Consider the following 57671-nt stretch of genomic DNA (forward strand, 5'->3'; position numbering starts at 1 on the left):
ACGCACACGCCAGCGCGACGAGTCCAGCCATCATGACGATTGACTTCATTGCATTCCCTCCTTGTGCGCGGCATCGATCGATGGGTCGCTCGACGATACGCCGCTGTTCCTAACCATCCGGAAACACGCGCATGAAGGATTCTTTAACTTCCCGTGCATCCGGCAGCCCGTGCATGGCGCGATCCGGGCTTGCCTAAAACATGTTTCATCATCGCGCTGCGGTTTAGATAGCCCTGCCTCCGTAATCTTCGTCCTGCGGCCGACGCAGGCTCCCTGCCGTGCGGCCTCGACCCAACGCTATCCAGGAGCCGAAGATGAATCATCCCGTCCGTTACCTCGCTTGCGCCGCGATGCTCGCATTGAGCGTCTCCGCACATGCCGAGACGAAACTCACGTCGGCGCAATGCCACGACTATCCGTTCGTGCACGCGAAAGGCCCGGTCTCGCACCGGCAGCTCGTCAATGAACTGAACGAGCTGGAGTCGGTCGGCTACAACCCGTCGTCCGGCGACGAGAGCAGCTATCCCGACGATATCGATTCGGCACAGGCGCGCCTGATGCAGAAGTACCGGCAGGATTGCGTCGGGGCCGCCAATACCGTCGCATCGAGCGGTAACTGAATCCTCTCCGGCAACCGTTCTCCGAGTTTGCGCGCGAGCCTCGCGGCCGCGCGCTTTTTTTTGAATTGATCCGACTCGATCGTCGACGGTGATCGGCAGATCGCCACGTGGATCGACTTTTCCGACATGCCGACGTTTCACGCGAATAAAATCTCGATGTCAACCGGAGGAAAATTTAAAACAACACGTCGCCAAGCGTGTGAGCGCCATCGAGGCTTCAAGACACTCCATCTTTTCGCACGACATTTAGCGGTACATGACACTTTCGAATACTGAAAGATAGTCTTTCCGTGCACGTTGCGGCGACCGCTTTTCCTCTGCCTACACTGCCTCGTCCGCCGAAATCTCGGGACGACATCGACGTCAGCGCTATCCGGTGCCGACTATCCAACCACACCATCAGAGCAACTAAATGAAACGTCAATCGATGAAATTGCGCTGGCTCGCATTCGCGCCGGCACTCCTGCTCGCCGGTGCGGCGCACGCACAGCAGAGCGTCACGCTATACGGGCTGATAGACGAAGGCCTCAACTTCACGACCAACGCAGGCGGTCATCGCGCATGGCAGCTGTCGAGCGGAGACACCTTCGGCAGCCGCTGGGGCTTGAAAGGCAGTGAAGACCTCGGCGGCGGCGACAAGGCCATCTTTCAGCTCGAAAACGGCTTCAACGTGAACAGCGGCAAGCTGGGTCAGGATTCGAGCATGTTCGGCCGTCAGGCGTTCGTGGGCCTGTCGTCTTCACGCTATGGCACGCTCACACTCGGACGCCAGTACGACACCAGCGTCGACGCGCTCGGCTTCGGCGGTATCACGGCGGCCGGCAACTGGGCGGGCGACATCGCGACCCACCCGTTCGACAACGACAACACGGACTGGGATTTCCGCGTCGACAATGCCGTCAAGTATGTGACCCCGACATACCGTGGACTCACCGCGGAAGCGATGTACGGCTTCAGCAACCAGCCCGGCGGATTCTCGAACAATCGCGTGTGGGGCGCCACGCTGAACTACCAGAACGGCAACCTGACCGCGGCGGCGTCCTACCTGAAGCTCGACAATCCGGGGCTCGCGGCGGGTGGCGCGGTCACCGGTGGCGATCTCTTCAACGGGTCCTCGCAGCAGGACATCGGCGTAGCGGCTTCCTACCAGTTTACCCACCTACTCGTCGGCGCCGCTTGGTCCCATGTCGATGTCTACAACCCCGTCGGCAATGCATGGATCGACAATACCGCCCTGCGCAATGGCGCGACGTGGAATGCATGGAAATTCGACAACTTCGAACTCAACACGCAGTACTACTTCACGCATGCCATGTGGCTGGGAGCGGCCTACACGTTCACCATGGCGCATCTGTACACGTCCGACACGAAATATGTGCCCAAGTGGCACCAGATCGCCCTGATGCTCGACTATGACCTGAGCAAACGCACGTCGCTGTATCTGCAAGGTGCGTGGCAGCATGTCGTCAGCGCGCGTACCGGGACCAGCTTCGACGAGGCACAGATCGTGGATGCGTCGGCTGGCGCGTCGTCAGGGCCGAACCAGATGGTCTATCGCATGGGCATGTTGCATCGTTTCTAGCCGCCTGACGCCCGCATCGGAACTTGCGCAGCGCGGCGCCGGTGCGGGCGTCGGCGGGTCAATCGAAATTAATGCGAATCAGCATCCCGGCCAGGATATCAAGCAAGGTCGACCGGACTTGCCGCTGCCATGAAACACCGGCTTCCCGACTATCGCGTGGCACACGCATCGACGGGCGAACCCGAGACCGACACGCCCCATCGATGGCTTCATGATCGGCTTGTCAGTGCCGCCTTTCGACCGTCGATCGATTCGTACGCCATGGCGTCGTCAATCCGATCAAGGCTGAATTCCTGGCCGACGCGCGTCCTGAACACCGGGTCGCCGATCATGCCCTCGAGCGCACTCAGAGCAGCCACCAACCTGTCGTGCTCTCGCACCGTCCGGCTTTCGAAATTGCTGAAACGCCGCATCGACAGATCCTTCGTCATGAAAAGCGGCGCCGACACGGGAAACGGAACGGGGCCGGCCATCGTGCCGTAGAAATATATCGACGAGCGCATCGGCAAACAGGTTGCCATCTGGCCGGTCAGCACACCGCCCACGCCATCGAATACAGCCGTCGTTCCAAGCTCGGAGGACAGCTTTCCGAGCGTGTCGACAAAGTCTTCATCGGTGCGCACGACATGCTCGATACCGCGGCGTTGCAGCGCCTCCTGCGCCGCCCGCCCCCTCACCATGGAGATCGTCGGCATGTTCCTCCGACGGGCAAGTGCCGCGAGCGCCAGCCCGGTTGCCGAGTTCCCCGCCGTGGCGATCACGCCCCGGTGCCCGGCCTCGTCAATCGTTTCGAGAAACGCGTAGGCCGTCATCACGTTCACGAGCGACCCGCAGTAGTCGCGTGCGCTGACGTGTTCGGGCAAGATCAGGCAACTCGTGTACGGCACCTGCGCTTTTTCGCACCACAGCCCGATGTTGTACGCGCTACGGTTCAGCGAGCGATAGATGGCGACGCGTCTACCCATATAACGCGCGGGAACGCCGACACCCGTCGCCACCACCGTCCCGGCGCCGGAAGCGCCCCACACGCCGTACTGGCTCGCCGCGAGCGCGTTGCTACCCTCGGCACGCGCACGCAAAAACAACTTGTCGCCATGGTTGATCGCAGATGCCTCCATGTCGATCAGCAGATGGCCTGCTTCCGGCCGGCTCGGTGGCCGAATATCCTGTACTTCCAACGAGCGTTCAGCGGTAACGCAGATAGCTTTCATGACGCGTTTCTCCAGCGGCAAACAGTGATGGCGGTAACTGCACAGGCCGTAACTTAAACAAGTGCGCCTGTTGCCGAAACGCGGCCGCCCGGCATACCATCGATTCCAGTACAGAATGGATCGATACGAATACCCATGGATCGCCTGAATGCAATTCGCCTGTTCGTTCGACTGGTCGAATGCGGCAGTTTTTCCGCTGTAGGGCGAGAGGAAGGCATTGGACAACCGACCGTAAGCAAGCAGATTGCCGCGCTGGAGGAGTATCTCGGCGCTCAGTTGGTGTTGCGAACGTCGCGTCAGGTAGTGATCACCGCGGCAGGCCACGCGTTCTATGAATCGGCCAAGCCCTTGATGGAGGGCTTCGATTCGCTGGAATCATCGGTCGGGACGCGACAGCAATCTCCACAAGGCCTGGTTAAATTGACGACGGCGCCCGCCTACGGCCGCCTATGCGTGACGCCATTGCTTCCCGGTTTTTTTCGACAATATCCGCACGTTGCGCTCGAATTATCCGTATCCGAGCGACAGGTTGATCTGGTCGGCGAAGGATTGGACCTGGCGATCCGCCATGGGCCACTGATGGATTCCTCGCTGACAGCGAGAAAACTATCGGAGACGGAATCGCTGCTCGTCGCCAGTCCGGGCTATCTCGCGGCCAAAGGCAAGCCTACCCGGCTGGCCGATCTGGACGGACATACAGGCGTCGTCTTCGCTCGAAACCACGAGCGCCGCCCTTGGCGCTTCAAGGTCGGAAGGGAAACCGTTCATCGGGTTCCGCAGGGATCGTTTTTGACGGGCGACGCAGAGCAGGTGCGCGCAGCGGTCCTGCACGGGCTCGGCATTGCGCAGGCCCCACGATGGCTCTTCGGAGCCGAAATCGATGCCGGACAAGTCGAAGTCCTCCTGCCTGAATTTCAGCCGGAACGCATGGCAACCCACCTCGTCTATCCAGCCGGTCGACGCGTACCGGCGCGAGTCAGGGTGGTGATCGATTATTTGATGTCGACGCTCGGAACGTGACGGTGGTACTTGCAAGCGCAAGGCGTCAGCAATCGGGGACGACAAACCCCGCTTCATCCTCGTATCGAACCACGTCGGGCCGCACACGAAACGGCTTGTATACGATAGGGGTTACACGCCCTTGTACCGATCGCCGGAAACAAGACTACCCTTTCATACTTCGATCCCAAGGAGGCTCGTTGCCGAACGCTGCGGTCAGGTAGTCAACGAACCGTCGAACCTTGAGCGGTATGCGCCGCGCACTCGGGTAGACCGCCTGTATCGCCAACTCGGTCGCTCGGTAGTTCGGCAGCAGGGCGACGAGCTCGCCTCGCCGCAGATGCTCCCCGAAGACGAACGTGGGGCCGTACGCGACGCCAGCCCCCGCCAACGCGGCAGACATGAGCATTTGGGTGTTGTTGGCGGCGACTCGACAGGGCCCTTCGATCACATGCGCGCGGTTTTTCGCATCGAATAGCGTCCAATCTCCGGCCGAGACGGCTTCGCTGAAGACGAGCCGCTGTGCATGACGTAAATCACTTGGCCTACGCGGTGTTCCATGCCGCTCGATGTACGCGGGGGACGCGCACATAACCATTCGACATGGCGCGATGCGACTTGTAACGAGCCCGTTGCCCTGAAGCTTCCCGATCCGGATGGCGACGTCGATACCGGCCTCCAGGAGGTCGACATAACGGTCGCCGAGCAGCACTTCCACGTTGACCTGCGGGTGGTCCTCGAGATAGCGGGCAGTGACCTCGCCCAAGTGCATCGCACCGAACGTGACAGGCGCCGCGATTCGCAACACGCCGCGCGCCGTGCGTTGCGAATCGTGCGCTTCCCGGCCGGCGTATTCAAAGGCTTCCAGAATTTGCTTGCTGCGAACGTAGTATGTCTGACCGATATCGGTCAGACTCAAGCGCCGGGTGGTTCGTTGTAGAAGCCGCGCATTCAGTTGGGCTTCGATCGCACTCACATGTTTTCCCGCCATGGCCGGCGACAACCCGAAACGCCGCGCGGCCGCAGCCAGACTGCCCTCTTCGACCGCAGCGACGAACACGCCAAGGCTGGTCAATCGGTCCATTTTCGCATCAACCTGATTCGATCACGCCATTATCGACTGCCGCTATCCCGCGCGCAATTATCAAGTTGCAGGCTCGACGCTACGATTGCCTCACCCAACCGAGAAGAGGCAGCGCAAATGGAAATCGAAGTGAATGGCACGCGAATCCACGTCACCCAAGCCGGCCACGGCGATCCTGCCCTGGTGTTCCTGCATTACTACGGCGGCTCGTCGCGGACATGGCAACGTGTGACAGACCGGTTATCGAGCCGATATCGCACCGTTGCCACCGACCACCGGGGCTGGGGCAAATCCGCTGCACCAGCGGATGGCTATGGCATTGCCGATCTCGCGGCAGACGCCGAGGGCATCATCGAGACATTGGATTTGCAACGCTACGTACTCGTCGGTCATTCCATGGGCGGCAAGGTCGCGCAGTTCATCGCGTCGCGACGGCCGAACGGGCTTCAAGGCCTCGTGCTCGTCGCGCCATCCCCCCCGTCGCCGATGCTGCTTTCCGCTGACGAACGTGCGACGCTGACGGGCGCCTATCGATCGCGCGAGTCGGTCGAATTCGTCATCGACCACGTACTGACCGCCAAACCGCTCGACGCCGCCTGTCGTGAAATGATCATCGAGGATAGCCTGAACGCTGCGCCGCAAGCTAAAGCCGCTTGGCCGGAGGTGGCAATGCGCGAGGATATCCGTGCCGCGGTGGCTTTGATCGACGTTCCGACGATCGTCATCTCCGGCGAACTGGACCAGGTGGATCGCGTGGTCACGTTACGGACGGAACTGTTGCCGCGCATTCCGCAGGCGACCATGCACGTTCTTCCCGGTGTCGGCCATTTGGCGCCGCTAGAGGCACCGGCCGAAGTTGCGCGAATCATTGAAAACTTTCTTGCTGCATGATCTCGCCGCGATTGTCGATCAGCACGAGCGGGTTGTACGGTACCTCGCGTGGGGGCACTTCGTGGCGCTCGCCCGTGATCGAGAACACACCCGACACGTTGGCACGCCGCCGCGATCTCGGCATCGCCCCGCGCACGGTGAACAAGCATCTCGAACACCTGTTCCGCGAGTTGCATGTCGAGACCCGTGCGGGGGCGGCCGCCGCGGCGCTCAAGATGCTCGAGCGCACGTGAAAGGACCGGATCGCGGAATCGCCCCGTTCCCCAGCCCGGGCTGCTCGCCCAGACATGATTTTGTAGACTTGATCTTTTGCTCCGTTTCTGGATAATTGTTCATGCCTCGCGCGACATGCTCCTTTGCATCGCTCGCCACGAGACCCTAGCCCGCCAGCCCCTCCCGGCTGGCCTCCCCCGTTTCGGCGCCTGACCGACCGGTCCGCCGAAATACCGACACGATTCCATCCGGCAACGGCGGAATCGTTCGCCTGCAGCGCAGGCCGTGAAGCGCCAGAGGAGACACTGGCGCCTTGCTCCAAGTGCGGCTTCAGATCGTGCTCAACCAGAGGAATCGTCGCGCCCTCGACCCAAACCGGTTTGGATGGGCCGTGAGCGATTTCCCCACTCGGTGACCGACATGACCAGGCAATCACCCCCCGTACAAACCGGAAGTCCTTCTCATCGGCGCTTGCCATTTGCCCGACGCGGCGGCATGCCGTCCTGCGACGTCCACGCGCTCGCCTGAGCGTCCGTCCGCGCCGTCCCGCTGCGCGACTCGATCGAAGCGCCGCCGCACATGCGGTGGCGACTGTTGCCGCAGCGGACCCATGCCGTCACGTCACGCGTTCGTTCGCGCGTGCGACGAACCGCATCACAAGGAAAACCGTCATGGCTTCTGATTCCGCCCTTCCCGACACACCCGCGGCCCGCCCCCGGCCCACGCCGTCCGCCTACATGCGTACGGTCGCATCGATCGCGGCGATCGCCGGCGGGCTCTATGGATACGACACCGGCATCATTTCGGGCGCGCTGCCCCTCATCGCGCGAGACTTCGGCCTCGACTACCGCGCGCAGGAGCTCGTCGCCGCGGCGATCCTGCTCGGCGCGGTGATCGGCGCGCTGGCCGGCACCCGCATGTCGGCCGCGCTCGGACGCCGCAAGACCATCACGATCGTCTCGGCGATCTATGCGGCCGGCGTGCTGGCTGCCGCGCTCTCGCCCGACGTGTGGTCCCTTGCCGCTGCCCGGCTCGTGCTCGGATTCGCGGTCGGCGGCTCGACGCAGATCGTGCCGACCTACATCGCCGAACTCGCGGAGCCGGACAAGCGCGGCCGCCTGGTCACCTACTTCAACGTGTCGATCGGCATCGGCATCCTGCTCGCGGCATTGATCGGCGTCGCGGGTAACGACCTGTTTTCCTGGCGGGCGATGATCGGCATCGCGGTCGTCCCGTCAGTGATCCTGATGATCGGCATGACGCGGCTGCCGCGCAGCCCGCGCTGGCTCGTGGAGCAGGATCGCATCGCCGACGCGCATGGCGAGTTGTCGAAGGTACGGGAATCTCAAGCTGCCGTCCGGCACGAGATTGCCGATATTCGGGATGTGGTCGAGCGACAGCAGAACAGCGCGACATCGGGCTGGCGCACGATGCGCGAGCCCTGGGTGCGCCCCGCCCTCGTTGCGGGCCTCGGCGTCGCCGCGTTCACCCAGCTCAGCGGCATCGAGATGATGATCTATTACACGCCGACGTTCCTTCGCGACGCGGGGTTCGGCGCGTCGGCATCGCTCTGGGCCGCGCTCGGCGTCGCCATGACGTATCTCGTGATGACCTTCATCGGCAAGCTGATCGTCGACCATGTCGGCCGCCGCACGCTCAGCCTGGCGACGCTGCCCGTCGCGGCAGCCAGCCTCGTGCTGCTTGGCTGCCTGCTGCGCGGCGACGTCGCCTTGCCCATGCAGCAACTGTGGATCGTCATCTGCCTGATTGCGTTCATGGTGTTCAACGCCGGCGGTATCCAGGTCATCGGCTGGCTGACGGGCGCGGAAATCTACCCCGTCGCGATCCGCAACCAGGCCACCGGCGCGCACGCCGCGATGCTATGGGGCTCGAACCTGCTGCTGACCGGCACGGCGCTGACCGTGACCCAATGGCTCGGTGTCGGCGGGGCGATGTGGGCGTACGCGTGCCTCAACGCGCTCGCATGGGTGTTCATCTACTCGATGGTGCCGGAAACGCGCGGGCGCAGCCTCGAGGACATCGAACGCGCATTGAAGCGCGGAACGTTCGGGCCGCGCCATTCATGAGCGAACCGGTTCAAGCGAGCCGCGTCTTTCCCGCCTTCTCGTCACGGAAACCAACATGAACGAACGCATTGCCACGCGCCAACTTTCGGATCATGCGCTGATCAGCGATTGCGACGGCGTGCTCGTCGATAGCGAGGCCATCGCCGCACGCATCATCGTGACGCGCCTCGAGCATCTCTGGGGGCTCGCCGGCCTTCGCGACGTCGTGCGTCCCCTGCTCGGCATGCGAGCCGAGCAACTGCTGCGCACGGTCGCAACCATCGTCGATCGGCCGCTCGACGACGACACGGTCGACGCGATCCGCATGGACGTGCATGCAAACGCGGTGAATGCGCCGGCCATCGACGGCGTGCGCGACGCGTTCGCCGCCATCCCGCTCGTCAAGGCGTGCGCGAGCAACAGCGATCTTGCCTACGTGCGCAGCGTGGTCGACCGGATCGGCCTGGCCGACATGTTCGGCGAACGCCTGTTCACGGCCGACCAGGTGCCGTCGCCCAAGCCCGCACCCGACGTCTATCTGGCCGCCGCCCGTCGCATGCATGTCGCGCCCGAACGGTGCATCGTCGTCGAAGACAGCGCGACGGGGACGGCCGCCGCGATCGCCGCCGGCATGACCGTGCTCGGCTTCGTGGGCGCCGCGCACGCGGCACGAACGCAAACGGACAAGTTGCACGCCGCGGGTGCATACGTCGTCTTCGACGACATGGCCGCGCTGCCGTCGCTCGTCGAACGCTGGCTGCGGCGCATGCACGACACGACGCCCGCGTTGCGCGAACGCGCCTGACCTTCCTCATCGAGAAACACCTCGCGATCATGAACGACAACGCATCCCCTCCGGCGCGCGAAGACGGCCCGCTCCATCCGCTCTCCAACGCAACCCTCGGACGCGCGGCGCCGCACGTCGCCGTTCCTGCGTACGACCGTCGTCGCCTGACCGCAGGCATCGCGCATATCGGCGTCGGCAATTTCCATCGCGCCCATCAGGCGCGCTACATCGACCATGTGCTGCATCTGCCCGGTCACGCAAACTGGGCAATATGCGGAATCGGCCTCGGTAACGGCCCGGCCTCGGTCGCAAAGGCCGACGCGCTTCGCGCGCAGGATGGCCTCTATACGCTGACGGAATTCTCGAGCGACGGCGCGGCAGCCGTGCGCGTCATCGGTGCGATGATCGAGTATCTGCACGCACCGGCCGATCCGGAAGCCGTACTGACCCGGCTTGCCGATCCGGCGATCCGGATCGTATCGCTGACCATCACGGAAGGCGGTTACAACCTCGACGAGACGACCGGCGCATTTCGGTTCGATACGCCCGACGTCGCGCACGATCTTCTGGGAGGACCACCGCGTACCGCGTTCGGGTTCATCGTCGAAGCGCTCAGACGGCGCCGGGCCGCCAACGTGCTGCCGTTCACCGTGATGTCCTGCGACAATCTGCGCGGCAACGGCGATACCGCGCGACGCGCGGTGCTCGATTTCGCGCGGGCGGTCGACGTCGATCTCGCTGCCTGGATCGAGCGTTACGTCGCGTTCCCGAACAGCATGGTCGACCGGATCGCGCCGCAGGTGACGGACGCGGTCCGCCTGCACGTCAACCGGTTGTCAGGCATCGACGACACGGCGCCCGTCGTTGCCGAAGCATTCTCGCAATGGGTGGTCGAGGACAGTTTCAGCGCCGGACGCCCGGCCTTCGACGCGGCGGGCGTCGAATTGCGCGACGACGTCCATGCGTACGAAGCCATGAAGGGGCGCATGCTGAACGCTTCCCACATGTTGCTCGCTTACCCGGCGATTCTGCTGGGACATCGCTTCGTCCACGACGCCATGGCCGATCGCGATCTCGCCGCGCTGCTCGACACCTTCCTTGCCCGGGACGTCGCCCCGATCCTCACGCTGCCGCACGGCGTGTCCGCGGCCGCCTATGCGGGAAATACGCTCGCGCGCTTTCGCAACGCCGCACTGGGCGACCAGTTGCTGCGCGTCGCGCACGACGGCGCGTCGAAGATCCCGGTATTTCATGAAAAGACCATCGGGGCACTGCTCGCGCGCAACGGCGACATGCGCCGTGAAGCCCTGCTGCTGGCCTGCTTCCAGCATTACCTGCAGGGTGTCGACGATCTCGGCAACGCGTTCGTCGTCAGTGAACCGCAATTCGATGCAGCGGATCTCGAGCGCGTGCGAAGCGGCGACCCGCTCGCGATCCTCGACTCAAAGCCGTTCGCCGCACTCGGGCTCGATACCAACGCGGGATTCGTCGGGCTATTCCGCACGATGCAGACAGCCGTGGCAACACGCAGGACGCGCGATGCGATCCGGCTGGCGCTCGATTCTTCAGACGCCTGAACAACGTATCGCTTCCCGAACATCGGTGGCGCGAACGCTGCTGTCGGACCCATGCGGCCGTGCCTCTCCGGTATTTCGTCCGAACAGCGCATCCTCGAATGCCCGGTTGAGTTCGCTCAACTTCGCGTCGAGCCGAGCCAGTTCCCGATGGGCCGGTAACGGAGGATCACCGGCTATCGCGCGCGTTGCGTGCCCGACGTTCGCATCTGCGTCGCGTCGCACCGGGCTGCTGCGATCCAGATCGCTCATCAACGCATCGATTCGCGTGGCGAGGGCGGCGCGCGCACGCCGCTCGACGGCGGCCACCGCGCCACCGGCTTCAACAGGCAGAAGCGTCGCCACGATTCGGCCATGAAGCCAGCAGACCAGCAGCGTGTCCGCCAACCGTCGGGCATCGCCGGATACACGGAGCATGCGCCACGCGGCCAGCGGCCTGATCGCCATGCGCACGTCGTGAAAACGGCGATCGGCCGCGCGCGTGTGCGCGGCCCCCGGCCGCGTGCCGTCGTCGTGTTCGTGCACGAGTTCGCGCAGCGCCGCCAACAGGCCGTGCGAGCGCGTCGCGATGTGGCGCGACGCCGCCAGCGGCATCACCAGCATCGCCGCCGCGAGCGAAACCGCGCAGCCGATCAACACCTCCCCGATCCGCAGTTCCGCCAGCGCGCCGATCTCGAACCCGAGTTGCGCATAGACGAGGCCGATCAGCACCGTGAGAAAGAAAACGCCGCGCCCATAGGCGTGCAGGATGTGGTACGCCCAGGCGAACACGCACACGCCCATGACGACCGCCACGAGCGCATTCGCATGATGAACGGCGCCGACGACGAGTACGCTCGCGAGCGCGCCGGCGAGCGTGCCGGCGACGCGTTGCGCGCCGCGATAGATCGTGTCCGCGCACGAATACGTGCCAAAGAACACGACGAACGTGCTGAGCACCGCCCACATCCATCGCTCCGACGACAGCGTCTCGCCGATCAGCATGGCGGCACACGCAGCTGCCGCGGCGCGGAACGCCGGCAACCATGCAAGCGTGCGCCAGCCGGCGCTCCACCGCACCGCACGCGCGGGCCGCGGCATCGCGGGCGCAGGTGCGGCGGCCATGCGCGCCGCCACTGCGTCGGCGACGCAATCGAAGCGGACGATCGCGCCGCGTAGCGCCGCGGCGGCGGCATCGGTCCGATCGTGGTTCAGCACGCGTCGGGCCGACGCGATCTCCAATGCGACGAGCGCGGTGTGCAATGCATGCGCGTCGTGTTCATCGAGTGTCGATGCATGATGCTCGAGCGCGATGGCGGCTTCGTTCAGCGCCAGAAGATGTGCGATCGCATTCAGTGAGCCGGCGTGCGACACGTCGCTGCGTGCGATGCACGCCGCCTGCAGCGATACCGAGCGCGCGATGCGCCGGGGCGTGGGCGCCGCGTGCACCGGCAACAGCATCCGGCACACGAGCACGACGCTTGCGGGGCCCGCGATCGACATTGCCAGCATGCGGCTCGCCTGTAACGCGGTCGGATGCAGATAAAGGCCGAGGTAGTACATCGCGATCGCGAGAAACGCACACCCGATCGCGCGCGGCCCGCGGGTCTGGCACAGCATCGAACAGAACAGCACGGTCACGAAACCCGCCTTGCCGACGGCGGGCCACGCGCTCACGACGGCGGCCGCGGCGAAACTCGTGCATGCGACGCCGTACTGCCACGCAAGCGATTCATACCAGTCCAGCCGATGAGCATCGCGCAGAAAGAGCGGCGCGATCATCGCGAAAAGTATGCCCACGGCGCCGGTGGTGATCGCCAAACCGAGGTGCAGCGCCGACGCAATGCCGAGCGCGCCGGCAAGCATGCTCGCCAGTGCGGCGCGCGCCCCGCCCAGCAGCCGATGAAGACCGGGGTCGACGATAAGCAGGCGGTCAATGGCCCGCGACAACGAAACAACCGACATGATCGAAGCATTCCAGGAGGCAGCGCGGCGACTTCCGGCCGGGATACCGGCCGAGCTTTCATGGCGGCCATCGCGGGTCGCGCGGGCCGCCTTGCCGAATTCAAAACACGCGGTCCACCCAGCCGTGGCGATCGGCTTCGCGCCCGTTCTGGATATCGAGCAGCGCCGCCTTCAGGCGCGATGTGACCGGTCCCGCGCCCCCTTCGCCGATCGTGAAGTCGTACGCGCGGCCCTTCACCCGGCCGATCGCCGTCACGACCGCCGCCGTGCCGCACGCGAACGCCTCGACCAGCCGACCGCTGCGCGCATCCGCCTGCCACTGCTCGATCGTGTAGCCTTCCTCCCGCACCGTGTAATTCAGTTCCCGGGCCAGCGTGATCAACGACGCGCGCGTGATGCCCGGCAGAATCGTCCCGTTCAGCGGCGGCGTCTGGATCGACCCGTCGTCGAACACGAAGAACACGTTCATCCCGCCCAGCTCCTCGATCCAGCGGCGTTCGACCGCATCGAGAAACACCACCTGCTCGCAGCCTTCGCGAATCGCCTCCGCCTGTGCGGCCAGGCTCGCCGCGTAGTTGCCGCCGCATTTCGCGTCGCCCGTTCCGCCCGGCGCCGCCCGCGTGTAGTGCTCGGACACCCACAGCGTCACGCCCGACGCGCCGCTCTTGAAGTACGCGCCGACCGGCGTCGCGATCACGCAGTACAGATACTCAGGCGACGGCTTCACGCCGAGCACCGCCTCCGTCGCGATCATGAACGGACGCAAATACAGCGCCGCGCCGTCGAACGCCGGAATCCAGTCGCGATCGGCCCGGACCAGCGCACGCACCGATTCGACGAACATCGCCTCCGGCAACCGTGTCATCGACAGCCGCTCGGCCGAATGGCGAAAGCGCCGTGCATTCGCATCGGGACGGAACAGCGCCGCGCCGCCGTCCGGTAGCCGATAGGCTTTCAAGCCCTCGAAGATTTCCTGCGCGTAGTGCAGCACGAGCGTCGCCGGATCGAATCGGAACGGTTCGCGCGGCCCGATTTTCGCTTGATGCCACCCTTGTTCCGCCGAATACCGGATCGTCACCATGTGATCCGTGAAGACCCGGCCGAAACCGGGATTGGCGAGCAGCGCGGCGCGCTCCGCCGCCGCGACAGGGTGAGGATTTTGTTCGAATTCGAAATGCTGGACGGAATCGGTGCTCATCGTTTGCCCCTTGATCGGCAGCGGGACCGTCCCGGCTGCTACGGGCAAAAATTTATCGCAGAAAAAATAATTTCAGGTTGCGTGTTCGACTTAAGATGGGCGCGATTTGGCAATTCCGTGCCTCAAGAAGCGAACATTCGGGCACCGCGTGCCTCAACCCAATCTGTCGGATCAATGGCGATGATCGAGCTGGACGAAATGGACCGCCGCATTCTGCGCGTGCTCCAGGAAGATGGGCGAATCCAGAACGTGGAACTGGCGCAGAAAGTGGGCTTGTCGCCGTCGCCGTGCCTGCGTCGCGTCAGGCAGCTGGAGCAGGCCGGCGTCATCGAGCGCTACGCGGCGCTGCTCGACGCATCGAAGATCGGCGCGGGGTTGACCGTCTTCGTCCGCATCTGGCTGACGAGCCAGGACGCGAACACCGTCGACCGTTTCACGGAGGCGGTTCAACGTCTTCCGCAGGTTCTCGAGTGCCACCTGATGGCGGGCGATTGCGATTGCCTGCTGCGCGTCGTGACGGCCGACATCGACGCCTATCGGAAACTCCAGATCGACCACTTGACCCGGATCGACGGCGTGCAGAGCGTGAAGACCGAGATTCCGATGCAGAGGATCAAGCAGACTTCCGTGCTTCCGCTTTGATCGCGCATGCGGTGCAGCGCTCCGCGGATCGCGGGGTGTCGCCGACGACGGCGGGTCGGTCACCCGCCGCAGCGCGATCGATCGGTTCCTGTCGAACCGGAACGCGTGTCGGCGACCGAGCGGCATGTATCGAATCATCACGCGCGACCGGATGAATGCGCGTATCGTTCGCGAAGCCGCGCAGGTTACGCGAACGGCATGGGCGTCAGAAATGATGCAGCAGCGCGATACGCGCGACATATTGATTCGGGCCCGACGAAATGTCGGCCGCGCCCGGAATGTACGCGTAGTCGAAGTCGGTTCCCGTGTGTGCGTTCATCGCATGCTGATAGACGCCCTCCACGAATACCGACGTGCGTTTCGACAAGTCGTAATTCAACTTCGTGCTCAGTTGATGCCACTTCGGATTGAACGCGCCGACCGTCGACGCGACGCGGGCCTGGGTGTACGTGTATGCCGCGCCGACGTAAAACGCGGTCGTGAAATGATAGAGGCCGTTCACCTCGAAGTTGTCGAACTTCCACGATTTCCACGCACCGCCCGCCGGCTGCGTCGTACCGGTGAAATATGCGTTCGAAGTCGGGTCGTAGACGTCGACGTGCGAATACGTGAATCCCACCAGCGCCTTCGAGAACGCGTAATTCACGCCGATGCCGATGTTCTGCTGCGACGATGCGTCGAACGTGTTGTCGCCGGTGATCGCCCCGGTCGAATCGGCATTGCGTGCGTGATCGATCTTCAGATACGACGCGCCGACCGTCAGCCCGCCCTGCTGGTATTGCAGCGCGGCGCCATACAGGCGGTTGTTCGCGAAGCCGCCCGCCTGATTGCTGAATCCATACATCGCCTCCGCGGTCACGCCGTGCCACACCGGCGACACGTACTTGACCGCGTTATTCACGCGGAACGAGTAGTCGGTGTTGTCGTTGTCGTACGGATGCGAGAACAGGTAGCCGGTCCAGTTGCCGTTCGCGGTGAGCGGCGAGAAGAGGTCGACGCTCGGATCGTACTGGCGACCGAACGTCAGCGTGCCGTATCGATCCGACGCGATGCCGACGAAGGCCTGGCGGCCGAATTCCCGACCGCCCTGGTTCATTTTCCCGGTGTTGACGTCGAAACCGTTCTCGAGCGTGAAAATCGCCTGGTAGCCTGCGCCAAGGTCTTCCGTACCCTTGATACCCCAGCGGCTGCCGTAGTCATAGCCGCTTTGCAGTTGCACGGTTCCGTGGCCGCGTGCGTTGCTCGTGTAGTTGATACCGTCCTCGATCTTGCCGTACAGGGTCACGCTGCTCTGCGCATGCGCGGCTGCAGCAAGCAACGCGGCGGGCGCGATGATCCCCCAACGCTTGTTCATGATGATTTTCCCCCCCAGGGTTTTTGGTTTGCCGGTCGTAACGCTTGCGCGCTGCGTATGTGCCGCGTCGACACGCCTCGGCGATGCGACGGGCGCAGTGTAATGAGCCGATTTTCCGCTGTTAGCCCTTCGCCGCGGGAAGGTGCTCTTCAAAATGGGGGGTATGTGTCAGCGCGGAAAACGGCTAGCCGGCCGTTGAAATCGGCCCGCGGCCGCTCGGCGCACCCCGGATCGGGAAGGCAACGAATCGCGGACACGTTTCGATGAAAAACGTGAGCCCGGATCACGTCGCTTTCCGGATGACCCGAAAGACGACGAGCGGTACCAGAAAGAACGGCATCCGGTCTGCCCGCCGCGACAGCAAGAGAGAATCCGGAAAGGCCGGCCGATCTCCGTCCGGTTGCAAACCGCAACCGGACGATCGACAGGCCGATCAACCTCAATTGCTGAAGATCAGACCGCGAGCGGCGCCATTGACGTAAATCCGGCCGTATGTGTTCCAGTCGCCGGCCATCACGCCGGAGTCGCCGAACTGGTGCGCGTCATCGTTGAAGCGCGCCCACGTCGCGCCACCGTCGTCGGAATGGTAAATGCCCCAGACGCCGTTCAACGTGCCTTCCACATAGACCGCGGCCGAGTACGGCGAACCGGTCGGCGCCTTGCCCAACGCGATCACGGTGGCGCCCGGCGTGTCGTTGGTCGACGCAAAGGCGCCGAGCTTCGTCCACGTCGCCCCCGAGTCCATCGAGTGGTACACGGCCGTGCCGTCGGCCAGCCAGAGATCGCCCTCCGCGTTCGGATTGACCGCCATCGACGTATCCCGCCACGCATTCCAGGCCAGGTTCGCGTTCACGGAGCCCTGGCTCAGCGCGAACGTGTGGCCGCCGTCGTTCGACACGTAGATCTTGCCGCGCTGCCAGCTCCACGGTGCGCCGCCGGAGTCGTAGGCATAGACCTTGTTCGGGTTCTTGCGGTCCGCGGCCAGGCGGTAGGCACGCGGGAAGCCGTTCCAGGTGGCACTGAACGCCGGCAGGTTGGTCGCCGTCCAGCTGGCGCCATTGTTTGTCGTGAACGACGGGACCGAGTCTGGCGGCGCCCAGGTCACGTTGTTGCGGGACGGGACGACCAGGTTGCCCACGTGGCTCTGGCTTGCCGCGGCGCCGTTGGGCAGCGACGCGAACGTCGCCCAGCTATTGCCGCCGTCGCCCGACCAGAAGCCCCTGGTCGCATGGCCGTTGGCGTTGTCGACGCCCGCGGCGGCGATGTACGTCGGATCGGACCACGACATATCGGCCGAATTGCCGTTGCTCCACGTGTTCAACGGGCCTTTCGTCGGCCTCGTCGAGAGATCTGTATTGACCCACGTGCCGATGTCGCCGGCGCTGTTGATGAAGTTGTACGACGCACCGGGCGGCGCCGTGACGAGGGCCAGCGTCACGGTTTCCTCGAGGTTGTCGACCTTGGGGCGCCAGGTTGGCGTGGGCGACGAGGCGTTCATGGTTTCACAGATGCCGCCGCCGTGGACGTGCATGATGTGATCGCGATTGGCGGGGTCGATGGTGACGCCTTCCACCCAGCCGGCGCAGCCATCCGAGGCAATGCCGGTATGCGGCATGCCGGCCTCGATTTCGCGCCACGTGCTGCCGCCGTCATCGGATAGCTGGATGGTCTTGCTGGTGTCGCTCCAGCCGGTCATGCCCAGTGCGATGCGGGCGGACGGGCCCAGACCGGAAACGGACAGGCCGCCAAAGCCGTTGCCGGTGGAGCGGTTGAGCAGCGTCCAGTTGCCGTTGTTGCTGCCGCCGAACCTGTAGAGATAGCTCGGTCCGCCGATGCCCTGGCCGACGCCCGCGTTGAACACCACGTAAAAGTTGCCGTCGGAAGTGCGCACGACGTGCGGGATGTAGTAGCCGGACACCGTCGGCGGGACGGGCACCGGCGTCCACGAGAAGCCGCCGTTGGTGGACTTGTACAGGGTCGACGTCAGGCCCGCCGCGTTCGCGTAGTCGGGGGCGACGGTGGCCCACATGATCCAGGTCGGCTGGCCGCTGCCCTTGCCCGACGTATCGAAGATCACCTGTTCGACGCCGATCGGGGAACCGCCGCCGCTGATCGTGGCGGAGGACAGGCCCGAGACCTGCGCCCAGGTACGGCCCGAATCGGCACTCTTCCACAGGCCGGCCGTGCGCGATCCGTAGAACAGCGTCGACGGATGGTTCGGATCGACCTGCAGGCGCTCGCCGGTGGCCCGGCCGTTGTCGTTGCCGCCTACCGGGAACGGCACGTCGTAGTGCGTCCAGGTGTTGCCACGATCGCTCGAGATGTAGATGCGGCCGTTGTGACCCTGCGTCACGGTAATGCCGGTCATCATGTAGACGAGCTGGTCGTCGTTCGGATCGAGCGCGAGACTTTCGACGCCGTGGAAATCGCCCTCGCCTGCGCCGAAACCGATGCCGTCGGTGATGGGCGTCCACGTCGAGTTGGTCGCGTTCCAGCGGTACGCGCCGCCGACGTCGGTGCGTGCGTACAGCAGGCTCGCGTTGGCTGGATGGTAGATCAGACCGGTGACATAGCCGCCGCCGCCCCACTTGACGCTGGTCCAGCTGGCCGCCGGCAGGTTGCTGCCGCCGCCATTTGCGCCGGTCTGGCTGCGATTGGCGGCAAAATTGGTCACGCCTGTCGTGCTATCGGCCCCGCCCCCGCAGCCCCATAGCGTACACGCCATCGCCGCGGCGGCAATCCATCGTTGTGAAAACACGGTCATCGGAGAAATCCTTGAAGGAAGATGATCAATTCGCCATGAGCGATGCAATCTGCGCAGCGCTGAGCGCACCGCGATAGAGGCGGAAATCGTCGATCAAACCGTTGAACGTGGCGTCGGCACCGTATTGCGATTTGCCCAGCCAGTTCTGCGTGGTGCGGCCAAGACGGAACGGCGCCTGGAACATCGCCGTGTTGGTGCTGACGGGCGTGCCGTCCACGTACATCGTGCCGGTCGAACCCGATAGCGTGACGGCCACGTGCACCCATCGCTTGCTCGGCAGCGCGGTGGGGGCGTCGATGATCTGTTCCGGAGGGCCGTCGCCGGGGCCGTTGGCCGTCATGGCGAAGCGCATGCCGGCCCAGCCGGTGCGCGACTGCCCGCGCGGCGTGAACATCATGTAGCGGTGAAAACCGGTGCCGAAGTCGAACAGGCGTGCCCACGTTTGCGAACCGTTCCAGAACACCCAGCTCGCGATGGTGAAGTCCGACACATCGGCCAGCAGATCGTCGGGCAACGCCACATACGCGCCCGAGCCGTTGAGCGAGACCGCGTTGCCGCTGCGCCCCACGGCCCACGTTGCGCCGTTCAGCGTGCCATTGCGCCCGTTGCCCGAGCTGTCGGCGGCCGTGACGCCGCCGCCTTCATCGAATGCGAGGTGCGCGAGCAGTTGCTGCGCCGTGATCACTTTCACTTCGTTGGAGAGCGCCGATTCGCCCGCAATCGTTTGCGCCGTCACGACATAAAAATACGTGCCGGCGCCGGCGGGCATATCCGTATAGGTCAGCAGGTCGGTGATGCCGCTCTGGATGGTGCTGTACGGTCCGCCGGCCATGGTGGCGCGCTTGACGGTGTAGCTGACGGCGTTGCTGCTGCCCCACCACGACAGCACTACCTTGCCCGCGCTGGCATAGCCGGTCAGGCCGGTCGGCGTTGGGGCCGGGGCGCCGGGATCGAGCGTGCAGGTGAGCGTGCCGTAGCCGAGCTGGTCGAAGCCGCCACTGTTGGGGCCGTAGTTGCCGCCGCCGCCTTCCGGCGCCACCAGCTCGGCGGCGCGCCTGGTGTAAGGCGCCGCCAGACCTTTGCGGTTGATGTAATGGTTGGCCACCAGCGCCCAGCAGGGCCGCCCGAGGGCGCCGCCTTGCCCGCCGGTGGAGAACTGCGTCTGGATGACGCCGGCGCTGTTCTGGTACGTGACGAAAGGCACCGTGTAGAACGTGCCGTCCGCCTGCTTCAGGTTAGCCTTGGCCACGTATTCCGCGCCCGCCAGAAAGCGATTGTTGTCATAGCCGTACAGGTCGATGCCCTGGTTCCACGCCATCTCGCAAATGGCGCCCGTCAATGCAATGCCGAGCGTGCTGTGGCCCTGGTCCCGGCCGGCTTCCTGCCATTGCCCGAGGTTGCCGGGGTGCAGGTAGTACACGGCTTGCCGGATACAGCCATTACTGCCACCGGACTTGAAATGGGTGACGGCCTCGTCGACGAGTTCGGCATCGTCGCACAGCACGCCGATGGCCAGGACACACGCGATGTTGGCCAGGCCCCAGTTGGCCCAGTAGTGCGTGTCCATCGCGGTGTCGATACGGGTCAGGAAAGCATGGCTGACCGGGTAGAAGACATTGCGCATCATGGCCTGAAACGCGGCGAGTCCGGCCGGACTCCAGCCGCTGTAGCCGCGCATGATTTCGGCTGCGTTGGCGAACTCGTAGCCGTAGATGCCGGCGGCGAGCGCCACGTCGCTGCCGCCAAGCGTCGTCAGCGTCGACGCCCATTGGTCCAGATACTCCACGGCCTTGTCGGCATAGCGTGTGTCGTTCGACACCTTCCAGCGCAGCGCGTCGCCATAGGCGGCGGCGATGTCGTTGTAGAGGGCGCCGTAGTTCTGACCATGCGTCGGATCATTGCCGCGATAGATGCCGACCTGCGGGTTCGGCTTGTTCGTCAGGCGCGTGTGACCGTTGGCGACGAGCACGTTCCAGCTATCGATCCACGGGGAAGCCTGCGCGGCGACTTTAGCGCGCATGCGTTCGAAATCAGCGTCGGTATGCAGCAAGCCAGGATGCTTGAAGGTGCGGGTGTGGGCAGCGCCTGCCGACGTCGCCCCTGCATCGCTACCGTCAGAAGCCGGAGCAACTCCGGACGCCTGGCCGCTGCTGGTTGCCGATGTACGCTCGCCGTCTGTAACCGCGCTACCTCCGTCGCCGCCGCATCCGGCCACAAGCATTGCACCGAACCCCATCACGAAATGGCGTCGTGCAATATTCTCGATGCCGCCGAGTGGAACGATTTCCTCGGACAGCAGCGTCGCTGCTCCCTTGTCTCGCATGTCTGGATCCTCTGTTTTTTTGCTATGGTCGAAGCGACAAAATGTACTAACCATTCCGTATTTATCGGAACGGGTAGCATTCTATCCAGTGCGACCGGGATCCAATCAAGCGAAAAAAAACAAATTCATCAATGACACGGACGTGTCACATCGGTGATGCAGGGATCGAGGGATGCGCGAAGTGGTTGGGCAGAACCAAGCAAAGGTCGTCACCGTTTGCGGAGTAAAAATGTCACTTCATCGGTCGACACCGACGCTGAATCGGTAAACTCTCCCGGAATCGTGTCTTTTCGTTGGACGAAATAAAATCGTCAGCGACCGCGGTGTCGCGAAGAGCGGTGTCATCTCCGCTGCCGTGCCTGCATCACCGCCCTACCGCCCCAGAACCCGCTCCACCAACTTCACGAAGTAACTCGCCCCCACCGGCAGCAACGCATCGTTGAAGTCGTAACTGGCGTTATGCAGCAGGCACGGCCCGCCGCCGTGCCCATGCACGCGATGATCGCCCGCCCCATTCCCAAGGAATGCATAACAACCCGGCTTCTCGCGCAGCATGAACGAGAAATCCTCCGCCGCCATGGTCGGATCGACGGCTGCGTTCACATGCGCGTCGCCCACCAGCTCGCGCATCACCGCCACCGCCACCGCCGTCTGTTCGGCGTCGTTCACGGTGGCCGGATACTGGCGCTGGAAATCCACCTCGCTCTCGCAATCGAAGGCAGCGGCCGTCGCGGCCACCACGGCGCGCATGCGCGTCTCGATCAGGTCGAGCGTCGCATCGGAGAAGGTCCGCACCGTGCCGCCGAGCCAGGCATCGGTCGGCACCACGTTCATCGCCTCGCCCGCATGCACCTGCGTGACCGACAGCACCGCGCCGTCGATCGGATTGCGGTTGCGCGTGACGATTCCCTGCAGGGCGCTCAGTACCTGCCCCGCCGCGAACACCGGATCGCGGCCCAGGTGCGGCATGGCCGCATGGCAGCCGGCACCGCGCAAGTCGATCCGGAACAGGCTGGTCGATGCCATCAGCGGCCCCGGCCGCACCGCGAAATCGCCGGCCGCGATGCCGGGCCAGTTGTGCAGCCCGAACACGGCATCCACGGGGAAACGCTCGAACAGGCCGTCCTCGATCATCGCGCGCGCGCCGCCGCCCGCTTCCTCGGCCGGCTGAAAGAACAGCTGCACGGTGCCGTCGAACTCGCCATGCCGCGCCAGATGGCGCGCGGCCCCCAGCAGCATGGCGGTATGCCCGTCGTGGCCGCAGGCATGCATCGCGCCGGGCACCGTCGACCGATGCGCGAAGGTGTTGGCCTCCTGCACGGGCAGCGCATCCATGTCGGCGCGCAGGCCGATCGCACGCGCACTGTCGCCGCGCTTCAAGGTGCCGACCACGCCGGTGCGGCCGACGCCGCGCGTGACGGAATAGCCCCATTGCTCGAGCCGCCCGGCAACGAGTTCGGCGGTGCGGAACACGTCGTAGCCCACCTCGGGATGGGCATGGATATCGCGGCGTAGCGCCGTCAGTTCGTCGGCGTGCGCGACGATGGAATCGATCAGTTTCATGCGGATGGGAGCGCTTTTGTCAGGTCGTCGCGGCGCGGCGGCGGCCGGCCCATGCCGCCCGCCGCCGTGCCGCGAGGCATCAGATTAGATATGGAACAGTTGCGCCACCAGGGTCGCGCCGATGAAGGTGCCGGCATTGGCCACGAAGGACACCAGCACGATGCGCCAGCCGAGCCGGCGGAAGGCCGGGATGTCCTTGGCGATCGACAGCCCCGCGAACACCAGCATCGGCGTGGTCACCCCGAGGAAATCGTTGTGCGAGCTGAGCGCGGCGATCTGCGATGCCCACGGGGACCACGGCGAGGTCAGGAACATCGCCACCACCGACACCCAGCAGACCGCCGGAATCCGCCGCCCCGTCACGCGCGCCAGCGCATCGCCGACGATCGTCGCGCCCACCATGATCGCGATTCCCGGCAGTCCCGCCAGCGGTGTGGTGCCGTGGGCGATCCAGTCGCACACCAGCGCCATCGCGGCCGTCACGATCCAGGCCAGCAGCTTGCCGCCGTAGCCGAGCGCGGGCGCCTCGGTCCTCACCTCGCCCAGCGACGGGCTGGCCGCCTCGGGCTGCGCCGAGGCCTTGGTGGTGCGGCCGATCAGTGGCTCCAGTACGCGATAGCCCCAGACCGCGAGCGGCAGCGAGATGAACAGCGTGAAGTACGTGCCGATGGTGGTGGTGATCAGGTTGCTGGCCGCGGCGAACGCGAGCACCGATTTCGCCGTCTCCGGGTCCTGCTGCGCGGCGATCGCGCCCGAGGCGGCCGCCATCATGCTACCCGAGCCGACCCCCGAACCCATCGCCAGCGCGAGCGGATCGAAGATGCCGAGGCTGGTCACGAAACCCGCGAACACGGCGATGAACACCGCACCGAACACGGTGCCCGTCAGGTACTCGGCCAGCACGCCGCGGCCCTCGGCCGAATCCATGCCGTATTTCTCGCCGATGATCGCCAGGCTCGGCTCGCGGCCCACCGAGAACGTCGCGCCAATCGCCTCGCGCTTAATGCCGAGCAGCAACGCGAGCGGCAGGCCGAGCAGGATGGTGCCGACGAAGTGGCCGAATTCCTGGAAGGCCAGTGCCCAGCCCGCCGACGCCAGCTTGGGCAGCGCGCTGCCCACCATCAGCCCGAGCTTGGAGACGAACAGCAGCAGCGCCGGCTGCAGGATCGCCGCCGCGAAGAACTGGTCGGGCACGCTCAGGCGCGCGCTGCCGTTCCAGCGCGCGCTGGCGAGCCCCACCGCGGCGCCGAGCAGCAGCGCCCAGATCATCGGCAGCAGCACGACCTTGCCTGGGCCGAGCTTGAACGTGAACGAGCCGATCCATTCGGCGACCAGCAGGATGCCGGCCGCGTAAAGCAGGACCTTGGCGGTGGCCGCGCCGCCCAGCTCGCGGCGCTCGATACCCAGTGCGTGTTCCATGACGAGTCTCCCCTTGAAGCCCGGCTGCCGTCGAATGCGGGCCGGTGGTTACAGATAACCGAACGCGGTGGGCGGCGCTTCGGCCGTCTCGACCCACACGCTTTTGGTCTGCGTGTATTCGTACAGCGCCTCGACCCCGCTCGAGCGGCCGTAGCCGCTCATGCCGTAGCCGCCGAACGGCGACGCCACGTTGATGGTCTTGTAGCCGTTGACCCAGAAGGTGCCGGCATTCACCTGCGCGGCCACGCGATGCGCGCGCGCCACGTCGGTGGTCCAGGCCGCGCCGGCCAGGCCGAAGTCGGTGTCGTTGGCGATCGCGATCGCCTCGTCCTCGGTGTCGAACGGGATGGCGGCCACCACCGGCCCGAAGATCTCGGTGCGCGCCACCTCCATCGCGTTCGACGCGCCGGCCAGCACGGTGGGCGCCACGAAGTAGCCGCCGCGGCCCTCCGCGACGCGCTCGGCCGAGCCGCTGGCGAGCGTGGCGCCAGCGGCCACACCGCGCTCGATCATCGACATCACGTGGTCGTACTGCTTGCGATTGTTGATCGGGCCCACCTCGGTCGCCTCGTCGAGCGGCGCGCCGACACGGATCTTCTTCGCGCCGGCCGCCACCATCGCGACGAATTCGTCGTAGACGGCGCGCTGCACCAGCAGGCGCGAGCCGGCCACGCAGCTCTGGCCCGCGCCGGCGAAGATCGCCGCCTGGGCGGTCAGCGCGGCGCGCTTGAGGTCGGCGTCGGCGAACACGATATTGGCCGACTTGCCGCCCAGTTCCAGCACGCAGGGCAGCACGCGCCGCGCGGCGGCCTCGGCGATGCGCGCGCCGGTGGCCGGCGAGCCGACGAACACCACCTTGCCGACCACGCGATGCGCGATCGCGGCCTGCCCGGCGGTGTGACCGAAGCCGGCGAGCACGTTGACGAGGCCGCGCGGCAGCCCGGCCCGCTCGCCGAGCCGGGCGACCGCCAGCGACGTGAAGGGCGTCAGCTCCGAGGGCTTGAGCAGCACGCCGTTGCCCATCGCCACCGCGGGCGCCACCTGCCAGCCGCAGGTGAATACCGGCGCGTTCCAGGGCGTGATCTGCAGCACCACGCCGGCCGGCTCGCGGCGCGTGTAGTTGAGGTGCGAGGTCGGCACCGGAATCACGCTGCCGTAGAACTTGTCGGTCCAGCCCGCGTAGTACTCGAACATTTCGGCGACCTTGCCCACCTCGCCGCGGCAGTCGCGAATCGGCTTGCCCGAGCCCAACGCCTCCAGCCGCGCGATCGCCTCGGCCTCGGCACGGATCGCGCGCGCCACCTCCTGCATCACGCGGCCGCGCGCGGCATGCGTGAGCGCCCACCATTCGCGCTGCGCGCGGCGCGCGCTTTCTGCGGCATGGTCGATCACGGCTGCGCCGGCGTCGCGATAGGCGAGCGTTTCGTCGCCCGTCGCCGCATCGTAAAGCTGGATCGTGTCGCCCTGGCCGGCGACGAGTTCGCCGTCGATATACGAGCCGATCGTGGCGGCACCGGGGAAGAAATGCGCGAAGGCGGCGAGCAACTGGTCTGCGTGCTGGGTCATGTCGGGTTTCCGTACAGGTGAATCGAGCGGGATCGTGGCGCGGGCGGCCCGGCCTCAGGCCGGGTCGAGGAAGTCGACGATGCGGTTGAAGTCCTCGCCGTCGGCGACGGATGCCTCGCTGGCGGCCCACACGCGCGCCGCCTCGCGCGCCACCGGCGCGACGCTGTCGAACTGGTCGAGCAGGCCCAGCGCGAGCCGCACGTCCTTGCGCATCAGCTTCATCGTGAAACCGGAATCGAATTTGCCGTTGAAGATCCAGGTCGGGTAGTTGGTCAGCGTCGCGCTGTTGCGGCCGGAGCCGCCGTTGAGCGCCTCGACCAGCTTTTCCGGATCGACGCCGGCCGCGCGCGCGGTGCGTACCGCCTCGCTGGCGGCCAGCAGGTGCACGCCGGTCAGCAGGTTGTTGAGCAGCTTGGTGACGTGGCCGGCGCCCACCGGGCCCACGTGCACGCGCTTGGCGCTGATCGTCGCGAGGATCGGCTCGATGGCCGCGATATCGCTGTCCGAGCCGCCCAGCACCATCGTCATGGTGGCGGTGGCCGCGCCCTTCGGGCCGCCGCTCACCGGGCCGTCGACGAAGCCGATGCCGCGCTCGGCCAGCGCCGCCGCCACGCGCCGCGTGCTGTCCGGATCGGCCGTGGTGGTGTCGATCACGATCGTGCCCGGTCTCGCGCTCTCGAGCACGCCGCCCGCGCCCAGCACCACCGCCTCGACCACCGCCGAGGTCGGCAGCGACAGCAGCAGCACGTCGGCGTCGCGCGCGATCCCGGCCACCGAATCGCGCGCCGACAGTACCGCGTGTTCGGCCAGCGCGAGCGCCACGCCGGGCGCCGCGTCGTAGCCGAGCACCGTGTAGCCGCCGCGCCGCAGCGAGCCCGCCATGCCGCGCCCCATGTTGCCCAGACCGATCACGCCCACCGTTTTCATCCGACGACTCCCGATAGCTGTTGGTTCGAGGCCGGCGCGCCAGCTTGCGCCCGCCCTGCATGACCACGATGTTCGGCCCGGCGATCCGTATAATCAATCAACGCCAATATTGAGATTGTTCTCTTTTTTAGAACGCCAGGATCATGAGCGAGACCCTTACGGACAGCCGCATCGTCTATTTCTACGAGGCCGTGCGCTGCGGCACGATCCGCGCCGCGGCCGACTGGCTCGACGTGGCGCCCTCGGCGGTGAGCCGCCAGATCGGGTTGCTGGAGAAGGAGCTCGACGCCACCCTGGTGGAGCGCCACGCGCGCGGCGTGACGCCCACCGAAGCGGGACGCTGCGTGATCGAGTATTTCCGCGAGCAGCTCGCGCACCGCGACGACCTGATCTCGCGTCTGCAGGAACTGCGCGGGCTCAAGACCGGCGAGGTCAGCCTGGTGCTCGGCGAGGGCTTCGTCTCGGATCTGCTGGCCGGGCCGATGCAGCAGTTCTGCCGGCAGTTCCCGGGGATCCGCGTCAACCTCGACGTGGGCAGCACCAACGACGTGATCCGCAAGATCTCGAACGACGAGGGCGAGATCGGCCTGGTGTACAACCCGCCGGCCGAGCCCAAGGTGGTGTCGCGCGCGTCGAAGCGGCAGCCGATGATGGCGATCGTCGGCCCCGATTTCCCGCGCCGCACCCACAAGGTGCTGACGGTGCAGCAGCTCGCCACCTACCCGCTGGCGGCCACTCACCCGTCCTACGGTACGCGGCAGATGATGGAGGCCGTCGAATACGCCGAGCGTGTGCGGCTCACGCCGGTCGTCACCACGAATTCCTTCGCGATCCTGAAGGAGTTCGTGAAATCCGGGCTCGGTATCTCGGTGATGCCGGCCTTCGCGGTGACGGCCGAACTGCAGGCCAAGGAGTTGTTCGCGATCGAGATCGCGCATCCGATCCTCGAGAACGCCGAAGCGCACATGGTCACGCGCGTGGGCCGCAAGCTCTCGGTGGCCGCCAACAAGATGCTGCAGATGATGACGGGGCAGATGCGGGCGTTCCGTTAGCGGGGGCTGCCCGTACGCCGTCCGGCGACGCGAGGCCGGGCTTGGAGACGGTTTGCCCAAGACCGCTGATTCCGCTGCAAGGTGTTCCGGCAGATCACAGCTGCAGCCGAATTCGAGAAAGGCTTCATGGTCATGGGCACATAACCAAAGTCAAACGCCGTCAAACATCCGGATCCTGAATCCGCGCCGACTGAATCACCACCAGCGTATCGCCCGCCTCGATCCTGCACGGCGGATCCTCGTAAAACGAATAGATCTTCCCGCAGCGATCGAGCCCGACCACGATCGCGCCCGGCACCACGTTCGTCAGGCAGCCGATCTCATGCGGCAACGCCTCGCGCTCCAGCAGCGTCGCGCGCCCGCGCGTCGACAGCATGTCGTTCACGAACGGCACGATGTAGCGGCTGTGGACCGCATCCGCGAGCAACAGCGCGCCGATCTTCGTCGACGACACGATCACGTCCGCGCCCGCCTGCCGCAATTGCCGCTGGTACAGGTTCTCCTGGATCCGCACGACGATCTTCGTATCGGGCGCGATGCTGCGCACCGACAGCGTCAGCAGGATCGCGGTCGGATCGTCGGTCACCGAAATGATCACGGCCTTCGCCGCGCGCACCTGCGCCTGCTGCAGCAGATCCTCGTGCGCCGGATCGCCGAGCAAGCCGGTCACGCCGAGCGACGTCGCCGCCTCGAGGGCCTGCTGCTGCGAATCGATCACGATGATCGTCGCCGGATCGACGCCGCTTTCCAGCAACTCGCGCACCGCGATCGATCCCGACAGGCCATAACCGCACACGACGATGTGATCGGACAGTTGCTTCTGCAGGCGTTTCATGCGGAATTCCTCGATGACGCGCTGGATCACGAACTGATACGCCGTGCCCAGGAAAATAAACCAGATGCCGATACGGATCGGCACGATGAAGAACGCATCGAGCAGGCGCGCGCGCGCCGTGACGGGCACGATATCGCCGTAGCCGACAGTCGCGACCGTGACCATCGTGAAGTACACGAGATCGGCCACCGTCATCGGCGTGCTCTTGGTCGAATCGCGCAGGCCGTCGCGATCCAGATACAGCACGAGGAACGCAAGCGTGCACAACAGCACGACCGCGCCGAGACGGAACAGCAGCGTGCGCTGCGGCGACGTCGCCGGGCGCGTGAACAGCGTGCGCGCGCGCGGCGCCTGCCACGGGTTGCGAGCGCGACGCAGGCGCATGCGCAACGAGCGGCGCTGATCGGATGGCGTGGCCAACGGGGAATCTCCTGAAGGATGCGGGCTCGATTCTACGACGGGAACGCACGCGCGCAGCCGTCACAGCATGCTGCGCGGCCGCACCATCGTCCCGTCGACGAAACGCCGCGCGCGAAACGCCGACAGATCGAGCGACGGCGCGCCCGTGTCGATCCATTCGGCGAGCAGCCGGCCGACGATCGGCCCCATCGCGAAACCGTGCCCGCAGAACCCCGTCGCGATCGCGAGCCCCGACGGCGTACCCGGTGCATCGATCACCGGGATGCCGTCGGGCAGCACGTCGATCAGGCCGGCCCACGCCTCGACGATCTGCGCATCCTTCAGCGCAGGAAAGATCGCCTTGAGCTTCGCGAGCGCGCGCGGCGCATGCGCGCGATTCGGCTGCGGCTGCGGATCGCGCGGCTCGATCGGTCCCGTCGCGCCGCCGATGCGCGCGAGCACGTCGCGCCATGCGGACGCATTCAGGTGCAGCCGGAATTTGTCGCGTTGCGACCAGAATTGCGGCCAGAAGAGGCTCAACCCGCGCAGGTGGCCGAGCGTCAGATCGACGTCGACCTGCATGTCGTCGGCAAGATTGATCGCGCCGTTCGTGCGCTGCCGGATGCCGAGACCATGGCCCCACATCGTCGCCGCGGACACCGGCGGAACCACGTTGGTGCGCATGCAGGTGCCGCGCACGGCCTGCTGCGGCAGCCGGATGCCGACGCCGTCGAGCAGCCGAAAGCTGGTTGCGCCCGCCGCGCAGATCACGCGCCGCGTGCGGATCGCGCCGCGCTCGGTCGCGACGCCGACGACCGCGCCGCCGGCCGTCTCGATCGCCGTCACGCCGCAGCCTTCGAAGAAACGCGCGCCCGCCTCGGTCGCGCGCGCCGCGAATGCGGCGGCCACGCGACGCGGCTCGGCCTGCCCGTCGGTCGCCGTATACAAGCCGCCGAGAGTACGGGCCTGCGCCGACAGCCCGCTCACGTGTTCGTCGATCTGGGCGCGCGTCAGCGTGCGCGTGTCGAGCCCGTGTTCGCGCGCCACGGTGAGCCACGCCTGGAACGACGCCCAGTCGTCTTCGTTGTCCGCCATGTAGAGGCAGCCGCCCTGCCGCCATTCGAGATCGAAGCCGAGCGCCTGCTCCAGGCCTTCCCAGATCCGCATGCCGGCCATCATCAGCGGCACTTCGGCGGATTCGCGCCCCTGCTGCCGCACGAAGCCCCACGCGCGCGTCGATTGCTGGCCGGCGATGCGCGACTTGTCGAGCACGACGGCTTTCAGGCCGCGCAGGCCGAGGTAGTAAGCGGCCGCGCAGCCCATGATGCCGGCGCCGGCGATCACGACGTCGGCTTCGGTCGGAAACGCCGTTTCGGCGTGAGTCAATGCGTCGTGCAGCGGATAGGTGGTGGTCATTGTTTTCTGTTGGTAATCGGTGCATGGCCGGCAAAGCTTATCGCGGCAACGTCATCCGATGAAGCGAGCGCCGCGCAACGATCCCGGGCGCCTTGCGCATCCGCACACGACAGCCCGCTCGCGTCTTTCCGGCCGTCCCCGTTTTTTCGGCTTGACGCCCCCGGATCGTCACGCGACGATACTGGATATCCATACAGCATCGTCGCAGCAAAATGATCCTCCCCCCATTCGATCCGCCCAAGCTGAACGACCTCACCGAATGGTGGACGCAGTGCACCTACGCGGACGTCCAGCGTCTGATACTCGAAGTGCAGCACCTCCGCCTGACGCTGTGGGAGTTGAAAGCCCACGTCGCGGACGCATCGCGCCGCATCCGCGTGCTCGATCCGGACATGCTCGCGCATGGGTCCGCGCTTCGGCGGCTCGGCTACCTGCTCGACAAGGAGATCGAGCGCGCCAATCCGATCGGACGCACCCGCGACGTGTATGCGCCGTTTTCGGACGAGTGGCGGGCTCGCGCGGCACTGCGCTGCGCATTGCGCGGGCAGCCCGAGCCGGCCGACGCAGGCACGCTGCCGCGCGCGATTCCGGAATTTCAGCGCATCACCTGGGCCGAGCTTCGCGATCGCTGGCGTCACCTGAGCGACAGGAAATCGAATCGACAGAACGTCGAGCAACGGATGGTGCTCGAGATCGCCCGTCAGCGAACCGTGATCCTCGCGCGGGCGCGCAAGCTCGTCGACGCCGCGATCGCCGAGGCGGCGGCGGAGGGAAACCGGTTATTCGCGCTGGATCAGCTCCAGCGGCTCCTGGCGGTCGAGCGGGAGGACGGCGAGCCGTTCATGTACATGCCGCCGTAGCGCGAACGCCGTGAACGACGGTCTGCATGCACAAAGTGGACATTCGCAGCCTCCAATCGCGTTGCCCTCGGACGATCGATATCTCACGACGGGAGCCGTCAATCTACGAATTTCCGGGGGCATTCGCAATATTCAGGCAGGAATTCCGGCCGTTCGGGGCGCCGCACGCGCTGCACTACGCATAGCGGCTCAGCCATTCTTCGGAGAATCGTTTCGCGTACGCGACGGCCTCGGCTTCGGTGTCGAATTCACCCAGCTTGCGGAACGCGGCTTCACGGCTGAAACCCACCTTCGTGACCTCGACCTGCGCGGCGTATTTGCCGGCCTCCGTCACGCGCGGCTCGCAGTTCATCTCGTAGCCGCGCATCAAGAATTTCTTCTGCATCGGTTCAACACTTTTTTGAGACGGCGAAATCGTAGCACGCAGCGCCGCGGGCGCCAAAAAATGTATCCGCGCTGGTTTCACTAGAAGAAACCATCGATTGTTCGTCCTGCAACTGCTTCGGCCGTTCGCCGCGCGATATCCTCCGAACATCCCGGCCGGGCGTGATCGCGCCCTGCGTTGGTGCGTCGCGTTGCGATTACCTGCCGCCTCGTGGGGAATCGCGCGACGGCCCATGGGAATGCAGCCCAAAGGTGCCGAACGCACCGTCGCGCGCACGCGCCGACGCAGGCCCGGCGTAACTTCATGACACACCTTTCACACAAACGCACCTTTCACCACACTGAATGACGACCATTTTGCGGTAAAGTTATCTTTTCCGTGCGTGGCCGGTCGGCTCGCCATTGGACGTCATGAAGACTGTCCGCCGAGACTGCCGCAAGGCGTCGTTCTGAACGTCACGACCCGTTCCCGTAGCATGACCACTGAAGCAATCACCACGGATTCCCTCGCGGTTGCCGAGCGCGTGCGCGAGCTGATGACCCGCAACGGCATCGGCAAGCGCCAGCAGACTACCGAGCTGTGCCGCATCCTCGATCTGAGTTTCTCCCAAGGCCACCGCAAACTGCGCGGCAGCAGCCCCTGGACGCTCGCGCAGATCAAGAAAGTCGCCGAAGCGTACGGCGAACCCGCCGCCCAGCTGTTCGGCGCGCAAACGCTCGACCCGGGCATGGTCGGCGCCTATAGCCAGGAAGCCGTCCTGTATGCGGGCGTCGCCGAGATTCCATGCACCGCCTGGATCGGCGCGCCGCTCGAAGCCGGCGCGCGCCCCGAGTTCGTCGCGTACGAACAGAACGGCCGCTGGCGCGTGCTGCGCCATACCGGCGTGCTGTACCAGAACGCATACGACGTGCACAAGATCGAGATCTATCCGCGCCGCGCGGAAAGCGACAAGCTCGTCGTCGCGGTAATCGACCCCGATCGTGTCAGCGCAACCGAGCTGTGCCGCTATCTCGAACGGCAGGGTTTCGCGACGGCCGCGTTCGACGGTCTCGCGGCATTCGTCGACGCGCTGCAGGGCCAGGCTTTCGACGCAGTCCTGACCGAATGGCTGTTCGACGACGGCACGGCCGCCACCGCGATCAAGGCCGTGCGCACGTCCGACAACCCGGGCGCGCCGGTTTTCGTGCTGACGGGCGCCCTGCTCACCGGCCGCGCGAGCGAAGCCGACATCAGCGAAGTGATCCGCGCGTTCGATGTGGTGTGCTACGAAAAGCCCGCGCGCATGGCGATCCTCAGCGCCGATCTCGCGAAGCGGCTCGCGCGCGGCTGACGTTCGCCGGGCCGGCCGCCCGTCGAACGGCCAACGCCCGCGCGGCGCCGCGGGCATGAACCGGTTCCTCAGTACAATAGCCGCACCCGTTCACGCCCACGCCGGCATCCGCCGCCCGACGCCATGGCCCGCCTCATCCCCGACGACTGGAAAAGCCTCGCCGCGACCGGCGCGGCCGAACGCGAGCGCGAAACGCTCGCCGCGCTCGAACACGCGCTGCCCGACAGCTACACCGTGTATCACGGCGTCCACTGGACGCGCGCCGATCAGGCGTTTTCGGTATTCGGCGAAGCCGCGTTCGTCGTCGTGAGCCCGGCCGGCCGCGTGCTGCTGATCGAGCAGAAGGCCGGCTTCCTGCGCGAGACCCCGAAAGGGCTCGTGAAGGTCTACCTGCAAAAGGAGCGCAACGTCCCGATCCAGCTCGCACGCACGCAGGAGACGCTGCACCGGCGCCTGACGGCCGCGCTCGGCGCGGGCGTCTACGGCGTCGAGGCGCTGCTGTACTGCCCCGACTACTCGATCCGCGACGCGTCGATCGCCGGCGTCGCGCCCGAGCGCATCGTCGATGCGTCGCGCAAGACGCAGCTCGCGCAAGTGATCCTGCAGATCCTGCCCGAGGACGACGAACACTTTCCGAACGCGCCGAAGCTCCACCATTTCCTCGCGGACGAGCTCGCGCTCACGCCCGACACGAGCGCGCTCGTCGGGCAGGCCGGCACGCTCGTCACCCGGCTGTCGGGCGGGCTCGCCGCATGGGCGCGCCAGCTCGACTTCGCGCCGTTCCGGCTGCGCGTGACCGGCACGGCCGGCTCGGGCAAGACCCAGCTCGCGGTCCAGGTGATGCGCGACGCCGTCGCGGCCGGCAAGCGCGTGCTGTATGTGTGCTTCAACCGGCCGCTCGCCGACTACATCGCGCGCATCGCGCCGCCCGGCGCGAAGATCGCGAACTACCATCAGCTGTGCGACTGGGTCGCGCGCGATGGCGGCTACACGCCCGACTTCCAGGCGCCCGGCGAATTCGAACGGCTCGAGGCGCGTTTCGCGCAAGCGCCGATCCCCGAGCGCTGGCGCTTCGACGTGCTGGTCGTCGACGAAGGGCAGGATTTCCACGCACCGTGGGCGGCCGCGCTGGAGTGCCTGCTGGCGCCGGACGGCGCATGGTGGTGGCTGGAAGATCCGCTGCAGAACCTGTACATGCGCGAACCCGTCGCGCTGCCTGGCTGGGTCACGCTGAAGGCGCTCACGAATTACCGCAGCCCGCGCGACCTGCTCGAATTCGTGCGCGACGTCGTCGGCCGCGTCGAGCCGCTCGCGGCCGAACTGCGCTCGGGCAGCCCGTTCGACGGCTCCGATCCGTCGGTGTCGGCCTACGGCGAAGACGGCGCGTCGGACGACGCATTGGCGCAAGCCTGCATCGATGCGACCAAGCGCGCGATCACGCATGCGTTGTCGCTCGGCTTCCGCAAGCAGGACATCGCGGTGCTGTCGTACCGCGGCCGCGAAGGCTCGGTGCTTGCGCCGCTCGACCAGCTCGGCCCGCACCGGATCAAGCGCTTCACCGGCAAGTACGACTTGTTCGGCAATCCCGAGTATCGCGAAGGCGACGTGCTGCTCGATTCGATCTACCGCTTCAAGGGTCAGTCGGCGCCGTGCGTGATCCTCACGGAAGTCGACTTCGACGCGCTCGACGCGCGTGCCGCGCGCAAGCTGTTCGTCGGCGCGACGCGCGCGACGATGAAGCTGCTGATTGTCGCGTCGTCGCGCGCGGCCGCGCAACTGGCGGACGCGGCGGGTTGACGCGGCGGGCGGGCGAACGCACGCCCTGGACGAACTTCGACATCGTGGCCGTTGACACAATCGGGCACATTTCCCGACGCCCCGCACCCTTGCCCACGCTCGTTTCAGCCTGTTTCGGCAATCCCTGACGCTTTGTCCGCTTGCAGCCGGCCGCTACGATGCCAGGCCATTCGTTGCACGCGGAATATTCGATGGCCGACGTAAAAAAGCTGCCTTACTACGAACCGAAAAAGGGATTGTTCGGATCGGAGTTGAAGGAATACAAGGGTTCCCGAGGGTGTGTCCCGCTCGATACGCAAAGGAGCGTATCGATCGACCGGCTTGCACCGGGGGAAAAGCCGCCGCCCAAAGCGATTTCCAGGCCTTCGATTGCTCCGGAGCCTCCTGCAGCACCTCAACCGCCGCCGCAAGCCGATCAGGCGATAACCAAACGACCGCAGACGCAGGCGGAATCGGAGGTTTGCGAAAATCCGCCCCCTTTCGATCTCCAAGACGTGCCAATCGCGATGGACAATCTGGGCTGGAAGGTTTCGGCCAGGCTTGCGCGGATCTGGTTCGCGGGCGCTGCGCATGTTTACAACGACGATCCAACGTCAGCCCAGCCGCTGAATGACGATGGCGTTACCCTCGAATGGATTTTGAAATTCGGAAATGTCAGAAAAAAGTACAATAAACTTCTCGCGAGCGATATCTACAGCGAACGTTCCATACGAACAGCATCAGATATCACCAAGTCTTTTGTCAAAGAGCTCTTTTTAGAAAGAAATTCTACGTTCAACTTCAACACCGCCTCATTCACAAGAAATTTGCATAAATTTCACAACGACTGGCAATTCCAGCTATCGAAAATAGGAAATTGGGACACCCTGGAGAACCTTTCCCCAACGGATCTCACGGGGGCGCTGGCCAATTTCAACATTTATGCAGCCATTGGAAATGTTGAAATTTCAAGCGAAAAATACTTCAAATATGAAAAATCAGGTGCGCTTTACTGCCTAAGCGCCACGGGTAGAATCACGCATATATATGTTTACGTGAAAGACAACTACTCATTCAACGGAAAACAATATTTAGGCCACTGGAACAAACATGGCGTCATCATCGCCCCGGGGTCAATTCTTACAGGATCAAGCTCGCCAAAACGAGAATCCGACATTGACATTTGGTCAAAAAACATCAACAAACCTGTCGACACACGAAGAAGTATATTAGGAAAATTCAAGACGTCCGATGTTTATTTTCCAATCCATAATGCAGACTACAGTCGATGGCGAGAAAGACATCACAGGGGCAGGGACTTCATGATATATTCGAATCCAGTTTATTTGAAACTGAAGAAACCGATCGATCTTGATCTTGGTGAAATATGCAGAATAGAGCCATCAGATACATTGGCTTAGCCATTGTCATTTACGTATGCGCAGGTTTGATCGTTCATTTCAATCGCCCCGCCTATGGACGGTGTGACTTCTATGATCGCCCGGAGACATTAGATGGCGGTATAAAAAACATGAATGGCGTTTGGTACCGATTCAAGCTGTGCGGCACCGGCGGAAATGATCAAGACGCGACGAATGACAACATTGAGCTAAGAGTGTTTAGTGAAAAGGGCGAGCTTCTTGCAAAGCGATATTTCTCCGTCAACTGGTATCATGGAGAAAGCTCTCACCCGCCTCTGGGTTACGAGGGCAATCTGGTACGCTATATCGACTTGGCCGATGAATCGAATTACAAAAAACATCTGATGATTCCGCCCTCCAAGTGGGATTGGCTTCGTGCCAGACTACCTTTGTTTTAAAGGTTGCACATCAAATCTTGATTTACAAAAAACAAAGCCCCGGTAGCGGGGCTTTGTTTGTCAACAGACTGCTCGCTCGATCATACGACGATAGCATCGACCCACCCGTGAAACAGGTCGCATCAGCCGACAGATCCGCTGCGATTCACCTCGCCCTGCTCAAGCCACCCGGAACGCCCCCACCGCACGCCGCAACCCATCCGCCTGCTCCTCGAGCGACGCGGCCGCGGCCGCCGCCTGCTCGACGAGCGCCGCGTTCTGCTGCGACACCTGATCCATCTGCGACACCGCGCGGTTCACCTGCTCGATCCCGTCGCGCTGCTCGCTCGAGGCGGCCGCGATCTCCGTCATGATGCCCGTCACGCGCCCGATCGCCTGCTGGATGTCCTGCATCGTCGCGCCGGCCGTACTGACGAGCCGCGAGCCCGTCGCGACACGCTCGACCGATTCGCCGATCAGCGTACGGATTTCCTTCGCCGCGGACGCCGAGCGCTGCGCCAGCGTACGCACCTCGCCCGCGACCACCGCGAAGCCGCGGCCCTGCTCGCCCGCCCGCGCGGCTTCGACCGCCGCATTCAGCGCGAGAATGTTGGTCTGGAACGCGATTCCCTCGATCGTGCCGATGATGTCGGCGACCTTCTGCGAGCTCTGGTCGATCTCGTTCATCGTGCCGATCACCTCGCCGACGACCGTCGCGCCGCGCGTCGCGATCTCGCTCGCACTGTCCGCGCAGGCCTGCGCCTCGAGCGCGTGGTCGGCATTCTGCTTCACGGTCGCCGTCAGTTGCTCCATGCTCGCGGCCGTCTGCTGCAGCGCCGACGCCTGTTCCTCGGTGCGCTGCGACAGGTCGGTGTTGCCGGCCGCGATCTGGTGCGTCGCCGTCGAAATCGCCTCGGAACCCTGGCTGACCTGGCGCACCGTGTCCGCGAGGCTGCGCTGCATGCCCGTCACGCCCTTGACCAGTTCGGCCATCTCGTCGCGCGACGACCAGCGCAGTTCCGACGTGAGATCGCCGTCCGACAGCCGGCGGAAATGCGACAGCAGGCGATTCACCGGTTGCGTGATCGCGAAATGCAGGCCGATCGCGCAGCCGAGGCATGCGGCCAGCCCGAATGCGATGCCCGCGATCGCGCCGATGCGCATCCAGCCGTAATAGGTCTGCGCGGTGTCGTACACGTCCTTGCCGCGTGCCGCCTGGTACGCATCGAGCGCGTCGGTCGCCTGCGTGAGCGCGACCGACAGCGGCGGCGCGACCGTCATCAGCAACCGGTCGGCTTCGTCGCGCCGCCCTTCGCGGATCGCATCGATCATCGGCTTCAGCGCCTGCCCGATCAGCGCCTGGCGCGCGGCATCGAGGCGGCTCGCGAGCGGGCCCTCGTCGCCGTCGTGCGGCATCGCCGCGTAGTTGCGCCATGCCGTGTCGGCCTTCGCGAGATAGCCCTCGGCCTTCTTCACGAGATCGGGAACCTCCGCCGCGTCCGGATGCAGCAGCGCACGGTCGAGCGTCGTGCGCACGATCGTCAGGTTCAGGCTCGCCGCGGACAGCGCGGTCTTCGCCGCCAGTTGCCGCGTATAGGCCTCGTCGAGGGCGCGATTGGAACTCTGCATGCCCGCGAGGCCGATCAGCCCCGACACGACGAGCAGCGCGGCGACGAGGCCGAGCGTGGAGAAAATCCGCGTACGGATCGAGAAACGGGAAAACAGGGCGTTCAGGTTCATGACGGCACGTGAGCGATGAAAAATGCCGCGGCAATCGGTCCGCGGCCCTCTGTATTACGGTTTGCCTGCACAAAACTTGAGTCCGTCCCTGCTTCGCGGCTGATCGTCGTCAATTTTTCGGGCGGGCAAGCCGCTCGCGCCCGCCGTCACGCCAGCAGCACGACGCCGCCCGTGGTCGCGCGCGACTCCAGCAACCGGTGAGCATCGGCCGCCTGCTCCAGCGGCAGCCGCGCGCCGATCTCGACGTGCATCCCGCCCGCCAGCCGGTCGAGCGTCGCGCGCGCGGCGTCGCGATACGCGCCGACGTCGCGCGCGATGAAGCCGAGCACGCTCGGCCGCGCGAGCGCGATCGAACGCGCCGGGCCCAACTCGTCGAGATCGAACGTCTGTCGCGCGCCGATCGCGGCCACCTGCCCGATGCTCGCGACCATCCCGAACGGACGAATCGCCCCGAGCGTGCGGGTCAGCACGTCGCCGCCGATGCCGTCGATCGCGTAGTCGACGCCCGCACCGCCGCCGAACGCACGCGCCGCCGCGACGAAATCCTCCTCTCGATAATCGACCACCGCTTCGGCGCCGTGCGTGCGCACGAGCGCGGCCTTCGCGGCCGAACCGACGGTGCCGATCACCCGCGCGCCGAGCGCACGCGCCCATTGCGTCGCCAGCAGGCCGACGCCGCCGGCCGCCGCATGCACGAGCACCGTATCGCCGGCGCCGACCTGCCGCACGCGATGCAGCAGCATGTACACGGTGATCCCCTTCAGCAGCCCGGCGGCAGCGGCTTCGTCGCTCAGGCCGTCGGGAATCGGCAGTACGCGCTCGGCCGGCATCGTGCGCAGGCTCGCATAGCTGCCGGTCGGCATGCCGGCATAGGCGACGCGCCGACCGGGCACGAGATCCGGCACGCCCGGCCCGACCGCGTCGATCACGCCGGCCGCCTCGACGCCGAGCGCCGCCGGCAGCGCAGGCAATGCATGCGCGCCCGTTCTGAAATAGATGTCGACGAAATTCACGCCGATGGCGGTCTGGCGAATCCGCACTTCGCCGGCGCCGGGCGGCGCGACGGGCGCATCGACGCGGCGCAGCACGCCGGCGTCGCCGTAACGATCGATCCCGATCCGGATGGCGTGGGTGGTTTCGGTCATGACGTTCCTCGTTATCGAATGAAGTGACACGATCATCCCATCGTGCATAATCGAACGGAATTCACGTTGAACGCCCACCTATTGTGCAAAATTCGACCGACCGCGATCCTGTTACCTCGCCCGCATTGCCGATGAGCTGGGACGACATCCGCTACTTTCTGGCGGTGATGCGCGGCGGCAGCCTGTCGGCCGCCGCCCGCGTGCTACAGGTCCAGCATTCGACGGTCGCGCGGCGCATCGACGCGCTGGAATCGGCGCTCGGGATCCGGCTGTTCGATCGGCTGCCGCGCGGATGGCCGCCGACCGACGAAGGGCTGCACCTCGCCGAGCACGCCGCCCGCCTCGAAGCCGACGCGCATGCGTTCGCGCGCGCGGCGCAGGGCGCGGCCGCGCTCGACGGCGTGGTACGCGTATCGGCGTCGCCGGTGTTCGCGAGCCACTTCCTCGCGCCGCGCCTCGCCCGTGCGCAGCGCGCGTGGCCGGCGCTGCGGATCGACCTGATGGGCGAGATGCATGCGGCGAACCTGTATGCGCGCGAAGCCGATCTCGCGGTGCGGCTGTCGCGGCCGAGCGAGCCGGGGCTCGCCGCGCGCCGGCTCGGTACGATGCGCTTCGCGCTGTGCGCGGCACCGGAATGGGCGGATGCGCCGCCCGACACCTGGCCGTTCGTCGGCTACGACGACGCGCTCGCGCAAACGCCGCAGCAGCAGTGGCTCGAACGCTTCGCGGCCGGGCGCCGCTTCGCGTTCATCGCCAACGACCTGGCCGCGCAACATCGCGCGTGCGCAGCCGGGGCCGGTGTCGCGCTGCTGCCGCGCTTTCTCGTCGACGATCCAACGGCGCACGCCGGCGCGCCGCTCGTCGAGCTGACGGCCGCCCCGCGTTGCGACATCGAGCGCGAGATCTGGCTCGTGGTTCATCCGGACGTGCGCCGATCGCCGCGCGTGCAGCGCGTCGCCGACGCGATCGCCGACGCGGTGCATGCGGCGGACGGCCGCCTGTAAGCCGCCGAAACCGCAAACGGCTTTGCCACGCGCGTCGGCGGCCGGCATAGTAGCGCTTTCACTTCATTCGCCCCGCCGCCATGTCCACCGCCTCCGCCTGCGTCGTGCGTGACGCGACCGACGCCGACCTCGATGCCATCCATGCAATCTATGCGCACCACGTTCGCCACAGCGTCGCGTCGTTCGAGGAAACGCCGCCCGACGTCGCCGAACTGCGCGCACGCCGCGATGCGGTGCTGAACCACGGGCTGCCGTACCTCGTCGCCGAATGCGACGGCCGCGTGGCCGGCTACGCGTACGCGACGCCGTACCGCACGCGCAGCGCGTACCGCTTCACGATCGAGGATTCGATCTACATCGACGATGCGCAACGCGGGCGCGGAATCGGCCGCGCGTTGCTCGCGGCGCTGATCGCGCGCTGCGAAGGCGGCCCGTGGCGGCAGATGATCGCGGTGATCGCCGACGGCGGCACCGGCGGCTCGACGTCGCTGCATCGCGCGTTCGGTTTCGAGCCGGCCGGCCTGTTGAAAGCGGTCGGCTTCAAGCACGGCCGCTGGATCGACACGGCGCTGCTGCAGCGCCCGCTCGGCGACAGCGCGAACACGCGCCCCGCCTCGCCCGAGCCTGCCCCGGCGCGCTAGAATGGCCGCATGTCAAAACAGACTCATTCCACGCCCGACGAGGCCGCGCCGGATTCCCGCAACGAGTACACGGTCGACGAGCTCGCGCGCGTGTCCGACACCACCGTGCGCAACGTCCGCGCCTACCAGGATCGCGGGCTGCTCGCGCCGCCGGAGAAACGCGGGCGCGTCGGCATCTACGACGACACGCACGTCGCGCGTCTGAAGCTGATCAACCATCTGCTCGCGCGCGGCTACACGCTGTCGAACATCCAGGACCTGATCAAGGCGATCGACGAAGGCCACGACCTGCGCTCGATCCTCGGCCTCGAGAACGCGATCGGCGGCCGCTGGTCGCACGAGTTGCCGAAAACCTACTCGCTCGCGCAACTCGCGCAGATGTTCGGCCCGCAGGCGACCACGCAACTGTCGCGCGTGACCGAGCTCGGGCTGCTCGAACGGCGCGGCCTGTCGTTCGTCGCGAAGAGCCCCGCGCTGCTCGAGGCGGCGGCCGCGATGACGAAGGAAGGGATTCCGCCGCGCGAGCTGCTCGACGTGATCAGCCTCGCGCGGCCGCATTTCGACGCGATCGCGCGGTTGCTCGTCGATCTCGTCGTGAAGCGGCTCGACCGCTACGACGCCGGCACGCTGCCGCCGGCCACCGACGTGCCCCAACTGGTCGACGCGATCTGGCGCCTGCGCCCGCTCGCGGCCGTGTTCGTCGAAGGCGAGACGAACCGCGCGCTCGAAACCGCGGCCGGCGCATATCTCGGCGGGCGGGTCGCGACGATCCTCGACAAGAAGCTCAGCGACGAAGCAGCGCGGCAGTCCGGCACGACGGACACGCCCGATCCGGCGGGCGGCGGCGACAAAGCATAGGCCCGACGCCGTCATATCCATATCGGCAATGCTTCGTTTGCGGGCGCGATCGCCCATGCGACGATTCTTCCAACCGAGCGGCGCCGGCCGCTCCCCGAAGATGCCTCGCATGGAGTTCGTTCGATGATTCGTTTCACCCGCTGGATCACCCGCGCCGCCGCCGTCTCGCTCGTTGCCCTGTCCGCCGCGTCGGCGTTCGCGCAAGGCGGCGCCGACAAGATCGTGCGCATCGGTTATCAAAAGGCCGGCCTGCTGTCGGTCGTCAAGGCGCAGGGCGCGCTCGAAGCGCGGCTCAAGCCGCTCGGCTATGGCGTTCAATGGTTCGAATTCCCGGCCGGCCCGCAACTGCTCGAGGCGCTGAACGCGAACAGCATCGACTTCGGCTACACGGGCGCGCCGCCGCCCGTGTTCGCGCAGGCGGCCGGCGTGCAGTTCGTCTATGTCGGCGCGGAACCGCCGGCGCCGCACAACGAAGCGGTGTTCGTGAAGGCCGATTCGCCGATCCGGACGGTGGCCGGCCTGCGCGGCAAGAAGGTCGCGCTGCAGAAAGGCTCGAGCGCGAACTACCTGCTGCTCGAGGCGCTGAAGAAAGCCGGCGTGCGCTATGACGAAATCCAGCCGGTGTATCTCCCGCCGGCCGATGCGCGCGCCGCGTTCGAAAGCGGCAACGTCGATGCGTGGGCCGTGTGGGATCCGTACTACGCGGCCGCGCAAAGCGCGCTGAAGGTGCGCACGCTGTCCGACTACACGGGGCTCGCCGCGACCAACAATTTCTACGAGGCGACGCGGAGTTTCGCGCAACAGCATCCCGACGTGGTCGGCGCGATCCTGAAACAGGCGCGGGAAACGGGCCAGTGGGTCAACGCGCATCCGGCCGACACGGCGGCGCTGCTTGCGCCGAAGGTCGGGTTGCCGCAGGCGCTCGTCGAGACGTGGATCAAGCGCGTGCCGTTCGGTGCGGTGCCGATCGACGAACGCATCGTCGCCGCGCAGCAAGGTGTGGCCGATGCGTTCCACGCGGCGAAGCTGATTCCGCAGAAACTGAGCGTGGCCGAAAACGCCTGGGTCGACAAAAGCGTGGCGGGTGCGCTGGCGGCGAAGTAACGCGCGCGGCTCCCTCCATCGGCAGGCCGGCCGGGAGCGCTGCCCCGCCGGCCGCTGTCGCGTGCCGCGCGCCACGCGCTCAACGCAACGCCCCCGCCACCTTCTTCTGCCGCCACAGACACAGCAGATCGCAAGCCACATGCGCGGCCGCGATCGCCGTGATGTCCGCGTGATCGTACGCCGGCGCCACCTCCACGACGTCCGCCCCGACCAGATTCACCGCCCCGAGCGCGCGCACGATCGCCAGCGCCTGCGCGGACGACAACCCGCCCGCGACCGGCGTCCCCGTTCCTGGCGCGAACGCCGGATCGAGGCAATCGATATCGAACGTCAGGTATGCAGGCCGCGCACCGACGATCTCGACGATGCGCTCGACCGCCGCCCGCGCACCATGATCATGCACCCACGCGGCGTCGAGCCGCTCGATCCCGAGAAAGTCGTCGTTCCACGTACGAATGCCGACCTGCACCGACGTCGCGGGATCGATCAGCCCTTCCTTCACGGCCTTGTAGAACATCGTCCCGTGATTGAGGCTGTCCGGGTCGTCGTCGGCCCATGTATCGCAGTGCGCGTCGAAATGGATCAGCGACAGCGGCTTGCCGTGGCGCTCCGCGTGCGCGACCAGCAGCGGATACGTGATGTAGTGGTCGCCACCGAGCGTCAGCATCTTCGCGCCCGAGCGCAGGATCGTGCGTGCATGCTCGACGATCGCCGGCTTGATCGACAGCGGGTTGTGCGCGTCGAACCAGCAGTCGCCGTAGTCGACGGCCGCGAGATCGTCGAACGGATCGAAGCCCCACGGATACGGGTTGAGCTCCGCGAGTTGCACGCTCGCCGCGCGGATCGCGGCCGGCCCGAGCCGCGCACCGGAGCGATACGTCGTCGCGAGATCGAGCGGCACGCCGGAAATCGCGACGTCGACGCCGTCGAGCGCGCGCGAGTAATTGCGGCGCATGAACGACAGCACGCCCGCATAGGTGTTTTCGATCGAGGAACCGTACGGCGTCGTGCGACGGATCGCGCCGTCGCCGTGGAGAAGTTCGGTCATGGTCGGACCTGTTTTCGTGGCGGCCGCGCCGCCCCGCTTCGAACGAGCGCGCGGGCCGGGCACGGCGGGGATTCATCGGGCATGCATCGGCTCGCGCATTCAGTCGAGAGGCGACGCGGGACATCGACAGCGACAACGGCAATACCGCGGCGATCATAGCAAGCCGAATCGCAGCTGTTGCCCCGGTTCCGCCGGGGCAACGCGCGGAAAAATCCGGTGCCGCAGCGCAGGCCGCCGTCGTCGTTTCCTAGAAGGATTCGCCGGTTTTGGCGTGCTCGTTCTTCCGGATAATGGCCGGCAGCCGCGCCCCCGACGGCGCGTCGTCCACCGCAGACGACAACAAACCGGAGACACCCGCCTTGATCGCCACGCTTCCCGCCACCTACCGCCGGCTCTGGCCGCTCGCCATCGCTGCGGCGCTGCTGTACGGGCTGTCGCTCGCCGCCGCCCCCTATCCGGGCCAGGCCGCCGCGAAAGCCGCGATGGGCATCCTGCTGCTCTCGGCGGGCAGCACCTGCGGCGCGGCGCGCGAACGCGCATGGCTGTGCGCGGCGCTCGCGACCGCCGTGCTCGGCGACGTGCTGCTCGCGCTGCCCGACTGGCCGCTGTCGTTCGTCCTCGGCCTCGGCGCATTCCTGCTCACGCACGTGTGTTATTGCGCGATCTTCTTCCGATGGCGCGCGCGACCGCACGGCTGGCGCATCGTTGCGCTCGTCGGGCTGTGGATCGCCGCGCCGGCGTTCTACGCGGCGTTCTTCCCGCACCTCGGCGAGCTGCTGGCGCCGGTCGCCGTCTACATGCTCGTGCTGTGCATGATGGCGAGCTTCGCGCTCGCCGCCCGCACGCGCGGCCCGCTGGTCGCCATCGGCAGCCTGATCTTCGTCGGCTCCGACACGCTGATCGGCGTCGGCCGCTTCCTCGGCGTTTTTCCGGGCATCGACTATCTGATCTGGGGCCTCTATGCGCTCGCGCAGGTCACGATCGTGGCCGGGGTTTTCCATGAGATCGCCGGCCGGTCGATCAGCCCCTGATACCGTTTCAAACGGGCCGCCGCGCGCGGGCGGCCCCGGTTTTCCCCTGTCTTGCCCTGCCGACGGCCTTTTCCGCTCATCCCGCATTGCGGAAGCCGGACCGTTCCAAACCCCGCTCAGCCTTTTCCCGTCTGGCTTCCGGCCCTTAGAGCGCCGCCTCTAGCCTCTTGCGGTTTCCGGGTTCACCCACTATCGTTACATCAACCAATGTAACATTAAAAAATGAGCCAGATCGGAGACACCCGGATGAATGCTCGCACGTTGCCTTTCGGTCCACCCGGCCACGACGGCCTGGACGAAACCATCGACATCGCCATCATCGGCACCGGCTTTGCCGGCCTCGGGATGGCGATCCGCCTGAAGCAAACGGGCGTGACCGACTTCGTCGTCCTCGAGAAGGCCGCGTCGGTCGGCGGCACATGGCGCGACAATCATTACCCCGGGTGCGCATGCGACGTGCAATCGCACGTCTATTCGTTCTCGTTCGCGCCGAACCCGCGCTGGACGCGCATGTTCGCGCCGCAGCCGGAGATCCGCGCGTATCTGGAAGACTGCGTGCAGCGCTTCGGCATCGGCCCGTACCTGCGGCTGAATCACGAGTTGCAGCGCGCCGAGTACGACGAAGCCGCGCAACGCTGGCGCCTCACGTTCGCGAACGGCAAGCGGCTGTCCGCGCGCGTGCTGGTGTCGGGAATGGGCGGGCTGTCGCGCGCCGCGCTGCCGGCGATCCCCGGTGTCGAAACCTTCCAGGGCCGCGCGTTCCATTCGCAGCAGTGGGATCACGACTATCCGCTCGAAGGCAAGCGCGTCGCGGTGATCGGCACCGGCGCGAGCGCGATCCAGTTCGTGCCGCGGATCGCACCGCGCGTGAAGTCGCTCGCGCTGTTCCAGCGCACGCCGCCGTGGATCATGCCGAAGCCCGACCGCAACCTCACCGGCTTCGAGAAATGGCTGTTCCGCACGCTGCCGTTCACGCAGAAGGTCGTGCGCAGCGGCATCTACTGGATGCTCGAATCGCGCGTGCTCGGCTTCGCGATCCATCCGTCGCTGATGAAGAACGTGCAGAAGCTCGCGCTGCGCCACATCCGCAAGCAGATTCCCGATCCGGAACTGCGCAAGGTGGTGACGCCGAACTACACGCTCGGCTGCAAGCGCGTGCTGATCTCGAACGACTACTACCCGGCGCTGTCGCGCAAGAACGTCGACGTGATCACGACCGGCATCGACCACATCGAAGCCGACGCGGTCGTGACGACCGACGGAAAGCGCCATGAAGTCGATTGCCTGATCTACGGCACCGGCTTCCAGGTGGCCGACCCGTATCCGCGCGGCGCGATCGTCGGCCGCGGCGGCCTCGACATCGTCGACGCCTGGCGCGACGGCGCGCACGCGTATCTCGGCACGACGCTGCCCGGCTACCCGAACTTCTTCATGATCGTCGGCCCGAACACGGGCCTCGGCCACAACTCGATGGTGTTCATGATCGAGTCGCAGATCGAATACATCCTCGGTGCGTTGCAGGCGATGCGCCGCGAGCACGCGGATGCGATCGAGGTGCGCCCGCTCGTCGAGGCCCAGTTCAACAACGATCTGCAGGGCAAGCTGAAAAAGGCGATCTGGTCGACGGGCGGCTGCAAGAGCTGGTACCTCGACCCGCGCACCGGCAAGAACACGACGCTGTGGCCGGGCTTCACGTGGCGCTTCCGCCAGGCGACCGCGCGCTTCTCGATCGCCGATTACCACGCGTATCGCGCACCGCACGACACGACCGCGCGGCCCGCCGCCGCGCCGGCCGCTTCCGCTTCCACGTCCGCCGAAGCGGCCTGAGCCAGACAAGGAGCCACCGACATGAGAGATTTCGCCAACAAGGTCGCCGCGATCACGGGCGCCGGCTCGGGCATGGGCCGCGCGCTCGCGATCCAGCTCGCGCAGGCCGGCTGCCACGTGTCGCTCGCCGACAAGAACGGCGTCGGCCTCGCGGAAACCGAACGGATCGTCCGCGCGATCGCGCCGAACGTGCGCGTGTCGACGCGCGTGCTCGACGTCGGCGATCGCGACGCGATGTTCGCGTGGGCCGACGACACCGCGCGGGAGCACGGCAAGGTCAACCTGATCTTCAACAATGCGGGCGTCGCGCTGTCGAGCACGATCGAAGGCATGGACTACGGCGATCTCGAGTGGATCGTGAACATCAACTTCTGGGGCGTCGTGCACGGCACGAAGGCGTTCCTGCCGCACCTGAAGGCGTCGGGCGAAGGCCACGTGATCAACACGTCGAGCATCTTCGGGATCTTCGCGCAGCCGGGCATGAGCGGCTACAACGCGACCAAGTTCGCGGTGCGCGGCTTCACCGAATCGCTGCGCCAGGAACTCGACATGATGAAGTGCGGCGTGTCGGCCACGTGCGTGCATCCGGGCGGCATCCGCACGAACATCGCGCAGTCGAGCCGCGTCGCGAAAAACATGGTCGGCTTCATCGTCGAGAGCGAACAGCAAGGCAAGGACAGCTTCGAGAAGTTCTTCATCACGAGCGCCGACGACGCCGCGCGCACGATCCTCGCCGGCGTGCGCAAGAACAAGCGCCGCGTGCTGATCGGCCGCGACGCGAAGGGCGCGGACTGGATGGCGCGCATCCTGCCCGCCGCATACCAGGCGCTCGTCGTGCTCGCGACGCGCCGCGAGGCCGCGAAGGCCCGCCGCGCCGCACGCGGCACGCCGGCGCCGGTGCACGCCACCTACAACAATGCAGGCAATCAGGGAGAACAATCATGACGACACCGAACATGATGCCCGTGCGGCGCGACATCCGTTTCGCGCTGCCGCCCGAACGCGCGAAGGACTGGCATGTGCAGGGCGTACCCGTCACGCACTTCATGAATGCGCTGTCGCTGCTGTTTCCGGCCGGCGAACGCTTCTTCATGGACTCGGTGCGCAATTACCGCGACCGGATCGAGGATCCCGAGCTGAAGAAGCAGGTGCTCGGCTTCATCGGCCAGGAAGCGATGCACACGCGCGAGCACATCGAGTACAACGACCTGCTGCAGGCGTCCGGCCTGCCCGCGCACAAGCTCGACAAGCGGCTGTGGACGATCCTCGGCTTCTTCAAGAAGACGCTGCCGCATTCGATGCAGCTCGCGATCACGATCGCGCTCGAGCACTACACGGCGATCCTCGCGAACCAGTTGCTGTCGGGCCACGAGCACCGGATCGACGGGTCGGTCGAAGGCTATCAGCAGATGTGGATGTGGCACGCGATGGAGGAAACCGAGCACAAGGCGGTGTCGTACGACGTGTGGAACGTCGTGATGAAGCCGGGCCTCGGCAGCTACCTGCTGCGCACCGGCACGATGCTGCTTACGACCGTGATGTTCTGGACGATCGTGTTCGACTTCCACGTGCGGTTGATGCTGTCGCACCGCCGCAAGCATGGCAAGTTCGGCGGCATGTGGCGCCTCGTGAAGTATCTGTACAGCCCGAGGAATGGCGTGTTCCCGAGCATCGCGCGAGAATGGCTCGACTATTTCCGGCCGGGCTTCCATCCGTGGGACCACGACAACCATCAGTATCTGCAGGGGCTCGACACGCTGCTCGCCAACATCGACGCGACCAACGCGCGTTATGCGGCGCAGGCTGCGCCGCGCCGCGTGCCGCTGCATCCGGTTGCGCAGGCATGACGCGATGGCGCGCGCTCACGAGATGCTGACCGTCCCGTCCGGCGACGTGAAACTCGCCGTCTACGTCAGCGGGCCGCGTCGCGCGCCGCCGCTGATCCTCGTGCATGGCTACCCCGACTCGGCGGCCGTGTGGGCGCCGATCCGCGCGCGGCTCGCGAAGCGCTACCGCGTGATCGCGTACGACGTGCGCGGTGCCGGCGCATCCGATGCGCCGCGCCGCCGCGCCGACTACACGCTCGAGCGGCTCGCCGGCGACCTGAAGGCGGTGGCCGACGCGACCTGCGGCGGCCGGCCGTTCCATCTCGTCGGCCACGACTGGGGCTCGATCCAGTGCTGGGAGGCCGTGACCGACCCTGCGTTGCGCGGCCGCATCGCGTCGTACACGTCGATCTCGGGCCCGTGCCTCGATCACGTGTTCCGCGCGAAGATGCGGCTCAAGCAGAGCCTGAAATCGTGGTACATCGCGTTCTTCCATCTGCCGCTCGTGCCGTCGCTGGTGTGGCGGCTCGGCGGCGCCGCGCTGTGGCCGCGCTGGCTGCAGATCACCGAGCGCGTGCGCGCCGAGCGCGATCCCGCGCAACTGAAGAACGCGCTGAACGGGATGCAGATGTACCGCGCGAACTTCATCGCACGGGCCCGCAAGCCGCGTGAACGGTATGCGCAGGCGCCGGTGCAGATCCTGGTGCCCGTGCGCGACCGCTACGTGACGCCCGAGATGTCGGCCGACCTCGACCGCTGGCTCGGCGAGCACGTGCGCGAGGAAATCGACGGCGCGCACTGGATCGTGCTGCGCCATCCGGACCTGATCGCGTCGCGGATCGACCGGTTCGCGTCGGCGCATGAAGGGGCCGCGGTCGCGGCAGTACCGGCGGCGACGCCGGCGATGCGGACGGAAGCGCCCATTCAGCGCAGCGGCGGCAAACGCTTGAACAGCGTTTCGTAGTCGATCACGAGCCCGTCGTCGTCGATGTCCATCTCCGCCGTGAAATTCCGGAAGATGCCTTCGTATCGGTAGCGGCGGCCCGGTTCGATGCACGCATAAGCCTGCTTGACCGGCGTGACCTTCAGATCCGGCGTCGAGATGTACGCGACGTCGATCGGCTGTCGCTCGCCGCGCGCGAGGCCGAGGCGGCCGATCGGCAGCGAATTCGTGAACGGCGTCGCCGCGATGTCGATGTCGATGCAGCCGTCGAGCTCGTGCAGTTCGCGGCCTGAACCGTCGCGCCAGTGCCCGGCCCCGTCGCCGCGCAGTTCGAGCGTGCCGCCGCCCATCACCTTGAGCACCGCGTAGGTCACGCGCCATTGCGCATCGCACTCGACGCGATACGCCAGCCCGTACGCACGGCCGTACCGCTGGCCGACCACCGCGCTTTCGACGACGATGCCGGAATCATTCCGGTCAAACGTCAGATGTTCGATTCCGTCGCCCTCGAGCGACGCCCACCGCAGTTCGCGCATTCTGCCGCCTCCTTGTTACCGCACATCGAGGCATCGTCACACAAATCCCGGCTGTCGAGAATGCCGCCGTCGATGAGCCCAGCGCGCGTCATTCGTGTTCGGCGGCTATTGCCAGCTCCTCGAACGCCGATCGGATAGCTTCCACGACTCGCGCCGCTCCGCGCTCATCCTCGAACGGCGAACTCGGTCCACCCGGTGGCTGGCGCACCGTCCAAGGTTCCGTCCAGATTCACGCTCGCCACTCGTTCACGTTCAAGCATGTGGCACGCGCACGGTTAGCCCTGGCAAATCAGCGAAATCCGCGACGTTCAGCGTCATCAGCGCATAGCCGTGCTCAATCGCCTGCGCTGCAATCCACAGATCGTTGTAGCGCGGCCGCGGCGAGCGGGCCGCCTGCTTGACAGCAGCAGCCAGCACCCCGAAAGCGGCCGCAGTGTGGCGCGTGACTTCAAGCACAGGTCGGCGCTCAAGTTGGCGCAAATGGGCGGCGCGCCGCGCGCGTTCGGCAGCGTCCGCGCAAGCCTGCACGCCGAATGCCAGTTCGCCCAACGAAATCGTCGAGATGAACACAGGCGCATCGCCCGCCGTGTCGATCACGGCACGCGATTCGATCGTGCCGCCGGCCAGCCCCACCCACACGCAACTGTCGATGATCATGCCCACGGATCATGAACTCCGTCTTCGAAGCCGCTGCGACTATCTCGCAGCCAACGGGCTGCGTCCTCGGCGTCGAAACTTGCAGGCAGGCCTTCGAGCGCTTGTGCGGCGTCCATAACGGGCTCGGCCGGGACCAGCCGCGCGATCACGGTCTGGTTGCGTTCGACCACGATCGTCTCACGGCGTTGGGCGACCTGATCGAGGATCTGGCGAGTATGGCGGGCCAGTTCAGTTGCGGTAATGGTGACCATGGCGTCTCCGGGACGAGTAATACGTATTGTACGTATTATACGCATTCAATGCCCGGTGCGAGAACGAATGGCTGAACGTGGTGGGCTTCGTGGGCGAGTCGAGACCCAGAGTCCCCTTGCCGCACGGTTCTACAACAGCGCATTCGCGAGAGCAGACCTCGCTATCGAGCTTCGGTCCGCGTCCGGCGGGCGTGGTCGAACCGCAACCATATCGCCTTGAGATCACAGCCTGGTCGGGCTCTCGGAGCGATACGCGATTTCGTCCAACGTTGGGTCGTCGTGGTCAACATGACCGGGGCGCCGAGCCGCTCGGCGAAGTCGACTACACCCGCGCCGAATACACACCGACCATGCCCCACATCAGCGCATCCGCCACAAATCCTGACTATCCAGAATTCCCTATTCCGGTGCATTGAAACGTGCCCTATGCTCGCGGCTTGTCCTGCTCCGCCGCCATCATGCCTACCGCCCTCCCCGCCTCGCCGTCGATCGACCTGCGCATCCTGCTGCGCGGCGTCGGGCAGATCGTGCTCCAGGCGCATGCGCTCACCGGCGCGCTGCTCCTGGCCGCGCTGGCGCTGACCGACCTGCGGCTCGCATGCGCGGCGCTGGTCGGCTCGGCCGCCGCGAGCATGACGGCCGTGCTGACGGGCGCCGAGCGCCGCGACGTCGAACAGGGGCTGCACGGCTTCAACGGTGCGCTGGCCGCGCTGATCGCCGTCCTGTTCACGCCCGGTCAACTCGCCGCCATCGCGCTGGTGCCGCTGGTCGCGATCGGCGCGGCGCTCGTGCAACGCGCGATGCGGGCGCCGCTCGCCCGCTGGCGCCAGTGCCCGTATTCGAGCCCGTGCCTGGCCGTCACCGCGCTGTGGCTGCCGTTTGTCGCGTCGCAGCATGCGGACGGCGCGAGCGCCGATCCCGTGCCGACGCTCGCTTCCGCAACCGACGCGCTGCTGTCGGGCGTCGCTCAGACCACCTTCGCGCAAGGCGCCTGGGCCGGCGCGCTGGTCGTCGCCGGTCTCGCCGTCGCATCGCGCCGCGCGGCCGCGTTCGCACTCGGCGGTGCGATCGCGTCGACCGTGCTGCTCGTCGCGCTCGGCGCGAGCGACGCATCGTTCGCCGATGGCCTGCTCAGCTTCAATGGCGCGCTCGCCGCGCTCGCGCTGATGTCGCGCGGGCCGCGTGCGGCGCTCGCGGCCGCCGCCCTCGCCGCGCTGATCCAGTGGCTCGCGATGCGCGCAGGCATTACCGCGTTCACGGCCCCGTTCGCGCTCGCGTCATGGGTGACCGTAGCCGTCGCGCGCCGCCTCACCCTCGGAGAACCCGATGTCATTCGCACACCGTCCTGATGCCGTGAAGCCCGGCGGCCCGATCTCGGACGCCGAACGCAAGCTGCGCGTCGACCTCGCCGCCGCGTACCGGCTCGTCGCGCTGAACGGCTGGGACGATCTGATCTACACGCATCTGTCCGCGACCGTGCCGGGCGAGCCGGGCCACTTCCTGATCAACCCGTTCGGCCTGACCTTCGACGAGGTCCGCGCATCGAACCTCGTGAAGATCGATCTGGCCGGCAACCGGATCGGCGACGGCGAGCACGCGGTCAACGTGACCGGCTTCGCGCTGCATGCGGCCGTGCACGCCGCGCGCGCGGACGCCGTCTGCGTGATGCACCTGCACAATACGGCCGGCATCGCCGTGTCGATCCAGCGCGAAGGGCTGTTGCCGGCGTCGCAGCACGCGCTGCGCTTTCATGGCGATCTCGCGTACCACGACTACGAGGCGCTCGCGTTCTCGCCGGACGAAGGCGCGCGGCTGACCGCGAGCCTCGGCGCGAAATCCGCGATGCTGCTGCGCAATCACGGCACGCTGACGGTCGGCCGGACCGTCGCCGAAGCGTACGTGCTGATGGATACGCTGATCAAGGCGTGCGACATCCAGTTGCGCGCGCAAGCAGGCGGCGGGCGGCTCGTGCTGCCGGAACCGGCCATCGCCGAGCGCACCGCCGCACAACTGCGCGACGGCGGCGCGATCGAAGGCGAACTGGAATGGCCGGCGCTGCTGCGCCGGCTCGACCGGATCGATCCGTCGTATCGCGACTGACGCCGCATCCGCACCGTATCGAATCGCTCGTCGTCAATCGTTCAATCCCAACCGGAGCATGTGTCATGCCGACTTTCAATATCCAGCTGTTCGAAGGCCGCACCGTCGAGCAAAAGCGCGCATTCGTCGAAGCAATCACGCGCGTCACGTGCGAGACGCTCGGCTGCGCGCCGGGCTCGGTCGATATCATCCTCACCGACGTGAAGAAGGAGAACTGGGCGACGGCCGGGAAGCTGTGGAGCGATGAGGGTTGAGCGACACGGGCGGCGTCGCTTCGGCGTCGTCTGCCCGGTGCCGCACCCTAACCCTACCCCGCGGCGCCCGCGACAGGCGCCGCACGCGGGCGCCTTCGCCCGCCGCCGTTGTGCGCCCGCACATCGCTTCGTCACGCAATCGGCGCATAATGCGGGGCAGACGCAGCAGCCGATGGCCACCCGACGAGGAGACCGCCATGGAAGCGAAGAACGAGGAAGTCGTCGCACACCTGCTCTCCGATGTCGTCGAATTCGCACGCGCTCGCCTGCCCGACGCCACGTTCCGGATCGTCGAACCCTTCCTGCGTCATTACTACGACTTCGTCGATGCGGACGATCTGCAGAGTCGCGGCATCGCCGACCTGTACGGCGCCGCGATGGCGCACTGGCAGACCGCCCAGAAATTCGTGCCCGGTAGCGAACGCCTGCGCGTGTACAACCCGATCCTCGAGCAGCACGGCTGGCATTCCGACCACACGGTGATCGAGATCGTCAACGACGACATGCCGTTCCTCGTCGACTCGGTGACGATGGCCATCAACCGTCTCGGGCTCGCGCTGCATTCGGCGCTGCATCCGGTGTTCCGCATCTGGCGCGGCGCCGGCGGCGGCATCGAGCGGGTCGACGCGGGCGGCGCGACGTCCGGCGACGGCCAGTCGCAACTCGCGTCGTTCATCCATTTCGAAGTCGACCGCTGCGGCGACGCCGCGTTGCTCGACACGCTGCGCGAGGACATCGCGCGCGTGCTCGGCGACGTGCGCGCGTCGGTGGAAGACTGGCCGAAGATCGTCGACATCGCCCGCGCGACGATCAAGGAGATGAAGGCGCGCGAATCGACCGCGGAGGACATCGAGGCACGCGCGTTCCTCGAATGGATGGCCGCCGATCACTTCACGTTCCTCGGCCAGCGCGACTACGCGCTCGTATCGGACGGCACGGGTTTCGGCCTGCGCGGCATCGAGGGCTCGGGCTTCGGCATCCTGCGCGAATCGTTGCGCACGTCCGGCGCGCCCGACGTGACGCCGCTGCCGCCGGCCGCCGCCGAGATCATCACCGGCCCCTGGCCGATCTTCCTGACCAAGGCGAATTCGCGCGCGACCGTGCACCGGCCCGGCTATCTCGACTACGTCGGCGTGAAGCTCGTCGGTGCCGACGGCAAGGTCACCGGTGAGCGCCGCTTCATCGGCCTCTACACGTCGACCGCCTATTTCGGTTCGTTCACCGAGATCCCGATCGTGCGCCGCAAGTGCGCGAACATCGTGCGGCGTGCGGGCTTCCTGCCGAAGGGGCATCTCGGCAAATCGCTCGTGACGGTGCTCGAAACCTATCCGCGCGACGAACTGTTCCAGGCCGACGAAGACCGGCTCTACGACATCGCGCTCGGCATCCTGCGCCTGCAGGAACACCAGCGCACGCGGCTGTTCGTGCGCCGCGACCGCTTCGACCGCTTCGTGTCGTGTCTCGTGTTCGTGCCGCGCGACAAGTACAACACCGATCTGCGCCGCCGCATCGCGAAGCTGCTGGTCGATGCGTACAACGGCGTGAACGTCGAGTTCACGCCGCTGCTGTCGGAATCGGCGCTCGCGCGCATTCATTTCGTCGTGCATGCGGAACCGGGCACGATGCCCGACGTCGACACGCGCGAGCTCGAAACGCGGCTCGTGCAGGTCACGCGCCGCTGGCAGGACGATCTCGCCGACGCGCTGCTCGACACATTCGGCGAAGAGCAAGGCAACCGCCTGCTGCAGCGCTATGCCGATTCGTTCCCCGCCGGCTATCGCGACGACTACCCGGCGCGCACGGCCGTGCGCGACATCGAGCTGATCGAGCGCGTGAAGGACTCGGGCCAGCTCGCGATGAACCTGTACCGCCCGATCGAGGCCGAGCCGCGCGCGTTCCGCTTCAAGGTGTATCGCGCGGGCGACCCGATCGCGCTGTCGCGCAGCCTGCCGATGCTCGAACATCTCGGCGTGCGCGTCGACGAGGAGCGGCCGTACCGGATCCAGACGCAGGACGCCGCGCATGCATGGGTACACGATTTCGGCCTCGAGCTCGCCGACGATACCGAGTTCGACATCGAGCGCGTGAAAGGCCTGTTCGAGGACGCGTTCGACCGGATCTGGAGCGGCCGGATCGAAAACGACGACTTCAACCGTCTCGTGCTGCGCGCGCACCTGAGCGCACGCGAAGTGACGATCCTGCGCGCGTATGCGAAATACCTGCGTCAGGTCGGCTCGACCTTCAGCGACGCGTATATCGAACGCGCGCTGACCGGCAATCCGGCGATCGCGCGGCAACTCGTCGAGCTGTTCCTGCTGCGCTTCGACCCGCGCATCGGCGACACGCGCGACGTGCAGGCCGAACGGCTGCTGAAGGCGATCGAAGGCGCGCTCGACCAGGTGCCGAACCTCGACGAGGACCGCATCCTGCGCCAGTTCCTCGGCGTGATCAACGCCACCGAGCGCACGAACTATTTCCTCGCCGACGCGAACGGCGAATCGAAGCCGTACCTGTCGTTCAAGTTCAACCCGGCGAAGGTGCCCGGCCTGCCCGAACCGAAGCCGATGTTCGAGATCTGGGTGTATTCGCCGCGCGTCGAGGGCGTGCACCTGCGCGGCGGACGCGTCGCGCGCGGCGGCCTGCGCTGGTCGGACCGCCGCGAGGATTTCCGCACCGAGGTGCTCGGGCTGATGAAGGCGCAGATGGTGAAGAACGTCGTGATCGTGCCGGTCGGCTCGAAAGGCGGCTTCGTCGTGAAGAACCCGCCGCCGCAGACCGATCGCGAAGCCTGGATGCGCGAAGGCATCGCGTGCTACCAGACGTTCCTGCGCGGGCTGCTCGACCTCACCGACAACCTCGCCGGCAACGCGATCGTGCCGCCGCCCGACGTCGTGCGCCACGACCCCGACGATCCGTACCTGGTCGTCGCCGCCGACAAGGGCACGGCCACCTTCTCCGACTACGCGAACGCGATCTCGCACGAATACGGCTTCTGGCTCGACGACGCGTTCGCGTCCGGCGGCTCGGTCGGCTACGACCACAAGAAGATGGCGATCACCGCGCGCGGCGCGTGGGAATCGGTGAAGCGGCACTTCCGGGAGATGGGCATCGACACGCAGACGACCGACTTCACCGTGGTCGGCGTCGGCGACATGTCGGGCGACGTGTTCGGCAACGGGATGCTGCTGTCGCCGCATATCCGGCTCGTCGCCGCGTTCGATCACCGGCACATCTTCCTCGACCCGAACCCCGACCCGGCGACGAGCTTCGCGGAGCGCCAGCGCATGTTCGCGCTCGAACGCTCGAGCTGGGCCGACTACGACGCGGCCGCGATTTCACCGGGCGGCGGCGTGTATCCGCGCACCGCGAAGACGATCCCGCTGTCGCCGGCGGTACAGGCCGCGCTCGGCATCGACGCGCACGCGCTGCCGCCGACCGAGCTGATCCGCGCGATCCTGCAGGCGCCGGTCGACCTGCTGTACAACGGCGGCATCGGCACCTACGTGAAGGCCGCGCGCGAAACCCACGCGCAGGTCGGCGACCGCGCGAACGACGCGGTGCGCGTGAACGGCGCGGACCTGCGCTGCAAGGTCGTCGGCGAAGGCGGCAATCTCGGCTGCACGCAGTTCGGCCGCATCGAGTTCGCGCAGCGCGGCGGCCGCATCAACACCGATGCGATCGACAACTCGGCCGGCGTCGATTGTTCGGATCACGAAGTCAACATCAAGATCCTGCTCGGGCTCGTCGTGTCCGACGGCGAGATGACCGAGAAGCAGCGCAACGCGCTGCTCGCCGAGATGACCGACGAAGTCGGGCTGCTCGTGCTGCGCGACAACTACTACCAGACGCAGGCGCTGTCGATCGCGGGCCGCCATGCGGTCGAGCTGCTCGACGCCGAGGCGCGCCTGATGCGCTGGCTCGAACGCGCGGGCCGCCTGAACCGCGTGATCGAATTCCTGCCGACCGACGACGAAGTCGCCGAGCGGCAGGCCGCGAAGCTCGGCCTCACGTCGCCGGAGCGCGCGGTGCTGCTCGCGTACAGCAAGATGTGGCTCTACGACGCGCTGCTCGAATCCGACGTGCCCGAGGATCCGCTGGTAGCGGCGATGCTCGTCGACTACTTCCCGA

Annotated in this window: 48 protein-coding genes and 2 pseudogenes (2 of these 50 cut by a window edge); 28 read left to right on the plus strand and 22 right to left on the minus strand. The window is 66.2% G+C overall.

Annotated elements, in window-relative coordinates:
• Nucleotides 1-49, minus strand: partial view of a hypothetical protein gene (locus KPB06_RS29485; RefSeq protein ID WP_059584949.1) — the 5' end (the start) only. Its footprint begins 161 nt before the window's first position; the window shows 49 of its 210 coding nt (coding positions 1-49); it begins with the start codon at nucleotides 47-49; the stop codon falls past the left edge of the window.
• Between the two features lie 265 nt (nucleotides 50-314).
• Here KPB06_RS29485 and KPB06_RS29490 point away from each other — a divergent pair, with 265 nt between their 5' ends.
• Together KPB06_RS29490 and KPB06_RS29495 are read left to right on the plus strand one after the other, a co-directional pair.
• Nucleotides 315-620, plus strand: coding sequence for a DUF4148 domain-containing protein (locus tag KPB06_RS29490; RefSeq protein ID WP_059584948.1), 306 nt, complete (start codon nucleotides 315-317; stop codon nucleotides 618-620).
• Nucleotides 621-1032: 412 nt separating this feature from the next.
• Nucleotides 1033-2202 (plus strand): porin, encoded by a 1170-nt coding sequence (locus KPB06_RS29495; RefSeq protein WP_060009325.1) that lies wholly within the window; start codon nucleotides 1033-1035, stop codon nucleotides 2200-2202.
• A gap of 209 nt (nucleotides 2203-2411) precedes the next feature.
• Here KPB06_RS29495 and KPB06_RS29500 read toward each other — a convergent pair whose 3' ends face one another.
• The gene (locus KPB06_RS29500) at nucleotides 2412-3413 is read right to left on the minus strand and encodes a zinc-binding dehydrogenase (protein ID WP_060009322.1); all 1002 of its coding nucleotides are present in this window, start codon (nucleotides 3411-3413) and stop codon (nucleotides 2412-2414) included.
• Nucleotides 3414-3548: 135 nt separating this feature from the next.
• On the opposite strand from KPB06_RS29500, the gene KPB06_RS29505 reads away from it, so the two are divergent.
• A complete protein-coding gene (locus KPB06_RS29505) occupies nucleotides 3549-4433 on the plus strand; it encodes a LysR family transcriptional regulator (RefSeq protein WP_059584945.1) in 885 nt (294 codons plus the stop codon).
• 145 nt (nucleotides 4434-4578) lie between these two features.
• On the opposite strand, the gene KPB06_RS29510 is transcribed toward KPB06_RS29505, so the two are convergent.
• Nucleotides 4579-5496 carry a LysR family transcriptional regulator gene (locus KPB06_RS29510; RefSeq protein WP_060009316.1) on the minus strand — a complete coding sequence of 306 codons (918 nt, stop codon included), beginning with the start codon at nucleotides 5494-5496 and terminating at the stop codon, nucleotides 4579-4581.
• Between the two features lie 117 nt (nucleotides 5497-5613).
• On the opposite strand from KPB06_RS29510, the gene KPB06_RS29515 reads away from it, so the two are divergent.
• Nucleotides 5614-6387, plus strand: coding sequence for an alpha/beta fold hydrolase (locus KPB06_RS29515; RefSeq protein ID WP_060009312.1), 774 nt, complete (start codon nucleotides 5614-5616; stop codon nucleotides 6385-6387).
• Here KPB06_RS29515 and amiE read toward each other — a convergent pair.
• Nucleotides 6377-6496 (minus strand): annotated as a pseudogene (gene amiE, locus KPB06_RS29520) (aliphatic amidase); the annotation flags it as partial. The gene KPB06_RS29515 and the pseudogene amiE overlap by 11 nt on opposite strands.
• A gap of 7 nt (nucleotides 6497-6503) precedes the next feature.
• On the opposite strand from amiE, the pseudogene KPB06_RS29525 reads away from it, so the two are divergent.
• From KPB06_RS29525 to KPB06_RS29540, 4 genes and pseudogenes are all read left to right on the plus strand, one after another.
• Nucleotides 6504-6620: pseudogene (locus KPB06_RS29525) on the plus strand (DNA-binding response regulator); the annotation flags it as partial.
• A gap of 651 nt (nucleotides 6621-7271) precedes the next feature.
• The gene (locus KPB06_RS29530; protein WP_060009306.1) at nucleotides 7272-8687 is read left to right on the plus strand and encodes a sugar porter family MFS transporter; all 1416 of its coding nucleotides are present in this window, start codon (nucleotides 7272-7274) and stop codon (nucleotides 8685-8687) included.
• A gap of 55 nt (nucleotides 8688-8742) precedes the next feature.
• A complete protein-coding gene (locus KPB06_RS29535) occupies nucleotides 8743-9471 on the plus strand; it encodes an HAD family hydrolase (RefSeq protein WP_060009303.1) in 729 nt (242 codons plus the stop codon).
• 29 nt (nucleotides 9472-9500) lie between these two features.
• Nucleotides 9501-11030: a mannitol dehydrogenase family protein gene (locus tag KPB06_RS29540; RefSeq protein ID WP_060009300.1), complete on the plus strand. Its 1530-nt coding sequence runs from the start codon at nucleotides 9501-9503 to the stop codon at nucleotides 11028-11030.
• On the opposite strand, the gene KPB06_RS29545 is transcribed toward KPB06_RS29540, so the two are convergent.
• Entirely contained in the window at nucleotides 11019-12971 is a 1953-nt protein-coding gene (locus KPB06_RS29545) for an FUSC family protein (protein WP_081075295.1), read from the minus strand. The genes KPB06_RS29540 and KPB06_RS29545 overlap by 12 nt on opposite strands.
• Nucleotides 12972-13071: 100 nt before the next feature.
• Complete coding sequence (locus KPB06_RS29550) at nucleotides 13072-14169, minus strand: branched-chain amino acid aminotransferase (protein ID WP_059584937.1); 1098 nt, start codon at nucleotides 14167-14169, stop codon at nucleotides 13072-13074.
• A 183-nt stretch (nucleotides 14170-14352) separates the two neighbouring features.
• Here KPB06_RS29550 and KPB06_RS29555 point away from each other — a divergent pair, with 183 nt between their 5' ends.
• Nucleotides 14353-14811: an Lrp/AsnC family transcriptional regulator gene (locus KPB06_RS29555; RefSeq protein ID WP_059585124.1), complete on the plus strand. Its 459-nt coding sequence runs from the start codon at nucleotides 14353-14355 to the stop codon at nucleotides 14809-14811.
• A 205-nt stretch (nucleotides 14812-15016) separates the two neighbouring features.
• Here KPB06_RS29555 and KPB06_RS29560 read toward each other — a convergent pair whose 3' ends face one another.
• The 7 genes from KPB06_RS29560 to KPB06_RS29590 all read right to left on the minus strand — a co-directional run bounded on the left by KPB06_RS29560 (nucleotide 15017) and on the right by KPB06_RS29590 (nucleotide 26727).
• Nucleotides 15017-16165 (minus strand): porin, encoded by a 1149-nt coding sequence (locus KPB06_RS29560; protein WP_059584936.1) that lies wholly within the window; start codon nucleotides 16163-16165, stop codon nucleotides 15017-15019.
• A gap of 439 nt (nucleotides 16166-16604) precedes the next feature.
• Nucleotides 16605-18977, minus strand: a complete 2373-nt coding sequence (locus KPB06_RS29565) for a dockerin (protein ID WP_415867989.1) — start codon at nucleotides 18975-18977, stop codon at nucleotides 16605-16607.
• Nucleotides 18955-21252 (minus strand): LamG-like jellyroll fold domain-containing protein, encoded by a 2298-nt coding sequence (locus tag KPB06_RS29570; RefSeq protein ID WP_059584934.1) that lies wholly within the window; start codon nucleotides 21250-21252, stop codon nucleotides 18955-18957. Before KPB06_RS29570 ends, KPB06_RS29565 begins: the two co-directional genes overlap by 23 nt.
• Before the next feature lie 372 nt (nucleotides 21253-21624).
• Nucleotides 21625-22815 (minus strand): M20 aminoacylase family protein, encoded by a 1191-nt coding sequence (locus tag KPB06_RS29575; protein ID WP_059584933.1) that lies wholly within the window; start codon nucleotides 22813-22815, stop codon nucleotides 21625-21627.
• Between the two features lie 84 nt (nucleotides 22816-22899).
• The gene (locus tag KPB06_RS29580; protein WP_059584932.1) at nucleotides 22900-24234 is read right to left on the minus strand and encodes a DUF3100 domain-containing protein; all 1335 of its coding nucleotides are present in this window, start codon (nucleotides 24232-24234) and stop codon (nucleotides 22900-22902) included.
• Nucleotides 24235-24282: 48 nt separating this feature from the next.
• Nucleotides 24283-25800: an aldehyde dehydrogenase family protein gene (locus KPB06_RS29585; RefSeq protein WP_104012729.1), complete on the minus strand. Its 1518-nt coding sequence runs from the start codon at nucleotides 25798-25800 to the stop codon at nucleotides 24283-24285.
• 54 nt (nucleotides 25801-25854) lie between these two features.
• Nucleotides 25855-26727, minus strand: coding sequence for an NAD(P)-dependent oxidoreductase (locus KPB06_RS29590; protein WP_275905786.1), 873 nt, complete (start codon nucleotides 26725-26727; stop codon nucleotides 25855-25857).
• 143 nt (nucleotides 26728-26870) lie between these two features.
• Here KPB06_RS29590 and KPB06_RS29595 point away from each other — a divergent pair, with 143 nt between their 5' ends.
• Nucleotides 26871-27779 (plus strand): LysR family transcriptional regulator, encoded by a 909-nt coding sequence (locus KPB06_RS29595; RefSeq protein WP_059584929.1) that lies wholly within the window; start codon nucleotides 26871-26873, stop codon nucleotides 27777-27779.
• Nucleotides 27780-27939: 160 nt separating this feature from the next.
• On the opposite strand, the gene KPB06_RS29600 is transcribed toward KPB06_RS29595, so the two are convergent.
• Nucleotides 27940-29034: a potassium channel family protein gene (locus tag KPB06_RS29600; RefSeq protein WP_059584928.1), complete on the minus strand. Its 1095-nt coding sequence runs from the start codon at nucleotides 29032-29034 to the stop codon at nucleotides 27940-27942.
• Nucleotides 29035-29094: 60 nt separating this feature from the next.
• A complete protein-coding gene (locus tag KPB06_RS29605; protein ID WP_104012728.1) occupies nucleotides 29095-30429 on the minus strand; it encodes an NAD(P)/FAD-dependent oxidoreductase in 1335 nt (444 codons plus the stop codon).
• A 212-nt stretch (nucleotides 30430-30641) separates the two neighbouring features.
• On the opposite strand from KPB06_RS29605, the gene KPB06_RS29610 reads away from it, so the two are divergent.
• A complete protein-coding gene (locus tag KPB06_RS29610; RefSeq protein WP_059584926.1) occupies nucleotides 30642-31289 on the plus strand; it encodes a hypothetical protein in 648 nt (215 codons plus the stop codon).
• Between the two features lie 175 nt (nucleotides 31290-31464).
• Here the strand turns inward: KPB06_RS29610 and KPB06_RS29615 are convergent, their stop codons facing one another.
• Nucleotides 31465-31674 (minus strand): hypothetical protein, encoded by a 210-nt coding sequence (locus tag KPB06_RS29615; protein WP_059584925.1) that lies wholly within the window; start codon nucleotides 31672-31674, stop codon nucleotides 31465-31467.
• 475 nt (nucleotides 31675-32149) lie between these two features.
• On the opposite strand from KPB06_RS29615, the gene KPB06_RS29620 reads away from it, so the two are divergent.
• From KPB06_RS29620 to KPB06_RS29635, 4 genes are all read left to right on the plus strand, one after another.
• Nucleotides 32150-33004: a helix-turn-helix domain-containing protein gene (locus KPB06_RS29620; RefSeq protein ID WP_059584924.1), complete on the plus strand. Its 855-nt coding sequence runs from the start codon at nucleotides 32150-32152 to the stop codon at nucleotides 33002-33004.
• 123 nt (nucleotides 33005-33127) lie between these two features.
• Entirely contained in the window at nucleotides 33128-34801 is a 1674-nt protein-coding gene (locus KPB06_RS29625; protein WP_275905785.1) for an ATP-dependent helicase, read from the plus strand.
• A 191-nt stretch (nucleotides 34802-34992) separates the two neighbouring features.
• A complete protein-coding gene (locus tag KPB06_RS29630) occupies nucleotides 34993-36201 on the plus strand; it encodes a DUF6402 family protein (RefSeq protein WP_180278246.1) in 1209 nt (402 codons plus the stop codon).
• Between the two features lie 26 nt (nucleotides 36202-36227).
• The gene (locus KPB06_RS29635) at nucleotides 36228-36599 is read left to right on the plus strand and encodes a hypothetical protein (protein WP_226223098.1); all 372 of its coding nucleotides are present in this window, start codon (nucleotides 36228-36230) and stop codon (nucleotides 36597-36599) included.
• A 159-nt stretch (nucleotides 36600-36758) separates the two neighbouring features.
• Here KPB06_RS29635 and KPB06_RS29640 read toward each other — a convergent pair whose 3' ends face one another.
• Nucleotides 36759-38318, minus strand: coding sequence for a methyl-accepting chemotaxis protein (locus KPB06_RS29640; protein ID WP_059584922.1), 1560 nt, complete (start codon nucleotides 38316-38318; stop codon nucleotides 36759-36761).
• 146 nt (nucleotides 38319-38464) lie between these two features.
• Nucleotides 38465-39463 (minus strand): quinone oxidoreductase family protein, encoded by a 999-nt coding sequence (locus KPB06_RS29645; RefSeq protein WP_104012724.1) that lies wholly within the window; start codon nucleotides 39461-39463, stop codon nucleotides 38465-38467.
• 131 nt (nucleotides 39464-39594) lie between these two features.
• Here KPB06_RS29645 and KPB06_RS29650 point away from each other — a divergent pair, with 131 nt between their 5' ends.
• The 4 genes from KPB06_RS29650 to KPB06_RS29665 all read left to right on the plus strand — a co-directional run bounded on the left by KPB06_RS29650 (nucleotide 39595) and on the right by KPB06_RS29665 (nucleotide 43070).
• The gene (locus tag KPB06_RS29650) at nucleotides 39595-40467 is read left to right on the plus strand and encodes a LysR family transcriptional regulator (RefSeq protein ID WP_226223100.1); all 873 of its coding nucleotides are present in this window, start codon (nucleotides 39595-39597) and stop codon (nucleotides 40465-40467) included.
• Between the two features lie 80 nt (nucleotides 40468-40547).
• Nucleotides 40548-41108, plus strand: a complete 561-nt coding sequence (locus KPB06_RS29655) for a GNAT family N-acetyltransferase (protein ID WP_124860012.1) — start codon at nucleotides 40548-40550, stop codon at nucleotides 41106-41108.
• Nucleotides 41109-41117: 9 nt separating this feature from the next.
• The gene (locus KPB06_RS29660; protein WP_059584919.1) at nucleotides 41118-41966 is read left to right on the plus strand and encodes a MerR family transcriptional regulator; all 849 of its coding nucleotides are present in this window, start codon (nucleotides 41118-41120) and stop codon (nucleotides 41964-41966) included.
• A gap of 123 nt (nucleotides 41967-42089) precedes the next feature.
• The gene (locus tag KPB06_RS29665) at nucleotides 42090-43070 is read left to right on the plus strand and encodes a sulfonate ABC transporter substrate-binding protein (protein WP_059639649.1); all 981 of its coding nucleotides are present in this window, start codon (nucleotides 42090-42092) and stop codon (nucleotides 43068-43070) included.
• A gap of 79 nt (nucleotides 43071-43149) precedes the next feature.
• On the opposite strand, the gene speB is transcribed toward KPB06_RS29665, so the two are convergent.
• Complete coding sequence (speB, locus tag KPB06_RS29670; protein WP_059584917.1) at nucleotides 43150-44118, minus strand: agmatinase; 969 nt, start codon at nucleotides 44116-44118, stop codon at nucleotides 43150-43152.
• 359 nt (nucleotides 44119-44477) lie between these two features.
• Here speB and KPB06_RS29675 point away from each other — a divergent pair, with 359 nt between their 5' ends.
• From KPB06_RS29675 to KPB06_RS29695, 5 genes are all read left to right on the plus strand, one after another.
• Nucleotides 44478-45149, plus strand: a complete 672-nt coding sequence (locus tag KPB06_RS29675) for a lysoplasmalogenase (RefSeq protein WP_275905784.1) — start codon at nucleotides 44478-44480, stop codon at nucleotides 45147-45149.
• 246 nt (nucleotides 45150-45395) lie between these two features.
• On the plus strand, nucleotides 45396-46976 hold the full coding sequence (locus KPB06_RS29680; RefSeq protein ID WP_124657881.1) for a flavin-containing monooxygenase: 1581 nt from the start codon (nucleotides 45396-45398) through the stop codon (nucleotides 46974-46976).
• 21 nt (nucleotides 46977-46997) lie between these two features.
• Entirely contained in the window at nucleotides 46998-47921 is a 924-nt protein-coding gene (locus KPB06_RS29685) for an SDR family NAD(P)-dependent oxidoreductase (protein WP_059584915.1), read from the plus strand.
• The gene (locus tag KPB06_RS29690; RefSeq protein WP_059584914.1) at nucleotides 47918-48823 is read left to right on the plus strand and encodes a metal-dependent hydrolase; all 906 of its coding nucleotides are present in this window, start codon (nucleotides 47918-47920) and stop codon (nucleotides 48821-48823) included. Before KPB06_RS29685 ends, KPB06_RS29690 begins: the two co-directional genes overlap by 4 nt.
• 4 nt (nucleotides 48824-48827) lie before the next feature.
• Nucleotides 48828-49766, plus strand: coding sequence for an alpha/beta fold hydrolase (locus KPB06_RS29695; protein ID WP_275905783.1), 939 nt, complete (start codon nucleotides 48828-48830; stop codon nucleotides 49764-49766).
• On the opposite strand, the gene KPB06_RS29700 is transcribed toward KPB06_RS29695, so the two are convergent.
• The 3 genes from KPB06_RS29700 to KPB06_RS29710 form a co-directional block, all read right to left on the minus strand.
• Nucleotides 49727-50281, minus strand: coding sequence for a putative glycolipid-binding domain-containing protein (locus KPB06_RS29700; RefSeq protein ID WP_275905782.1), 555 nt, complete (start codon nucleotides 50279-50281; stop codon nucleotides 49727-49729). The genes KPB06_RS29695 and KPB06_RS29700 overlap by 40 nt on opposite strands.
• Before the next feature lie 252 nt (nucleotides 50282-50533).
• A complete protein-coding gene (locus KPB06_RS29705; protein ID WP_226223108.1) occupies nucleotides 50534-50944 on the minus strand; it encodes a type II toxin-antitoxin system VapC family toxin in 411 nt (136 codons plus the stop codon).
• On the minus strand, nucleotides 50935-51189 hold the full coding sequence (locus KPB06_RS29710; RefSeq protein WP_275905781.1) for a type II toxin-antitoxin system Phd/YefM family antitoxin: 255 nt from the start codon (nucleotides 51187-51189) through the stop codon (nucleotides 50935-50937). The genes KPB06_RS29705 and KPB06_RS29710 overlap by 10 nt, the downstream gene beginning before the upstream one ends.
• 458 nt (nucleotides 51190-51647) lie before the next feature.
• Here KPB06_RS29710 and KPB06_RS29715 point away from each other — a divergent pair, with 458 nt between their 5' ends.
• The 4 genes from KPB06_RS29715 to KPB06_RS29730 all read left to right on the plus strand — a co-directional run.
• Nucleotides 51648-52538, plus strand: a complete 891-nt coding sequence (locus KPB06_RS29715) for an urea transporter (protein ID WP_275905780.1) — start codon at nucleotides 51648-51650, stop codon at nucleotides 52536-52538.
• Complete coding sequence (locus tag KPB06_RS29720; RefSeq protein WP_275905779.1) at nucleotides 52516-53289, plus strand: class II aldolase/adducin family protein; 774 nt, start codon at nucleotides 52516-52518, stop codon at nucleotides 53287-53289. The genes KPB06_RS29715 and KPB06_RS29720 overlap by 23 nt, the downstream gene beginning before the upstream one ends.
• A 65-nt stretch (nucleotides 53290-53354) precedes the next feature.
• The gene (locus tag KPB06_RS29725) at nucleotides 53355-53543 is read left to right on the plus strand and encodes a 4-oxalocrotonate tautomerase (RefSeq protein ID WP_011547447.1); all 189 of its coding nucleotides are present in this window, start codon (nucleotides 53355-53357) and stop codon (nucleotides 53541-53543) included.
• Nucleotides 53544-53740: 197 nt separating this feature from the next.
• A protein-coding gene (locus KPB06_RS29730) for an NAD-glutamate dehydrogenase (RefSeq protein WP_275905778.1) crosses the window boundary here: on the plus strand, nucleotides 53741-57671 show its 5' portion. Its footprint extends 911 nt past the window's final position; only the first 3931 of its 4842 coding nucleotides appear in the window; the start codon lies at nucleotides 53741-53743; its stop codon lies beyond the right edge, outside the window.

The sequence above is a fragment of the Burkholderia semiarida genome, from assembly GCF_029268935.1.
Taxonomy (GTDB): domain Bacteria; phylum Pseudomonadota; class Gammaproteobacteria; order Burkholderiales; family Burkholderiaceae; genus Burkholderia; species Burkholderia semiarida.

What these genes read in the sequence shown, in the direction of transcription:
- KPB06_RS29625 (WP_275905785.1), top strand. Translation starts at nt 33,128, where the DNA reads ATGGCCCGCCTCATCCCCGACGACTGGAAAAGCCTCGCCGCGACCGGC.
- KPB06_RS29550 (WP_059584937.1), bottom strand. Translation starts at nt 14,169, where the DNA reads ATGAGCACCGATTCCGTCCAGCATTTCGAATTCGAACAAAATCCTCAC.
- KPB06_RS29580 (WP_059584932.1), bottom strand. Translation starts at nt 24,234, where the DNA reads ATGGAACACGCACTGGGTATCGAGCGCCGCGAGCTGGGCGGCGCGGCC.
- KPB06_RS29595 (WP_059584929.1), top strand. Translation starts at nt 26,871, where the DNA reads ATGAGCGAGACCCTTACGGACAGCCGCATCGTCTATTTCTACGAGGCC.
- KPB06_RS29645 (WP_104012724.1), bottom strand. Translation starts at nt 39,463, where the DNA reads ATGACCGAAACCACCCACGCCATCCGGATCGGGATCGATCGTTACGGC.
- KPB06_RS29685 (WP_059584915.1), top strand. Translation starts at nt 46,998, where the DNA reads ATGAGAGATTTCGCCAACAAGGTCGCCGCGATCACGGGCGCCGGCTCG.
- KPB06_RS29570 (WP_059584934.1), bottom strand. Translation starts at nt 21,252, where the DNA reads ATGCGAGACAAGGGAGCAGCGACGCTGCTGTCCGAGGAAATCGTTCCA.
- KPB06_RS29575 (WP_059584933.1), bottom strand. Translation starts at nt 22,815, where the DNA reads ATGAAACTGATCGATTCCATCGTCGCGCACGCCGACGAACTGACGGCG.
- KPB06_RS29530 (WP_060009306.1), top strand. Translation starts at nt 7,272, where the DNA reads ATGGCTTCTGATTCCGCCCTTCCCGACACACCCGCGGCCCGCCCCCGG.
- KPB06_RS29720 (WP_275905779.1), top strand. Translation starts at nt 52,516, where the DNA reads ATGTCATTCGCACACCGTCCTGATGCCGTGAAGCCCGGCGGCCCGATC.
- KPB06_RS29710 (WP_275905781.1), bottom strand. Translation starts at nt 51,189, where the DNA reads ATGGTCACCATTACCGCAACTGAACTGGCCCGCCATACTCGCCAGATC.
- KPB06_RS29630 (WP_180278246.1), top strand. Translation starts at nt 34,993, where the DNA reads ATGGCCGACGTAAAAAAGCTGCCTTACTACGAACCGAAAAAGGGATTG.
- KPB06_RS29640 (WP_059584922.1), bottom strand. Translation starts at nt 38,318, where the DNA reads ATGAACCTGAACGCCCTGTTTTCCCGTTTCTCGATCCGTACGCGGATT.
- KPB06_RS29690 (WP_059584914.1), top strand. Translation starts at nt 47,918, where the DNA reads ATGACGACACCGAACATGATGCCCGTGCGGCGCGACATCCGTTTCGCG.
- KPB06_RS29605 (WP_104012728.1), bottom strand. Translation starts at nt 30,429, where the DNA reads ATGACCACCACCTATCCGCTGCACGACGCATTGACTCACGCCGAAACG.
- KPB06_RS29515 (WP_060009312.1), top strand. Translation starts at nt 5,614, where the DNA reads ATGGAAATCGAAGTGAATGGCACGCGAATCCACGTCACCCAAGCCGGC.
- KPB06_RS29590 (WP_275905786.1), bottom strand. Translation starts at nt 26,727, where the DNA reads ATGAAAACGGTGGGCGTGATCGGTCTGGGCAACATGGGGCGCGGCATG.
- KPB06_RS29540 (WP_060009300.1), top strand. Translation starts at nt 9,501, where the DNA reads ATGAACGACAACGCATCCCCTCCGGCGCGCGAAGACGGCCCGCTCCAT.
- KPB06_RS29610 (WP_059584926.1), top strand. Translation starts at nt 30,642, where the DNA reads ATGATCCTCCCCCCATTCGATCCGCCCAAGCTGAACGACCTCACCGAA.
- KPB06_RS29655 (WP_124860012.1), top strand. Translation starts at nt 40,548, where the DNA reads ATGTCCACCGCCTCCGCCTGCGTCGTGCGTGACGCGACCGACGCCGAC.
- KPB06_RS29650 (WP_226223100.1), top strand. Translation starts at nt 39,595, where the DNA reads ATGAGCTGGGACGACATCCGCTACTTTCTGGCGGTGATGCGCGGCGGC.
- KPB06_RS29510 (WP_060009316.1), bottom strand. Translation starts at nt 5,496, where the DNA reads ATGGACCGATTGACCAGCCTTGGCGTGTTCGTCGCTGCGGTCGAAGAG.
- KPB06_RS29490 (WP_059584948.1), top strand. Translation starts at nt 315, where the DNA reads ATGAATCATCCCGTCCGTTACCTCGCTTGCGCCGCGATGCTCGCATTG.
- KPB06_RS29700 (WP_275905782.1), bottom strand. Translation starts at nt 50,281, where the DNA reads ATGCGCGAACTGCGGTGGGCGTCGCTCGAGGGCGACGGAATCGAACAT.
- KPB06_RS29715 (WP_275905780.1), top strand. Translation starts at nt 51,648, where the DNA reads ATGCCTACCGCCCTCCCCGCCTCGCCGTCGATCGACCTGCGCATCCTG.
- KPB06_RS29495 (WP_060009325.1), top strand. Translation starts at nt 1,033, where the DNA reads ATGAAACGTCAATCGATGAAATTGCGCTGGCTCGCATTCGCGCCGGCA.
- KPB06_RS29660 (WP_059584919.1), top strand. Translation starts at nt 41,118, where the DNA reads ATGTCAAAACAGACTCATTCCACGCCCGACGAGGCCGCGCCGGATTCC.
- KPB06_RS29500 (WP_060009322.1), bottom strand. Translation starts at nt 3,413, where the DNA reads ATGAAAGCTATCTGCGTTACCGCTGAACGCTCGTTGGAAGTACAGGAT.
- KPB06_RS29615 (WP_059584925.1), bottom strand. Translation starts at nt 31,674, where the DNA reads ATGCAGAAGAAATTCTTGATGCGCGGCTACGAGATGAACTGCGAGCCG.
- KPB06_RS29505 (WP_059584945.1), top strand. Translation starts at nt 3,549, where the DNA reads ATGGATCGCCTGAATGCAATTCGCCTGTTCGTTCGACTGGTCGAATGC.
- KPB06_RS29585 (WP_104012729.1), bottom strand. Translation starts at nt 25,800, where the DNA reads ATGACCCAGCACGCAGACCAGTTGCTCGCCGCCTTCGCGCATTTCTTC.
- KPB06_RS29665 (WP_059639649.1), top strand. Translation starts at nt 42,090, where the DNA reads ATGATTCGTTTCACCCGCTGGATCACCCGCGCCGCCGCCGTCTCGCTC.
- KPB06_RS29680 (WP_124657881.1), top strand. Translation starts at nt 45,396, where the DNA reads ATGAATGCTCGCACGTTGCCTTTCGGTCCACCCGGCCACGACGGCCTG.
- KPB06_RS29695 (WP_275905783.1), top strand. Translation starts at nt 48,828, where the DNA reads ATGGCGCGCGCTCACGAGATGCTGACCGTCCCGTCCGGCGACGTGAAA.
- KPB06_RS29535 (WP_060009303.1), top strand. Translation starts at nt 8,743, where the DNA reads ATGAACGAACGCATTGCCACGCGCCAACTTTCGGATCATGCGCTGATC.
- KPB06_RS29620 (WP_059584924.1), top strand. Translation starts at nt 32,150, where the DNA reads ATGACCACTGAAGCAATCACCACGGATTCCCTCGCGGTTGCCGAGCGC.
- KPB06_RS29545 (WP_081075295.1), bottom strand. Translation starts at nt 12,971, where the DNA reads ATGTCGGTTGTTTCGTTGTCGCGGGCCATTGACCGCCTGCTTATCGTC.
- speB (WP_059584917.1), bottom strand. Translation starts at nt 44,118, where the DNA reads ATGACCGAACTTCTCCACGGCGACGGCGCGATCCGTCGCACGACGCCG.
- KPB06_RS29725 (WP_011547447.1), top strand. Translation starts at nt 53,355, where the DNA reads ATGCCGACTTTCAATATCCAGCTGTTCGAAGGCCGCACCGTCGAGCAA.
- KPB06_RS29560 (WP_059584936.1), bottom strand. Translation starts at nt 16,165, where the DNA reads ATGAACAAGCGTTGGGGGATCATCGCGCCCGCCGCGTTGCTTGCTGCA.